49 protein-coding genes, 1 other RNA gene and 1 pseudogene (1 of these 51 running past the window's edge) are annotated in these 57,671 nt (G+C 66.5%); 24 read left to right on the forward strand and 27 right to left on the reverse strand.

Annotation, left to right across the window (positions count from 1 at the left end; all coding sequences use genetic code 11):
• Positions 1-216 precede the first annotated feature (216 nt).
• The gene (locus BST27_RS13485) at positions 217-1,032 is read right to left on the reverse strand and encodes an oxygenase MpaB family protein (protein ID WP_069420010.1); all 816 of its coding nucleotides are present in this window, start codon (positions 1,030-1,032) and stop codon (positions 217-219) included.
• A gap of 108 nt (positions 1,033-1,140) precedes the next feature.
• Here BST27_RS13485 and BST27_RS32410 point away from each other — a divergent pair, with 108 nt between their 5' ends.
• Together BST27_RS32410 and BST27_RS13490 are read left to right on the forward strand one after the other, a co-directional pair.
• The gene (locus BST27_RS32410) at positions 1,141-1,296 is read left to right on the forward strand and encodes a hypothetical protein (protein WP_156789274.1); all 156 of its coding nucleotides are present in this window, start codon (positions 1,141-1,143) and stop codon (positions 1,294-1,296) included.
• 34 nt (positions 1,297-1,330) lie between these two features.
• Positions 1,331-2,311: a cobalamin biosynthesis protein gene (locus tag BST27_RS13490; RefSeq protein WP_069420011.1), complete on the forward strand. Its 981-nt coding sequence runs from the start codon at positions 1,331-1,333 to the stop codon at positions 2,309-2,311.
• Here the strand turns inward: BST27_RS13490 and BST27_RS13495 are convergent.
• Genes BST27_RS13495 through BST27_RS13505 form a run of 3 tightly spaced genes read right to left on the reverse strand, consistent with a single transcriptional unit; the run spans position 2,241 to position 4,211 of the window.
• Positions 2,241-3,062 (reverse strand): SURF1 family cytochrome oxidase biogenesis protein, encoded by an 822-nt coding sequence (locus BST27_RS13495; RefSeq protein ID WP_069420072.1) that lies wholly within the window; start codon positions 3,060-3,062, stop codon positions 2,241-2,243. The genes BST27_RS13490 and BST27_RS13495 overlap by 71 nt on opposite strands.
• Positions 3,063-3,073: 11 nt before the next feature.
• Complete coding sequence (locus tag BST27_RS13500) at positions 3,074-3,571, reverse strand: low molecular weight protein-tyrosine-phosphatase (RefSeq protein ID WP_069420012.1); 498 nt, start codon at positions 3,569-3,571, stop codon at positions 3,074-3,076.
• Positions 3,564-4,211, reverse strand: a complete 648-nt coding sequence (locus BST27_RS13505) for an HAD-IA family hydrolase (RefSeq protein WP_069420073.1) — start codon at positions 4,209-4,211, stop codon at positions 3,564-3,566. The genes BST27_RS13500 and BST27_RS13505 overlap by 8 nt, the downstream gene beginning before the upstream one ends.
• 197 nt (positions 4,212-4,408) lie before the next feature.
• On the opposite strand from BST27_RS13505, the gene cobC reads away from it, so the two are divergent.
• From cobC to BST27_RS13530, 5 genes are all read left to right on the forward strand, one after another.
• Positions 4,409-5,440, forward strand: coding sequence for an Rv2231c family histidinol phosphate aminotransferase CobC (gene cobC, locus BST27_RS13510; RefSeq protein ID WP_069420013.1), 1,032 nt, complete (start codon positions 4,409-4,411; stop codon positions 5,438-5,440).
• A complete protein-coding gene (locus tag BST27_RS13515; RefSeq protein ID WP_069420014.1) occupies positions 5,437-6,588 on the forward strand; it encodes a Nif3-like dinuclear metal center hexameric protein in 1,152 nt (383 codons plus the stop codon). Before cobC ends, BST27_RS13515 begins: the two co-directional genes overlap by 4 nt.
• Positions 6,585-7,322: a zinc ribbon domain-containing protein gene (locus BST27_RS13520; protein ID WP_069420015.1), complete on the forward strand. Its 738-nt coding sequence runs from the start codon at positions 6,585-6,587 to the stop codon at positions 7,320-7,322. The genes BST27_RS13515 and BST27_RS13520 overlap by 4 nt, the downstream gene beginning before the upstream one ends.
• Positions 7,319-8,497 carry a bifunctional RNase H/acid phosphatase gene (locus BST27_RS13525; protein WP_069420016.1) on the forward strand — a complete coding sequence of 393 codons (1,179 nt, stop codon included), beginning with the start codon at positions 7,319-7,321 and terminating at the stop codon, positions 8,495-8,497. Before BST27_RS13520 ends, BST27_RS13525 begins: the two co-directional genes overlap by 4 nt.
• Before the next feature lie 123 nt (positions 8,498-8,620).
• Positions 8,621-11,812 carry an adenylate/guanylate cyclase domain-containing protein gene (locus BST27_RS13530; RefSeq protein WP_232007313.1) on the forward strand — a complete coding sequence of 1,064 codons (3,192 nt, stop codon included), beginning with the start codon at positions 8,621-8,623 and terminating at the stop codon, positions 11,810-11,812.
• Positions 11,813-11,856: 44 nt separating this feature from the next.
• On the opposite strand, the gene BST27_RS13535 is transcribed toward BST27_RS13530, so the two are convergent.
• Together BST27_RS13535 and BST27_RS13540 are read right to left on the reverse strand one after the other, a co-directional pair.
• Entirely contained in the window at positions 11,857-13,479 is a 1,623-nt protein-coding gene (locus BST27_RS13535) for an LCP family protein (protein WP_069420017.1), read from the reverse strand.
• 334 nt (positions 13,480-13,813) lie between these two features.
• Positions 13,814-14,524: a 2OG-Fe(II) oxygenase gene (locus tag BST27_RS13540; RefSeq protein WP_069420018.1), complete on the reverse strand. Its 711-nt coding sequence runs from the start codon at positions 14,522-14,524 to the stop codon at positions 13,814-13,816.
• A 68-nt stretch (positions 14,525-14,592) separates the two neighbouring features.
• Here BST27_RS13540 and rnpB point away from each other — a divergent pair.
• Positions 14,593-14,992, forward strand: an RNA gene (gene rnpB, locus BST27_RS13545) — RNase P RNA component class A.
• Positions 14,993-15,104: 112 nt separating this feature from the next.
• Here the strand turns inward: rnpB and BST27_RS13550 are convergent.
• The 4 genes and pseudogenes from BST27_RS13550 to panB form a co-directional block, all read right to left on the reverse strand.
• A pseudogene (locus BST27_RS13550) lies at positions 15,105-16,306 on the reverse strand (cytochrome P450).
• Between the two features lie 317 nt (positions 16,307-16,623).
• Entirely contained in the window at positions 16,624-17,013 is a 390-nt protein-coding gene (locus BST27_RS13555) for a DUF2834 domain-containing protein (protein ID WP_069420019.1), read from the reverse strand.
• 76 nt (positions 17,014-17,089) lie between these two features.
• On the reverse strand, positions 17,090-18,631 hold the full coding sequence (locus BST27_RS13560; protein WP_069420020.1) for a CYTH and CHAD domain-containing protein: 1,542 nt from the start codon (positions 18,629-18,631) through the stop codon (positions 17,090-17,092).
• Between the two features lie 119 nt (positions 18,632-18,750).
• Positions 18,751-19,596, reverse strand: a complete 846-nt coding sequence (gene panB / locus BST27_RS13565) for a 3-methyl-2-oxobutanoate hydroxymethyltransferase (protein WP_069420021.1) — start codon at positions 19,594-19,596, stop codon at positions 18,751-18,753.
• Between the two features lie 191 nt (positions 19,597-19,787).
• On the opposite strand from panB, the gene BST27_RS13570 reads away from it, so the two are divergent.
• The 7 genes from BST27_RS13570 (at position 19,788) to BST27_RS13600 (ending at position 30,703) form a co-directional block, all read left to right on the forward strand.
• Positions 19,788-21,119 carry a WS/DGAT/MGAT family O-acyltransferase gene (locus BST27_RS13570; RefSeq protein ID WP_372515470.1) on the forward strand — a complete coding sequence of 444 codons (1,332 nt, stop codon included), beginning with the start codon at positions 19,788-19,790 and terminating at the stop codon, positions 21,117-21,119.
• A gap of 48 nt (positions 21,120-21,167) precedes the next feature.
• Positions 21,168-22,727 carry an alpha/beta hydrolase gene (locus tag BST27_RS13575; protein WP_069420023.1) on the forward strand — a complete coding sequence of 520 codons (1,560 nt, stop codon included), beginning with the start codon at positions 21,168-21,170 and terminating at the stop codon, positions 22,725-22,727.
• Between the two features lie 113 nt (positions 22,728-22,840).
• Entirely contained in the window at positions 22,841-24,385 is a 1,545-nt protein-coding gene (locus BST27_RS13580; protein WP_069420024.1) for an alpha/beta hydrolase, read from the forward strand.
• 400 nt (positions 24,386-24,785) lie between these two features.
• The gene (glnA, locus tag BST27_RS13585) at positions 24,786-26,126 is read left to right on the forward strand and encodes a type I glutamate--ammonia ligase (protein WP_069420025.1); all 1,341 of its coding nucleotides are present in this window, start codon (positions 24,786-24,788) and stop codon (positions 26,124-26,126) included.
• Positions 26,127-26,166: 40 nt separating this feature from the next.
• The gene (locus BST27_RS13590) at positions 26,167-29,190 is read left to right on the forward strand and encodes a bifunctional [glutamine synthetase] adenylyltransferase/[glutamine synthetase]-adenylyl-L-tyrosine phosphorylase (protein ID WP_069420026.1); all 3,024 of its coding nucleotides are present in this window, start codon (positions 26,167-26,169) and stop codon (positions 29,188-29,190) included.
• Between the two features lie 41 nt (positions 29,191-29,231).
• On the forward strand, positions 29,232-29,846 hold the full coding sequence (locus BST27_RS13595; RefSeq protein ID WP_372515471.1) for a PaaI family thioesterase: 615 nt from the start codon (positions 29,232-29,234) through the stop codon (positions 29,844-29,846).
• Positions 29,843-30,703 (forward strand): TIGR03619 family F420-dependent LLM class oxidoreductase, encoded by an 861-nt coding sequence (locus BST27_RS13600; protein WP_069420028.1) that lies wholly within the window; start codon positions 29,843-29,845, stop codon positions 30,701-30,703. Before BST27_RS13595 ends, BST27_RS13600 begins: the two co-directional genes overlap by 4 nt.
• 21 nt (positions 30,704-30,724) lie before the next feature.
• On the opposite strand, the gene BST27_RS13605 is transcribed toward BST27_RS13600, so the two are convergent.
• Positions 30,725-32,326: a protein kinase family protein gene (locus tag BST27_RS13605; RefSeq protein WP_069420029.1), complete on the reverse strand. Its 1,602-nt coding sequence runs from the start codon at positions 32,324-32,326 to the stop codon at positions 30,725-30,727.
• 198 nt (positions 32,327-32,524) lie between these two features.
• Here BST27_RS13605 and BST27_RS13610 point away from each other — a divergent pair, with 198 nt between their 5' ends.
• Positions 32,525-33,040, forward strand: a complete 516-nt coding sequence (locus tag BST27_RS13610) for a hypothetical protein (protein WP_232007314.1) — start codon at positions 32,525-32,527, stop codon at positions 33,038-33,040.
• Between the two features lie 54 nt (positions 33,041-33,094).
• On the opposite strand, the gene glnA (BST27_RS13615) is transcribed toward BST27_RS13610, so the two are convergent.
• Complete coding sequence (glnA, locus tag BST27_RS13615) at positions 33,095-34,531, reverse strand: type I glutamate--ammonia ligase (protein WP_069420031.1); 1,437 nt, start codon at positions 34,529-34,531, stop codon at positions 33,095-33,097.
• A gap of 230 nt (positions 34,532-34,761) precedes the next feature.
• Here glnA (BST27_RS13615) and BST27_RS13620 point away from each other — a divergent pair, with 230 nt between their 5' ends.
• Complete coding sequence (locus BST27_RS13620) at positions 34,762-35,184, forward strand: RDD family protein (protein ID WP_069420032.1); 423 nt, start codon at positions 34,762-34,764, stop codon at positions 35,182-35,184.
• Between the two features lie 12 nt (positions 35,185-35,196).
• Here BST27_RS13620 and BST27_RS13625 read toward each other — a convergent pair whose 3' ends face one another.
• Genes BST27_RS13625 through sucB form a run of 6 tightly spaced genes read right to left on the reverse strand, consistent with a single transcriptional unit; the run spans position 35,197 to position 41,999 of the window.
• Positions 35,197-35,949, reverse strand: a complete 753-nt coding sequence (locus BST27_RS13625; protein WP_069420033.1) for a DUF4191 domain-containing protein — start codon at positions 35,947-35,949, stop codon at positions 35,197-35,199.
• Positions 35,950-35,975: 26 nt separating this feature from the next.
• Entirely contained in the window at positions 35,976-36,899 is a 924-nt protein-coding gene (gene lipA / locus BST27_RS13630) for a lipoyl synthase (RefSeq protein WP_069420034.1), read from the reverse strand.
• A complete protein-coding gene (gene lipB, locus BST27_RS13635) occupies positions 36,896-37,603 on the reverse strand; it encodes a lipoyl(octanoyl) transferase LipB (protein ID WP_069420035.1) in 708 nt (235 codons plus the stop codon). The genes lipA and lipB overlap by 4 nt, the downstream gene beginning before the upstream one ends.
• Before the next feature lie 19 nt (positions 37,604-37,622).
• Entirely contained in the window at positions 37,623-39,266 is a 1,644-nt protein-coding gene (locus BST27_RS13640) for a DUF7800 domain-containing protein (protein WP_069420036.1), read from the reverse strand.
• A 2-nt stretch (positions 39,267-39,268) separates the two neighbouring features.
• The gene (locus BST27_RS13645) at positions 39,269-40,180 is read right to left on the reverse strand and encodes a TIGR01777 family oxidoreductase (RefSeq protein ID WP_069420037.1); all 912 of its coding nucleotides are present in this window, start codon (positions 40,178-40,180) and stop codon (positions 39,269-39,271) included.
• Positions 40,181-40,196: 16 nt separating this feature from the next.
• Positions 40,197-41,999, reverse strand: a complete 1,803-nt coding sequence (sucB, locus tag BST27_RS13650) for a 2-oxoglutarate dehydrogenase, E2 component, dihydrolipoamide succinyltransferase (RefSeq protein WP_069420038.1) — start codon at positions 41,997-41,999, stop codon at positions 40,197-40,199.
• A 273-nt stretch (positions 42,000-42,272) separates the two neighbouring features.
• On the opposite strand from sucB, the gene BST27_RS13655 reads away from it, so the two are divergent.
• Positions 42,273-44,057, forward strand: coding sequence for an SDR family oxidoreductase (locus tag BST27_RS13655; RefSeq protein WP_069420039.1), 1,785 nt, complete (start codon positions 42,273-42,275; stop codon positions 44,055-44,057).
• Between the two features lie 641 nt (positions 44,058-44,698).
• On the opposite strand, the gene BST27_RS13660 is transcribed toward BST27_RS13655, so the two are convergent.
• Positions 44,699-45,043, reverse strand: a complete 345-nt coding sequence (locus BST27_RS13660; protein WP_069420040.1) for an aminopeptidase — start codon at positions 45,041-45,043, stop codon at positions 44,699-44,701.
• Between the two features lie 182 nt (positions 45,044-45,225).
• On the opposite strand from BST27_RS13660, the gene BST27_RS13665 reads away from it, so the two are divergent.
• Complete coding sequence (locus BST27_RS13665) at positions 45,226-45,693, forward strand: SRPBCC family protein (protein WP_069420075.1); 468 nt, start codon at positions 45,226-45,228, stop codon at positions 45,691-45,693.
• 10 nt (positions 45,694-45,703) lie between these two features.
• Here the strand turns inward: BST27_RS13665 and BST27_RS13670 are convergent, their stop codons facing one another.
• Both BST27_RS13670 and BST27_RS13675 read right to left on the reverse strand, forming a co-directional pair.
• Positions 45,704-47,272, reverse strand: coding sequence for a leucyl aminopeptidase (locus BST27_RS13670; protein ID WP_372515468.1), 1,569 nt, complete (start codon positions 47,270-47,272; stop codon positions 45,704-45,706).
• Positions 47,273-47,302: 30 nt separating this feature from the next.
• Positions 47,303-48,427: an adenylate/guanylate cyclase domain-containing protein gene (locus BST27_RS13675; protein WP_069420042.1), complete on the reverse strand. Its 1,125-nt coding sequence runs from the start codon at positions 48,425-48,427 to the stop codon at positions 47,303-47,305.
• Positions 48,428-48,471: 44 nt separating this feature from the next.
• Here BST27_RS13675 and gcvT point away from each other — a divergent pair, with 44 nt between their 5' ends.
• Together gcvT and BST27_RS13685 are read left to right on the forward strand one after the other, a co-directional pair.
• The gene (gene gcvT / locus BST27_RS13680) at positions 48,472-49,575 is read left to right on the forward strand and encodes a glycine cleavage system aminomethyltransferase GcvT (RefSeq protein ID WP_069420043.1); all 1,104 of its coding nucleotides are present in this window, start codon (positions 48,472-48,474) and stop codon (positions 49,573-49,575) included.
• Positions 49,576-49,627: 52 nt separating this feature from the next.
• Positions 49,628-50,734 carry a branched-chain amino acid aminotransferase gene (locus BST27_RS13685; protein ID WP_069420044.1) on the forward strand — a complete coding sequence of 369 codons (1,107 nt, stop codon included), beginning with the start codon at positions 49,628-49,630 and terminating at the stop codon, positions 50,732-50,734.
• A gap of 101 nt (positions 50,735-50,835) precedes the next feature.
• Here the strand turns inward: BST27_RS13685 and BST27_RS13690 are convergent, their stop codons facing one another.
• From BST27_RS13690 to BST27_RS13705, 4 genes are read right to left on the reverse strand one after another with little or no spacing between them, the layout of a single operon-like run.
• Positions 50,836-51,567: an adenosylcobinamide-GDP ribazoletransferase gene (locus BST27_RS13690; protein ID WP_069420045.1), complete on the reverse strand. Its 732-nt coding sequence runs from the start codon at positions 51,565-51,567 to the stop codon at positions 50,836-50,838.
• Positions 51,564-52,652: a nicotinate-nucleotide--dimethylbenzimidazole phosphoribosyltransferase gene (gene cobT / locus BST27_RS13695; protein ID WP_069420046.1), complete on the reverse strand. Its 1,089-nt coding sequence runs from the start codon at positions 52,650-52,652 to the stop codon at positions 51,564-51,566. The genes BST27_RS13690 and cobT overlap by 4 nt, the downstream gene beginning before the upstream one ends.
• Positions 52,649-53,203 carry a bifunctional adenosylcobinamide kinase/adenosylcobinamide-phosphate guanylyltransferase gene (locus BST27_RS13700; protein WP_069420047.1) on the reverse strand — a complete coding sequence of 185 codons (555 nt, stop codon included), beginning with the start codon at positions 53,201-53,203 and terminating at the stop codon, positions 52,649-52,651. The genes cobT and BST27_RS13700 overlap by 4 nt, the downstream gene beginning before the upstream one ends.
• Positions 53,204-53,211: 8 nt before the next feature.
• The gene (locus BST27_RS13705) at positions 53,212-53,928 is read right to left on the reverse strand and encodes a DUF3043 domain-containing protein (RefSeq protein WP_069420048.1); all 717 of its coding nucleotides are present in this window, start codon (positions 53,926-53,928) and stop codon (positions 53,212-53,214) included.
• 162 nt (positions 53,929-54,090) lie between these two features.
• Between BST27_RS13705 and BST27_RS13710 the strand changes: the two genes are divergently transcribed.
• Positions 54,091-55,167, forward strand: a complete 1,077-nt coding sequence (locus BST27_RS13710) for a glycerate kinase family protein (RefSeq protein ID WP_139805153.1) — start codon at positions 54,091-54,093, stop codon at positions 55,165-55,167.
• A 79-nt stretch (positions 55,168-55,246) separates the two neighbouring features.
• Positions 55,247-55,609, forward strand: a complete 363-nt coding sequence (locus BST27_RS13715; RefSeq protein ID WP_069420050.1) for an iron-sulfur cluster assembly accessory protein — start codon at positions 55,247-55,249, stop codon at positions 55,607-55,609.
• Between the two features lie 51 nt (positions 55,610-55,660).
• Here BST27_RS13715 and BST27_RS13720 read toward each other — a convergent pair whose 3' ends face one another.
• On the reverse strand, positions 55,661-56,359 hold the full coding sequence (locus BST27_RS13720) for an Rv0361 family membrane protein (RefSeq protein WP_069420051.1): 699 nt from the start codon (positions 56,357-56,359) through the stop codon (positions 55,661-55,663).
• 231 nt (positions 56,360-56,590) lie between these two features.
• On the opposite strand from BST27_RS13720, the gene BST27_RS13725 reads away from it, so the two are divergent.
• On the forward strand, positions 56,591-57,565 hold the full coding sequence (locus tag BST27_RS13725; RefSeq protein WP_069420076.1) for a carbohydrate kinase family protein: 975 nt from the start codon (positions 56,591-56,593) through the stop codon (positions 57,563-57,565).
• 42 nt (positions 57,566-57,607) lie between these two features.
• On the opposite strand, the gene BST27_RS13730 is transcribed toward BST27_RS13725, so the two are convergent.
• A protein-coding gene (locus BST27_RS13730) for a heavy metal translocating P-type ATPase (RefSeq protein WP_069420052.1) crosses the window boundary here: on the reverse strand, positions 57,608-57,671 show its 3' portion. It continues 2,417 nt past the right edge of the window; 64 of the gene's 2,481 nt are visible here — the last part of the coding sequence; its start codon lies off the right edge, out of view — the gene reads right to left on this strand; it ends in the stop codon at positions 57,608-57,610.

Here is a 57,671-nt window from a genome sequence, read left to right on the forward strand (position 1 = left end):
CGAAGGCTGAATCGCACGATGGGGCATCACAACACTCCTCACTCAAAGAGGTGTTGCATCGATGGCTTGAAACCGCAGCCGTTTAGGGGCCGTAGGCCCCACGGTCGGCGGTGGGTGTGTGGGGGTGTCGGTCGACGCTGGCGTCGAATGTGTGGCTTAAGTACCGCGGGGTGTCGTTTTGGGGCCGTAGGGCGCACGGTCGGCGACAGGGGCAAACTAGACGACCCTGCGCCCGCGCTTTGCGCGCAACCGCATGTCCCACAGATAAAGCTGATAGCCGAAGACCCAGACCTGGTTGGGGAGTAACCGGTCGGCCACCCGCAGCGCGGTCAGCAGCCACTCGAAACGGCGTTGCTGGGCCTCGGTCCAGTCCAGCTTCATCAGCGCCCGGAACTCAGGCGCCAGGAATCCCGTCGTCGCAAACAAATTGAAGCGGCCCGCCAGGAGGCGCAGCGGCAGCGGCAGGAACGCCACCGAGGCCACGCCGTACAGGTGTTCGCGAACCGGCGGATCGATCCGCAACTCGTCCAACGTGCGCTTCCAGTACTCGTCGAACGCGACCCGGTCCGGCGGCCACATCCGCTCGGGCACCTGCAGCGTGGTCCCCAATCGCTTGGCATCGCGATAGACGGCGTCCGCGGTGGCGTCGTCGAGTGGTCCGTGCAGGAACTCGTGTTGGTCGATGTAGTAGCGGTACAGGCACGCGGCCACCCAGAGCTGCAGCTTGGGGTCGAAGGCGTTGTAGGAAACGGGGCTCTTCGCCGTCGACCGGACCTGCCGGTGTGCGACGTCGACGGCGGCACGCATGAGCTTGCGGTCGGCCTCGGTCCCGATGGTCGCCACCGCCAGGTAGGTACCGGTGGTACGGGCCCGCTTGAACGGGTGCTTGTAAACGTTGCCGCTGTCCACCGGGCTTTCCAGGACGCCATAGCCGACGCCCGGTAGCGACAACTGCATGATGACGTTCGCGGCCGGTAATAACGCCGCCGCCGGGTTCAAAAGGTCGGCAACCCTGGTCGCGGGTCGCTTCATTGCGGATCCTGCTCCATGGGTCGAGTACATCACGTATGAGGGGCCGCCGCGAAGAGATCACACCCGCGCGAGTGATTAGAACGACTAGAAACCGGTTACCTTCGACACATGCTTATCGATTCGTCGCCTGGCGACGCACGTCCCATAGCGGACGACCTCCCATCGGAGGCGCTGTCGTTCGACCGCGCCCAGATCGGGTGGTGGTGCTTTGTGACGGCTCAGGCGGTCGTGGTCATCGTGCTCTTCATTCTGTTCGTCACCTGATCTGACCGATCCGCGCGTGTGAGACGCTGCCCGAGTGTTGGCGTCGCAAGCCCGGTTCGTCGGCGTTCTGGCCGGTTATCTGGCCGATTTGGCGCTCGGTGATCCAAAACAAGGTCATCCGGTCGCGTTGTTCGGCCAGGCGGCCGCGAAATTCGAACAAATCAGCTATCGCGACAGTCGGGTCGCCGGCGCTCTGCATGTCGGTTTGCTGGTCGGCGCTGTCACCACGCTAGGGGCGGCGGTGCAACGAGGCGGGGGCCGGCGTTGGTCGGTACCGGTCACCGGGGCGGCCACCTGGACCTGCCTGGGTGGGACCACACTGGCGCGCACCGGCCTGCAGATGTCTGACCTGCTGGAGCGCGGCGATGTCGAGGCCGCCCGGCGACTGCTGCCGTCACTGTGCGGTCGGAATCCGGAAACGCTGGACGAAGCGGGCCTGGCCCGTGCGGCGTTGGAATCGGTGGCGGAAAATACCTCCGACGCCCAGGTTGCTCCGTTGCTGTGGGCGGCGCGCGGCGGCATTCCGGCCGTGCTCGGGTATCGGGCCGTCAACACGTTGGACGCGATGATCGGCCATCGTTCACCCCGCTATCTCCGCTTCGGCTGGGCCGCGGCGCGCTTGGACGACCTGGCCAACTACGTCGGCGCGCGGGCGACCGCGGCGTTGGTGGTGCTGTGCGCGCCCGTCGTCGGTGGATCGCCCTCGGGTGCGGTGCGGGCCTGGCGACGGGACGCATCCCGGCATCCCAGCCCCAACGCCGGAGTGGTCGAGGCGGCCTTCGCCGGCGCGCTCGGTGTGCGATTAGGCGGACCCACCCAATACCGCCATGAACTGCAGATTCGCCCTGCCCTGGGCGATGGCCGCCCGCCGGCTGTGGCCGACCTGCGGCGCGCGGTGCGGTTGTCGCGGACCGTGCAGGCTGCAGCCGCTGTGCTGGTAGGGCTTAGCGCCGTCGGCCGTAGCGGTCGGCGAGTTTGTCCTCGACCGTCACCGGCGGCGCCGGCTCTTCTGTAACCGTCGCCTGCTTTTCCCGGCGTCGGGCACGAATCTCGGCGTAGGTGAAATAGGCCAGACCGATCGGCGCCAAGATGCCGAACGAGATCCACTGGATGCCGTAGGACAAGAACGGTCCGGGATCCAGGTGCGGCAAGCCGATCACGCCCAGTCCACCCGGCTGGTCCTCGACCAGTTGCAGGTATGACCCGGCCAACGGCACGCCAGTCAGCTTCGACACTTGCTCGGTGCTGATCGAATACACCTGCAGGAAACCGTCTCTGGTGAAGGGCTCCTTGTCGGGCATCGTCGGCTCGGAGTCGCGTAACCGCGCGGTGATGGTGACGGTCTGCTCCGGTGGCCGGGGGAACTGCGGCACGTGCGAACCCGCCTCCGGACGCACATAGCCGCGGTTGACCAGGACGGTTGGTCCGCCGTCCACGACGAACGGTGCCAGCACTTCGAATGCTTGCTCGCCCTCCACGACGCGCAGCCGGGCGAGCACTTGTACGTCGGCCAGGTAGTGGCCAGTCGCTGTCACCCGCCGCCACTCAGCGTTGGACGCAGAGGAATCCTGTTGCGGCAGTAGCTCTTTCAACGGGACGGGCGGGGTGGAAATGGATTGCTGAATCTGGCTGTTTGCCCGAGATGTCTTGGTGTTCTTACCCAGCTGCCACGGCGCGAGCACCATGAAACACAGGTAAGTGAACGCGATGATCACCAGCATCAGCGCGAGCCACCCGGGTCTCAGCAAGAAAGACAAGCGTCGCAAGAAGCGAAGCATCAGGTGTAGCCGTTCCGCGCCAGTTGCTCGTCAACCCAGTCGTGCAGGCCGGGCAGGGCGGCTTCGATGACCTCAAAGACCGCCTCGAAGTCCTCTGGGTCGCCGTAGTACGGGTCATCGACGTCGAGCGCGTGCGCCCCGGATCGCGGATCGAACGACCGCAGCATCCGAACCCGGTCGTCGGCCACGCCGAGCTGGCGCAGCATCCGCAGGTGGTTACGCCCTAAAGCGACCACCAGGTCGGCCGCCAAGTGGTCGTCGTTGACTTGCGCCGCTCGGTGCTCGGTGGGGTAACCGTGCGCGCGCAGGACCCGGTTCGCCCGTTCGTCAGCGCAGCTGCCGACGTGCCAGTTGCCGGTGCCCGCGCTGGTCACCCGCACCTTGTCCGCCAGGCCGCGCTGTTTCAGCTGGTGGGCGAACATCTTTTCGGCCATCGGCGAACGGCAGATGTTCCCGGTGCAGACGAACGTGACATGCAGCTCGGCCCGCTCAGACACCCAGCGCCCTCCGGAGTTCTTCGATCGTCGCCGCGTGTGTCACGCCGACGGTTGGTGCGGCATCACCGGTGTCGGGGTCGGCGAAGTCGGCCCGTCCATAACCCCAGCCGACCACCACGGTGTCGATGCCATGGGCCGCCGCCCCGTGCACGTCGTGGCGGCGGTCGCCGACCATGAGCACCCGCTCCGGAATGGGTTGGAGCTGCTCGAGCGCGTGGGCCAGCACCTCGGTCTTGCTGCGGCGTGTGCCGTCCGGGCAAGCGCCGGCGATGACCTCGAAATGGTGGTCGAGGCCGAAGTGGGCGAGGATGCGCCGGGCGGTCGGCTCCAACTTGGAGGTGGCTACGGCCAAGCGGACACCAGCATCGCGCAGGTCGGCCAGCAGCGGCTCGATCCCATCGAACAGGCTGTTCATCGCCCAACCTCGGCTGCCGTACTCGGCGCGGAAGGCGGCGAACGCCTCGTCGGCACGGCCGTCGAGGTCCAGCGATCGGAATGTCTCGTCCATGGGTGGGCCGACTATCTGGGCGACCAGATCGCCGTCGGGTACGTCGGCGCCCACGTGGGCCAGGGCATGCACGAAGCTGGCGACGATCCCCTCGGCGGAGTCGGTGAGAGTGCCGTCGAGGTCGAAGATCACCAGCTGCGGTTTGCCTGCGTCGCCCGGGACGGTTTCGGCAGCCCCGGCCGGGATAGAGCCTGTCACGCTTCCATTGTCGGTGATGACGCTGCCGGACAAACCGGCAGGCACTGGCGCTGCGCGTACCTCGGCGGACGGCACGGGTTTGCGACGCTCCGAATACTCGTCGCATCCGGCGGCGCGATAGTGTTCCACGGATGGCGAGTCTCGACTTGAGCCCGCTTTCGGCGGCCCACTATCACGGCGACCAGGCCGTCGCCCCTGGCATGCTCGATTTTGCTGTCAACGTCCGTCATCGGCAGCCGCCGTCATGGTTGGTAGAGCGGCTCGCCGAGCGCCTGCCCGACCTGGCCAGCTATCCGAGCATCGCGGACGTGCAGCTCGCGCAGGACGTGGTCGCCGCCCGCCATCAACGATCGCGCGACGAAGTGTTGCCGCTGGCGGGCGCTGCTGAAGGCTTTGCGCTGTTGAGTAATTTGCGGCCGGTGCGGGCCGCCGTCATCGCGCCCTCGTTCACCGAGCCGGCCGTGGCTTTGGCGGCGGCGGGAATTCCGGTGTGCCACGTCGTCTTGGCGCCGCCGTTCCGGCTGGAGTCTGCGCGGGTGCCCGATGACGCGGACCTCGTCGTCGTGGGCAATCCGACCAACCCGACCTCGGTGCTGCACACGCGCGCCGAGGTGCTGGCGTTGCGTCGTCCCGGCCGCACCCTGGTGGTCGACGAGGCGTTTGCCGACTCGATACCTGGCGAACCCGAGTCTCTCGCCGGCGAATCGCTGCCCGACGTGCTGGTGCTGCGCAGTCTGACCAAGACGTGGGCGCTGGCCGGGTTGCGGGTGGGCTACGCCCTGGGCGCCCCGAACATCCTCGCCCAGTTGACCGCGCGGCGCGCGCACTGGCCGGTGGGCACCCTGCAATTGACCGCGATCGCGGCGTGCTGCACGCCGCAGGCCGTTGCCGAAGCGGCGACCGATGCCGCGCGGTTGACGGCGCTGCGCGCGGAGATGGTGGCGGGCCTGGAATCGGTGGGCGCCACTGTGGTCGACGGTCGGGCACCGTTTGTTCTGTTCCGCGTGCGGGATGTCGATTTGATCCGAAAACGGCTACAGTACAAGGACATTGCGGTGCGACGCTGCGACACGTTCATCGGTCTGGACGAAGGTTATCTGCGCGCGGCGGTGCGCGAGGAGTGGCCACTGCTGACGGAGACGATCGCGGAGGTGTTGTCGTGACCGTGCGGTTGCGCGACGTGATCGATGTACTGGACGAGGCTTACCCGCCGCGACTGGCCGAATCGTGGGATTCGGTGGGCTTGGTTTGTGGTGACCCCGACGATGTTCTGTCTTCGGTGACGATCGCGGTGGACGCGACGGCCGAGGTCGTCGACGAAGTTCCCGACGGCGGCCTGTTGCTGGCCCATCATCCGTTGCTGCTGCGCGGTGTCGATACCGTCGCGGTCAGCACACCCAAGGGCTCGTTGGTGCACCGCCTGATCCGGAGCGGGCGTTCGCTGTTCACCGCGCATACGAACGCCGATTCGGCATCACCCGGGGTGTCCGACGCGCTCGCCCACGCCTTGGGTTTGACCGTCGAGGCGGTGCTCGAGCCGGCGCCGCCCGCCGCCGACATGGACAAGTGGGTCATCTACGTGCCGACAGAGAACGCAGAAGCGGTGCGGGAGGCGGTCTTCGAGGCCGGCGCCGGACATATTGGCGACTACTCGCACTGCAGCTGGAGCGTCTCGGGCATCGGGCAGTTCCTGCCGCATGAAGGGGCGTCGCCGGCCATCGGCAGCGTCGGCGCCATCGAACACGTCCCCGAGGACCGGGTCGAGGTGGTTGCGCCCGCACGCGCGCGCGGTGCGGTGTTGGCGGCGATGCGTGCCGCTCACCCTTACGAGGAGCCCGCCTTCGACATATTCGCGTTGGTCGCGCCACCGAGCGACGCCGGGTTGGGCCGCATCGCGGCATTGCCACAGCCGGAACCGCTGCACGCCTTTGTCTCTCGTGTCGAAGCCGCATTGCCGCAGACCTCTTGGGGGGTGCGCGCGGCCGGGGATCCGGACTTGCCGGTGTCTCGGGTAGCGGTGTGCGGGGGAGCAGGGGATTCCTTGCTGCGCACCGTGGCCGCGGCGGATGTGCAGGCCTACGTCACGGCGGACCTGCGGCATCATCCTGCCGATGAGCATCGGCGGGCCTCGCAAGTAGCGTTGATCGACGTCGCGCATTGGGCGAGCGAGTTTCCGTGGTGTGACCAGGCGGCAGGTGTGCTGGCGGCCCGGTTCGGCTCGGCGCTGACGGTGCGGGTGTCGACCATCCGCACCGACCCTTGGAACGTGAATACCGGACTGGAAAAGACGGCTGGGAGCGATCAGTTATGAAAGCCGAAGTGGCACAGCAGCGCTCGCTACTGGAGTTGGCGAAGTTGGATGCTGAGCTGTCCCGGATCGCCCATCGCACAAAGCATTTGCCGCAGCGCGAGGCCTACGACAAGGTGCAGGCCGAGCACACCGCGGCCAGTGACCGACTAGCCGCCGTGCGCATCGCGGTGGAGGATCTGGACGCCGAGGTGCGGCGCTTTGAGTCGGAGATCGACGCCGTGCGCCAGCGCGAAGAGCGCGACCGTGCGCTGCTTGCGTCCGGAGCTACCGACGCCAAGCACCAGGCCGATCTGCAGCACGAACTGGAGACGCTGCAGCGTCGCCAGGCCAGCCTGGAAGATTCGCTGCTGGAGGTGATGGAACGGCGCGAGGAACTGCAAGCTCAGGAGACTGTCGAGTCGAGGGCGATCGAGGCCTTGCAGGGTGACCTGGCCGATGCGCAGCAGGCGCTCGACGCCGCACTGCTCGAGATCGAGCAGGCCCGAAGTGAGTTTTCCGCGCGACGTGATGCGCTGGCCGCGTCGTTGAATCCGGAACTGTCCGCCGCTTACGAACGTCAGCGTGCCCGGGGCGGGCCTGGTGCCGGCCAACTGCTTGGGCATCGATGTGGGGCGTGCCGCATCGAGATCGGTAAAGGCGAGTTGGCCCGCATCACGGCGGCCGCCGAGGACGAGGTGGTGCGCTGCCCCGAATGCAGCGCGATCTTGTTGCGGGTCAAGGGCTTCGATCAGTGAAGGTAGTCATCGAAGCCGACGGCGGCTCGAGGGGCAACCCTGGGCCGGCCGGCTACGGGGCGGTGGTCTTGACCGCGGACCGGTCGACTGTGCTGGCGGAGAGCAAGGGCGCCATCGGCCGGGCGACCAACAACGTCGCCGAATACCGCGGCCTGATCGCCGGTTTGGACGACGCGGTGAAAATGGGCGCGACCGAAGCCACGGTCTTGATGGACTCCAAGTTGGTGGTGGAGCAGATGTCGGGGCGGTGGAAGGTCAAGCACCCCGATCTGGTTGAACTGCACGCTCAGGCGAAAGCGCTGGCGTCCCAGTTCCGCCGTATCACCTACGAGTGGGTGCCGCGGGAACGCAATGCCCGAGCCGATCGGCTGGCAAACGAGGCGATGGACGCCGCGGACCGCGCCAACCCCGGGGGCGACAACAGCGCCTCGTCGGCGGTGCCGGTGGGGCCGGCCGGGTCCGCCAGCGCGACCGATCCGGTCGGTTCGGGCGGTTCCGTTGGCGAATCGGTCAAGGCGCCACCGTCGGAAGGTACGTCGAGCCCTGGCTGGACCGGCGCGCGCGGCACGCCCACTCGGCTGCTGTTGTTACGCCACGGGCAGACGGAATTGTCGGCGCAGCGCCGCTATTCCGGGCGTGGCGACCCGGCGTTGAACGAAGTCGGTTGGCGCCAAGCCGGTTTGGCGGCCAGATATCTGGCCCAGCGCGGAGGCATAGCGACGGTCATCTCGTCACCGCTGCAGCGCGCCTGCGACACCGCGACGACGGCGGCCCGAGCGCTGGGCGTGGACTTGACCGTCGACGAGGATTTCATCGAAACGGATTTCGGTGCCTGGGAAGGTTTGACGTTCGCCGAGGCCGCCGCGCGCGATCCCGAACTGCATCGGCGATGGCTGCAAGACACCAGCGCGGCGCCGCCGGGCGGCGAGAGCTTCGACTCGGTACACCAGCGGGTGCTTCGGGCGCGCGATCGGGTCATCACGAGGTACCCGGGCGAGACCGTGCTGGTGGTTTCCCATGTCACGCCGATCAAGATGCTGCTGCGCATGGCCCTGGACGCCGGCCCGGGCATCCTGTACCGGCTGCATCTTGACCTGGCGTCGTTGAGCATCGCCGAGTTCTACCCCGACGGCGCCTCGTCGGTGCGGCTGGTGAACCAGACGGGCTATCTGTAGCGGTTTTTCTCCCCGGCCGGGGCCGCGAGCGTGCCCAAAATGCCGCTCTGCACGGCGTGTCTGCGTACAAACACGGGCGCTCGTCGTGGGGTTACCGGTGGTCGGACGTGACACCATACTTGTGTGGACGACGGCGACGGTCGCGGCGGACCGACCGAGGCGGTGCTGTCCTGTGGCTCGTGCGGCCACCAATTGGCCGGGACAGCCAAATTCTGCAGTGAGTGCGGCACCCCGGTCGCATCCGCGACTCGCTCCGCCGAGTACAAGCAGGTGACGGTGTTGTTCGCCGACGTTGTTCAATCGATGGAGATTGCCGCGGCGTTGGGGGCCGAGCGGCTGCGAGAGATCATGGCCGACCTGATCGACCGCGCGGTGACGGTCGTGCAACGCTACGGCGGCACGGTGGACAAGTTCACCGGCGACGGCATCATGGCCGTGTTCGGTGCGCCAATAGCGTTGGAAGACCATGCGATTCGTGCCTGTCTGGCGTCATTGGACCTTCAGGAAGCGACGCAGCGTCTGGCTGTCGATGTCCGAGCGCTTGACGGCGTGGACCTGAGATTGAGGGTCGGACTCAATTCCGGACAGGTGATCGCCGGCGAGATCGGTCCAGCGGCGCTGGGCTACACCGCCATCGGTGAGCAAGTCGGTATGGCTCAGCGGATGGAGTCCGTGGCACCACCAAATGGGGTCATGCTGAGCGATTCGACAGCCAACTTGGTGGGTGACGCCGTCGTGCTGAGCGAGCCGGAACTGGTTCAGGTCAAAGGCGGGAGCAGGCTGATCGCCAGGCGTCTGTTGGCCGTCGCGGCGCACCAGCCGCATCGCCGCAGCGAATCGAAACTAGTCGGCCGCACCTGGGAGCTGACGACCCTGGGCGGGATCCTTGACGAGGCGATCGCCGGGTCGGGCTGCATTGTCAAGATCGTGGGCCCCCCGGGCATCGGCAAGAGCAGGTTGGTCGGTGAGACCGCCACGCTGGCGAGCGGTCGCGGCGTGCCGGTGTTCGCCACCTACTGCGAGTCGCACGCCAGCGACATCCCGCTCCACGCGGTGGCCCAGATGCTGCGCGCGACAATGGGAACCGACGGACTCAGTGCCGACATTGCGCGCACTCGCATCCGCGACCGGTTTCCCGGGGCCGACCCGGAGGACCTGCTGCTGCTCGACGACCTGATGGGAATTCGTGACGTAGCGACTCCGCTGCCGGACATCGCCGCCGACGCACGGCGCCGGCGGTTGACCGCCCTGGTCAATGCCGGAGCACTGGACCGCCGTGAGGCGGCGGTGTACGTGATCGAGGATGCGCACTGGATCGACGAAATCAGCGAGTCGATGTTGTCAGATTTCCTGGCCGTCGTGCCACAGATCCCGTCGTTGGTCCTGATCACTTACCGTCCGGAATACCAAGGCGCGTTTAACCACATCCCCGGTACTCAGACAATTGCGTTGCGGCCGTTGAGCGATGCCCACACTTTGGCATTGACGGGTGAGCTTCTCGGAGCTGATTCGGTGGGGGGCGAACTACCTGCGCAAATCGCCGCTCGCGCTGCCGGAAACCCGTTCTTCGTAGAGGAGATCGTGCGCGATCTGGCCGAACGTGGTGTGCTGCAAGGCCAGCCGGGTTCCTACCAACGATCTGGTGACAACGCGGACGCCGACGTGCCGGCAACCCTGCAAGCCACCATCGGCGCACGCATCGACCGTCTTGGGGGGAGGGCCAAACGGACGCTGAATGCTGCGGCAGTCATCGGGGGCCGATTCGATGCCGATCTGCTGGCCGCGCTGATCCGCGATGTCGATGTGGCACCGCTGATCGAGGCGGAACTCGTCGCTCAGATCAGGTTCGGTTCGAACGCCGAGTATGCGTTTCGTCACCCGCTGATCCGCGCGGTTGCCTACGAGTCGCAGCTCAAATCCGTTCGTGCGCAATTACATCAACGGGTCGCGGCAGTGATCGAAGCGGGTGGTTCTGCTGACGAGAACGCGGCACTGATCGCAGAACACGTCGAGGCGGCGGGGGATTTGCATGCCGCCTTTGACTGGCACATGCGCGCTGGAACCTGGTTCAACTTCCGCGACGTGCGTGCCGCGCAGACGAGTTGGCGACGGGCCCGCCAGGTTGCTGATCGGCTTTCCGGCAACGACGGTGATCGGTCGACCATGCGAATCGCTCCTCGAACACTTTTGTGTGCCACAGCATTTCGGGCGGGTGGCAGCGGCGCCGACACCGGCTTTGAGGAGCTGCGTGAGTTGTGTGCCGCGGTGGACGATCGGCGATCGCTTGCGATCGGAATGGTCGGATTGGTGACATGGCAGACGATGAAAGCCCGTCGCCGGGAGGCATCGAAGCTCGCTGATGAACTCATCCAGCTGCTGGAGGCGATCGGCGATCCAACATTGACCGTTGGGCTGGCCTTCGCGGCAATGGTCGCCAAGCACGAGACCGGCGAAATGGCCGATGTGCTTCGATACGCCCAGCGCGTAATCGACCTGGCAGAGGGAGATTTCGCCAAAGGGGCGTTGATCTTCGAGTCGCCGTTGACGGCCGCGATCGCCATGCGCGGTTTCGCCCGATGGTGTCTGGGCATTCCGGGCTGGAAAGAGGACCTCGGCCGGGCGCTTGCGATGGACCCGGCGCTTGCTACCGACCCGGGGACAATGTCTGGCGTCCTGTGGTTCACGTACGTTCCGGCGATCCCGTACGGGGTTTTGCTGCCGAATGCGACGGTCCTGCGCGAGACTGCCGAAATACTGTCGTCCGCAGAGCAGTCGGGCGACGACCTTGCGCTCGACTTGGCCTGCGGAATTCATGGGCTCGCTTTGGCATACCAAGATGGCCCGGCACGTGAACAGGGCTTCGAGCTGCTCGCCAAGATGCGAGACCGGGCCGCAAGCGACAGGTTCGCAATGAACAACATGCCACTGGTGGACATACACAGAGCACGGGAAGAGGCCCGGTCGGGCGACATCGCGGACGCCATCGAATTGGCCCGCGCGGTCTTCGACGACATATTCAACTTCGGCGGATGCATCTGGACCGCGCTCGCCACCAGCGTCCTGGTGGAGACACTGCTGCAACGTGCTGGTGACGGCGACCTCGACGAGGCCGAGCATGCGATGGATCGGTTGGCGGCAGTGCCGACCGATCCGGGGTTCGTGGTGCACGAGATCTCGCTGCTGCGCCTTCGCGCGATGCTGGCACGTGCTCGAGGAGACGGGGTCACCTACCGTGACTGGCGGGACCGCTACCGCGCGATGGCGACCTCACTGGGGTTTGAGGGCCATATGAAATGGGCCGCCGCCATGCCGTAACTGTGCACGCCATCGGCGACGCACCTTTGTCATTTCACCTAATGTCATTTCACACAGGGAATCGCATCGCCGGTCATCTGGGTGAGGTCCTCCGGCGTCGGGTCCTTTGTGCCGGTACCGGCCGCCGGCACCGTGGACACGGGCGTCGTCGAGGTTGTAGTCGTCGGTTCCGACGTTCGAATGATGTTGTAAAACTTGTAGTAATCGGCTCCGACGGTCAACTGCACGGTGTTAGGTGCGATGCTGTCAGATTCTGTGGCATTGATGTCCAAGTCGTCGGCCAAGTCCTCAGCGGCCGCTTTCGCCCCGTGTCCATAGACGATTGTGCTCGCCTGGCTGAGGGATTCGGCTGTGCTGGTCGTCCCAGGAGTGAGATGCCCTGTTGCCAAGGATCTTTGGAGGCTGGCGGCCATTCCTTCCTGGCCCGAGGCGTTGACCACGTCGAGTGTGAAGGTGCTCGCGACCAGCGGCGTACCGTATGTTGGTTGCGTCGTCGCGCCAGTAGTGATGCTCGGGGACGGCGCAGTCGAATCGGTGCCTACCAGGCCGCGCACAATGGAGCGGATGGTCGGCACGTCGACGTAATTGACGTAGGCACCATTGGCGAGTTCACCAAACCCGGTGACTGGCAACGTATATAACCTGATCGGTCGATTGAGCATCGTAGGCGCATTACGCACGAAGTCCTCGAAATCAAACCCCGCGTCAACCGCGACGTTTTGCTTGGCGACATCCAGCAGCGCCCGCAACCGCTTCGGGGTCGAGAAGGCGTCACCATGGCGCAGCGCATTCACCAGCGAGACGATGAAGGCCTGCTGACGTCGCGTTCGGTCGAGGTCTGTGAACACCGTGTCGTTGCCGTCGCGGCGCTGGCGCACGAACGACACCGCCTGTGCGGCGCTGATCTGCTGGATGCCTTTTTTGAACTGGGCCCCCGAGTAGTAGCGATCGGAGGTGTCCTCGGTCAGGCACACCGTGATGGGTTCGACTACCCGGGCGATCTGGAAGAACCCGGCCAAGGTGACCTCAATGAAGTGGTCGATGGGAATTTGCAGCAAACGCCGGACGGTGCTGATCTGAGCCTTACGGCCCGCCTCCCGCGCCCGTTGTTCCTTCGCTGCGGGGCCTTCGTCCTTGGACGCGGCTGAGTCGTAGCCGTTAAGCACCCGCTGGTAGGCGAGGCTGTAAGCCTCTTTGACCTTGCCTTTGCACACCGAGTCGGGGCATCCCGCCAGGTCGACGTAGTCGTCGCGGGGGATGGAGATCGCCGTGGCCGGCCCGGTCCCGGCGGGCAGGTGCAACACGATGAGGGCGTCGGCGGCGCCTTCGCCGGCATCCTCCTCGCCGGCATGCAGCGCTTGATAGAGGTCCTTGGGCAGGGGGCGGCCCTGTTGGTCGCGACGGCTGTCGAGCCCGATGATCAGGATGTTTTGGTCGCTGCCGGTCGATGGCGGTTCATCGGCCAACGCCTCGGATCGGGTGATGCCGGTTGATGCGCTGCGATACGTGGTCCACGCGATGCCGGCGGCCACCACCACCGCGGTCGATATCAGCGCGCCGAGAACCTTGAATCCAGCCTTGACCGCAGTGCGGAACCGCCGAGGCTTGCGCTCGGCTTTGGGTGAGTGCGCGTCGTCAGCACCGGAAGGGTCCGCATCGGCTGCCATGGTCGTCTGAGAATAGCCAGGTCACGGCGATTGAAACCAGCGTTTGTCGAGGTCGTGGGTATGAATAGACGACGACAGCAGGGTTGCCGTTGCCGAAGTGCCCTACGCGTAGGCGGCGATTGGCGGAGGGTCGGATGACGGCCAGTTCGGAATGCCGGACATGCCGCACCCTTCCGCTGGAGAGCGCGCGGTTCTGTCACGGCTGTGGCTCACCGCGTCTGCCTCAAGCGTCGGACATTCGAACCCAAAGCCGTAGTCTCGCAACACTTCACGTGGCGTGACGGCCGCTGGTTTCGCCAGCCCAGCGATCCGTTGCCACGGGCAATGACGACCTTCATGCCGCGTCGTGGAAGATCAGGCCCATGGCATACCGTTCACCGGACCGGACGGTGGAAAGCCCATGCCGCACTGGCGAAGCCGACCATCCCCGAGTCGTGCGCACCGGACGGTCGCGGGTGGTGAAGACGAAGCCGTGCCCATGCGGCAACTGTATTGCGGTGCCGCGGGATTGCGCCCGGAAGCGTTGTTCGACGAGCAGAAATTCACCGCCGGTGTATTCGGTGTCGGGGTCGCTGAGGTTGATGACCACCTGTAGCGGAAACACCAAGTCGCCGTACAGATCCTGATGCAACGCATTCCAGTCGTTGGTGCCGTATTTGAGGATCAGCGCGGTGGACCTGGTCTGGCCGGCGGCATGGCAGGTGTCCAGCCAATCGTCCAGGTTGTCCGGCCACGGCGTGGGCCGGCCCAGTTTGGTCCACCAGTCGCGCGCGATGGGGAGCAGGCGCGGATAGAGCGCCTGTTTGAGTCGTTCGACCGGCTCGGGGTAGGGCGCGTGGAAGTAACGGTACTGACCGGCGCCGTATCGCTTCGGCGCCATGTTGACGGTCGAGCGGAACAACGTGTCGTCGTCGTAGAGCTTGCGGAGCCGCTTCGCCTCGGCGGGGGTGACCAGCCGAGGCAACAGCGCGCCGCCGAATTCGTTGACCTCCGCGATAATGGCGTCCCAGTCCCCGGAGCTGACGCGGGTCTCCCACCGGGTCATCGACGTCCTTCCGTCTGGTCTGGCCTGATGTGTCCACGATAAAGATCGGGTACCGTGATCGTCGCGGACGAGTTGGCCGGGCGGCCGCGGCTCGCGCGTCGAGTCGAGGAAAGTCCGGACTTCGCAGAGCAGGGTGATTGCTAACGGCAATCCGAGGTGACTCGCGGGAAAGTGCCACAGAAAACAGACCGCCACCCTCGCGGTGGTAAGGGTGAAAAGGTGCGGTAAGAGCGCACCAGCATCTCGGGTGACCGGGATGGCTTGGTAAACCCCACCCGAAGCAAGGCCAAGAAGGTCGCACCGAAAGTGCGGCCGCGCAGGCGTTTGAGGGTTGCTCGCCCGAGCCTGCGGGTAGGCCGCTTGAGGCACCCGGCGACGGTGTGTCCAGATGGATGGTCGCCGCCGTGCCGCCGTTGGCCAGGCCGTGGCGGTGCGGAACAGAATCCGGCTTACAGGCCAACTCGTCCGTTTCAGCCCCTGGAACAGCACGTTCAGGGGGTTAGCCCTTCTTCAGTCCGCAGCTGTTCAGTCAGGGTGCCGCGATTGGTTACGGACATCGGGTCAAACGTCGGGCGGCGTTTCACGCTAGGACGGCTGGCAAAGTCTCCCAGCCGCGGACTGTCGATGTCGTGGTCATGCGTGCCCTAGACATGTCGATGTTCCACTCGGGGAAGCGGTTGAGCACCTCATCGAGCGCCACGCGTCCCTCCATCCGGGCTAATGACGCTCCCAGGCAGTAATGCACGCCAACACCGAAGCCGACATGGGCTCCGGCTTTGCGGTGAAGGTCGAAGACGTCACCATCGGGTGGGAATTGCCGGTGGTCACGGTTCGCAGCACCAGCGAGCAACATCACGATGCTGCCGGTCGGCACGTGTTGTCCGTAGTACTCCAGATCGCGGGTGAGCGTGCGCGCGATGTGTGGCGCGGGCGGCTCGAAACGCAGCAGCTCCTCGATTGCGCCGCTAATCAAGCTGCGATCGGCGACCAGCTCCCGCCGCTGGTCGGGATGCTCGGCCAAAACCTTGCCCGCCCATCCGATCAAGCGGGTCGTTGTCTCGGCGCCGCCGGCAGCGACCAGCGTGATGCAAATCAGTAGTTCCTCACGGGTCAATCCCCGTGTGGTGCCGTCAAGGTCGGTGAATTCGACACCGAGCAATTCGGTCACAACGTCATCGGAGGGATGTTCAGCGCGCCAATCGAGGTACTCGGCAAACAACTGCCCGGTTTCCAGCCCTGAGGAGGCGGCTTTCATTTCCCCGCCGGGCTCGGTGTTGACGTGACCTTCGGCGAGGTCGGCGACCTCCTGCCGCATCTCATCGGGAATTCCGAGCAGCCTGCACACGACTCTCACCGGCATCTCGGCGCCCAAATTTGCGACGAAGTCAAACCCCTCGGTACCAACGAACGGATCCAGACTCTCGGCACAGAATTGCCGTGCGGTGGCCTCGACCTCACGCATTTTGCGTGGCGTGAACATGCGAGAAAGACTCTTGCGATAGATGTCGTGAAGGGGTGGGGCCTCCATAAGAAAAAGTCCGGGTGGAATCGGCATGTCAGCCTTGATCAACTCGAGAATGTTGCCCCGGGCAGAGCTGAACGTCTCATGGTCATTCAGCGCCGCATGCACGTCGTCGAATCGACTCAGCGCGAAGAAGTTGTGTTGTTCGTTGTAGGACAGTGGCGCCTCCTCGCGGAGTCGCCGAAACAGCGGATACGGTCAGCGTTGAGTTCGACATCGTAGGGGTCGTAGAAGAGCTGACTCGCGGTCTTCACACCCATAAATCTGCAGCTCCCTCCATCGGACGCATCCGACCGCTCGTCGAACGAACTACTGGGTAGGGCAGCACTGCGCGCCACTGCGACCCGCATCAATCGGGCCACGCACAACCGTGCTCATCCTCACGTCGCACGGCAATTCAGTCAATGGTTGATAACTCGCCCCGCGCCCTGGCATCCACGACCGTCAACAGCATGCGATACGACCGCTCTTCCGGCTCCCGCGAGACATCGGCAACGACCGGATGGGCAGGGCCTCTTAGGGTCTCGATCTCTACCGCCGTGCGCGTCGCGGGCCCGCTGAGTTTTCGTCGTGGGATTCACGCTGAGCGGACGGGGGGACGGTCCGTCGCACGGCTCATGCGAAGTTCGCGAACGATCAGAAAGAGCGGAAAGATCACGCTTATCCCGATGAAGTAGGCGGCAACGAGGTACGCCCACACGAAGCGCACGTTGTGCTTCCGCGCTTCGACCACCATCAGAATCGCGGCCGCAAGGCCGAGGAACAGGGCGTCGGCTGTGATGAATTGGGTAGCCGAGTTGGCCTGGGTGTCGCGCCAGAACGTGACGAAGAAGGCGGTAGGCGAGTGCAGGTACGGGCCGACGTGGCTCCAGGTCGCGATGAAGGCAGCGACTGCGACGGCGCCGTATACGGCACAGAGGACTTTGCGAGAGGTGGGGATCGATGACGCTTTGTCGGCTGTGGTCATGAGTTTTCAGGCTAGAACGAGTTCGGCTGTGGGCCGAGTACGAATCGCCGGACGCGACACGCCGCCCAAGTCGCCGTCAGTGCCGGGCCTTGCGCACCGCCTTGTCCAGGGCGCGCAGGGCGCTGTCGAGGTGTGCCCGGCACCGCTCGGCCAGGTCGGCTTCCTGTTGATACAGCAGGCCGTAGGTGAAGGTGTCCTCGCCCGCGGCGTGGGCGGCGTCGGTCTGCTGCAGCAGATGCTCCTGGCTTACCACGCTGTCTTGGTGGTCACCGAGCAATGTCTGGATCGCCTTGGCTTGCTGAGCCACTCCGTCGACCCCCATGGCCGCCGCGGTGTAGCGCAATTGCTTGGCGCGCTTGCGGATTCGATGCAAGGCCTCATTGGGCGGGTGTCCGCCGTCACCGTCGCCAGCTACCGCCGCGGCCTTCGCGGCCTTGCGCACCCGCCGATACGCGCGCTCGATGTTGATCGGCTCGGCGTTCTGGCCGAAGGTAGCGATCGGGCGCTTGGTCACCAGCTCTTCGAGAGCGTCGAGGAGACGGAAGTACCTCTTCGAACGCATCGCAATCAGCGACCGCCGCAACCCCGCCTGGTAACGGCGCTTGGCGCCCTCGACCAAACGTTCGCGAACCGGTCCACGCACCAGCGCTCGGTCCAACTGATCCAATTGCCGCTGGTAGCGCTCGGCCAGTACCTCGGCGTCGCGAGCCACACCGAGCACCGCGGCGAGCTCGCGCAGCTCGTCGAGCACCCACGCCCCGTCGGCCAAGCCGAACGAATCCTGTGATTCGCGCAGCAGACTACGGATCTTTCGGGTGGTCACCCGCATCTGGTGCACGGAGTCTTCGACGTCCTCGCGCACGGCGCGGTCCCACACCAGCAGCTCCTCGACGTGCTGGGCGACGGCGCGATGCACCGGGTCCGCGGGCGGCGTTCGATGGGGGATCGGCGCGGAGGAGTCCAACACCCGGGCCAGCTTCGAGCCGTGTCCGGCGGGAGCGGCGCCGGCATCGAGGAGCCGGTTGCTCAGCCGGTTGAGCAGATCGTGGGCGGCCGCCCCGTTGGTCGACGCCGCCTGTTCGGAGAGCTCCAGTTCCCACTCATGCCACTGCTGTTCGGAGGATTCACCTTCGCCCCCGTCTGCGCTGCCACCCGACCAAGCGGTGACGTGGTCATTGCAGAACTCCGCCAACGCAGCGCCGTCGGCGCCGTACAGCGTTTGCGTTTCGCGCCGGGTCGAGATCCGGGCAACCGGGCAGACCGGGCGGTCGCGAACGATCGCGAGCACCACGTCCAGCAACTCCGGCGGCACGGCGTTTTCGTCTGCGCCGTCGGTGATCGGCGCGTGGATCTCGGTGCGCGAGTCGGGCCCCGACGGCAGTTTCAGATGCCATCCGGCGTCGGGACCGCCGGTACGCCGTCGCAGCGTGATCCGGTGGCGCGCCAAGTCCTGGCCTGGTGTGTCGAAGTACACCGCGTCCAGTGTCTGGGGGGGCGAGTTTTCGACGCGAGTCACCGCCGCGATGCCCTCGAACGACGGCGTCACCGTCGATTCACCGACGTCGAATTTGCGCTCGACTTCCTGATGGCGCCCCGTCTTGGACGCTTTACCGGGCATGTCCCCTCCGTGAGAGCGCTTGGTTTGCGCTCAAGGGTTCCTCCAGGAGTCTGCTTGAGCCCTCATAGAGTGCCATACCGGCGTCACGCCGTCGCGGCGACGTCAGGCGTAACCGATGGTCAGAAGCAGTGCTCTTCGGCGGGGAAGGTCCCGCCGGCTACCTCTTGTGCGTACTGGACGGCCGCCCGACGCAACTCGCCCCCGATGTCGGCGTAGCGCTTGACGAAGCGGGCGGCTTTGCCGCTGCTCAAGCCAGCCATGTCCTGCCACACCAGCACCTGGCCGTCACAGTTGGGACCGGCCCCGATGCCGACGGTCGGGATGGTGAGTTTGCCGGTGATCTGGGTGGCCAGTTCGGCCGGCACCATCTCCATCACCACGGCGAATGCCCCGGCTTCGGCAACGGCGATGGCGTCGGCGATTGTCTGTTCGGCGGCGTCGCCACGACCCTGGACCCGGAACCCGCCCAGGGTGTTCACGCTCTGCGGGGTGAAACCGATGTGCGCCATCACGGGAATGCCGGCTGCGGTCAAACAGGCGATCTGCTCGGCCACTCGCTCGCCGCCCTCGAGCTTGACCGCGTGCGCGCCGCCCTCCTTCATGAACCGGGTGGCCGCGGACAGCGCCGCGGCGGGGCCGGCCTCGTAGCTGCCGAACGGCAGGTCGGCGACCACGAGCGCATGCGGTGCGCCCCGCACCACGCCGCGTACCAGGGGAATCAGTTCGTCGACCGAAATCGGCACGGTGGTGTCGTAGCCGTAGACGACGTTGGCGGCCGAGTCGCCGACCAGCAGTACCGGAATTTCGGCGTCGTCGAAAACCTTGGCGGTGGAATAGTCGTAGGCCGTCAGCATGGCCCACTTGTGGCCTTCGGCCTTCCATTTCTGCAGGTGATGGGTGCGGACTTTGGTTCGCGGGCCGGAAGCTGCAGCCGCGCTGGACCCATAAAGGCGTTGCTCAGACATCGTTGTCCCTAGTGCTGGTCGGTTCGATCCTCGTGGCCTAAGTAGGTCCCCGGGTTCGTCGGACCTTCCAAGTCTGCCATCTCACCCGGGTAAATGCACCGTGGGGTCCGCCACGCCTAGCATCGTCTGTCATGCAGCGGCTCAGTGGACTCGACGCGAGTTTCCTCTATTTGGAAACCTCATCTCAGCCGATGCATGTTTGCTCGGCAATCGAACTGGACACGTCGACCATGCCGGGCGGCTACTCCTTCGACAAACTGCGCGAAGCGATGGCGGAGCGCATCAAGGCGATGCCGGAATTCCGCGAGAAGCTGGCCGACAATCCGTTGAACCTCGACCACCCGGTGTGGGTGGACGACGAGAACTTCCACATCGACCGGCACCTGCACCGCATCGGCCTACCCGCACCCGGTGGGCGCGCAGAGATGGCGGAGGTGTGCGGCCACATCGCGTCGTTGCCGCTGGATCGCCGGCGGCCACTGTGGGAAATGTGGGTCATCGAGGGCGTCGCCGGAACCGACTGTCACCACGCAGGCCGGGTGGGGGTGTTCACCAAGGTGCACCACGCCTGCGTTGACGGGGTGACCGGCGCCAACCTGTTGTCGCAGCTGTGCACCACCGAGGCGGACGCGCCCCCGCCGGAGCCGGTCGACGGTGTCGGTGGCGGCAGTGGCTGGCAGATCGCCGCGGGCGGCTTGTTCCGGTTCGCCTCCCGCCCGCTACAGCTGGCCAACGTGGTGCCCGGCACTGTGGCCGGCGTGGTCTCGACCGCGCTGCGGGCCTTGGAGGGCCAGACCATGGCGCGGCCGTTCAAGGCGCCCCGGACCGTGTTCAACGCGAGCATCAGCGGCCGGCGCAACATCGCCTACGCCCAGTTGGACCTCGAAGACGTCAAGACGGTGAGGGGCCGCTTTGGCGTGAAAGTCAACGACGTCGTGATGGCGTTGGTGTCCGGGGTCCTGCGGCAGTACTTGGCCGAGCGGGATGCGCTGCCCGACTCGTCCTTGGTGGCCTCGGTGCCGGTGTCTGTGCACGGCAAATCCGATCGGCAGGGACGCAACCAGGTTTCGGCGATGTTTTCCGACCTGCATTCCCACATCGCCGACCCGGCGGACCGCCTGCGCGCCATCGCCGACGCGAATTCCATTGCAAAACAACATAGTTCGGCCATCGGTGCCACATTGCTGCAGGATTGGACGCAATTCGCCGCGCCGGCCGTGTTCGGTGTGGCGATGCGGGTGTACGCCAAGACGTCGTTGACCGAGAGTTTTCCGGTGCACAACCTGGTGGTCTCCAACGTGCCGGGACCGCAGGTTCCCCTGTACATGCTCGGTTGTGAGGTCAAGGCGATGTATCCGCTGGGGCCGATCTTCCACGGCTCGGGTCTCAACATCACCGTGATGTCGCTCAACGGCAAGCTCAACATCGGCCTCATCTCCTGCCCGGAACTGCTTCCGGACCTGTGGGAGATGGCCGACGAGTTCGCCGTCGCGATGGAAGAACTGCTCGCCACCCGCCCCTAGCAGGCCGCTAACCAGGCAGCAAAGAAATTTCTGGCAGCATAGGGTGCCATGTGTCTGTCTCGCCGCGACCGAGTCGCACGCACGCTGCTGATCTGGGCCGCGCTGGCTGCCGCCGTGACGGTCCTCGCTGGCTGCGTCCGAGTGGTTGCCGGCCATGGAAGCCGGGCCGAACCACTGTTGGGTGAGCCGGTGGAGTGGACCCTCTGCCGATCCGCCAAGCCCAACGTCAAGATTCCCGGCAATGCGCTGTGCGGGCGGTTGGCCGTCCCCGTCGACTACAACCATCCCGACGGCGACGTGGCCACGCTGGCGCTGATCCGCTTCCCCGCGACCGGAGAAAAGATCGGGTCACTGGTCATCAACCCCGGTGGCCCCGGTGAATCCGGCATCGAGGCCGCATTGGGCATCTTCCAGTCGCTGCCCAAGCAGATCCACGAACGCTTCGATCTGGTGGGGTTCGACCCGCGGGGCGTGGCGGCATCCCGCCCCGCGATCTGGTGCAACTCCGATGCCGACAATGACCGGCAGCGAACCGAGCCGCAGGTGGACTACAGCCCTGCAGGCGTGGCCCGGATGGAGAAGGAGACCAAGGAGTTCATCCAGCGCTGCGTCGACAAGATGGGCAAGAACTTCCTGGCCAACGTGGGGACGGTCAACGTCGCCAAAGACCTGGACACCATTCGCGCCGCATTGGGCGACGAGAAGCTCACCTATCTCGGCTACTCGTACGGCACCCGGATCGGCTCCGCCTACGCCGAAGCCTTTCCCCAGCGGGTGCGCGCGATGATCCTCGACGGCGCAGTGGACCCCAATGCCGACCCCATCGAGGCGGACCTTCGCCAGGCCAAGGGATTTCAGGACGCATTCGACGACTACGCCGCGGACTGCGCCGACAAGGATGTCAAGTGCCCGCTCGGAACCGACCCCGGCAAAGCCGTCGAGGTCTACCACAGTCTTATCGACCCGCTGGTGGATCCCAACGACCCGTGGAAGAGCAGACCCGCCAAGACCAACGACCCGCGGGGGCTGAGCTACAGCGACGCGATCGTGGGCACCATCATGGCGCTCTACTCCCCAAATCTGTGGCACTACCTGACCGAGGGCCTCACGGAGCTGGCCGACGGCCGTGGCGACACGATGCTTGCGCTGGCCGACATGTACATGCGTCGTGATTCGAAGGGCCACTACAACAACTCCACCGACGCGCGGGTGGCGATCAATTGTGTCGACCAGCCGCCAGTTACCGATCGCGCCCGGGTCGTGGAGGAAGACCGCCGCTCGCGTGAGCTGGCGCCGTTCCTGAGTTACGGCAGCTTCACCGGCCATGCGCCGCTGGGCACCTGCGCGTTCTGGCCGGTGCCGCCGACCAGCACGCCGCACGCCGTCTCGGCGCCGGGACTGCCACCGACCGTCGTCGTGTCCACCACCCACGATCCGGCAACGCCGTACCAGGCGGGGGTGGACTTGGCGAACCAGCTGCACGGCTCGTTGTTGACCTACAACGGAACTCAGCACACGGTGGTGTTCCAGGGCGAACCCTGCATCGACGACTACGCCGTCGCCTATTTCATCGACGGCAAGACACCTCCGCCCGGCGCGAAGTGTTAGCGGCCTGAAACAGCCCCGAAGCCTGGCGACACGCTCATGCGAGAGCGGGATGAAACCAAGGCGTGATCGTTTCGCGCTGTCACGGGTATTCGAGGCTGACAAGATCAACGGCCATGCCTCGCGTCAGACACTCGAGTTCGGCGCTGTTCTCATTGGTGCTGGTGCTCGGCGGCCCTGGACTGCCGCTCGCCGGTGCCACTCCAGAACCCGATCCGGGTCACACTCAGAGCCCGTCGGCGCCGGTCGTGGCGCCCGTGCAGAACTGGGGCCCGTGCCGCGAATTCGTCGAAGACACCACCGACATCCCGACGGCACAGTGCATGACTGTCACGGTGCCGGTCGATTACGACAAACCCACTGGGGCACAAGCCAAGTTGGCCGTCATCCGGGTACCGGCGACCGGCCAGCGGATCGGATCGCTGCTCATCAACCCGGGCGGGCCCGGCGCCTCTGCGGTCAACATGGTCGCCGGCATGGCACCCGTATTGAAGAACAGCGAACTGACCCGCCACTTCGATTTGGTGGGCTTCGACCCCAGGGGCGTAGGGCATTCCACCCCGGCCCTGCGCTGCCGCACCGACGCCGAGTTCGACGCATTCCGGCGCGACCCGATGGTGGACTACAGCCCGGCGGGCGTGGCCCATATCGAGCAGGTTTACCGCGAATTGGCCCAGCACTGCCTCGATCGGATGGGCCAGCAGTTCCTGGCGAACGTCGGGACCGCGTCGGCCGCCCGCGATATGGACATGGTCCGTCAGGCGCTCGGCGATCAGCAGCTCAACTACCTCGGATACAGCTACGGCACCGAGTTGGGCACCGCCTACCTCGAGCGGTTCGGCTCCCACGTGCGCGCGATGGTGCTCGACGGCGCGATCGACCCGACGATCAGCCCGATCGAGGAGACCATCAACCAGATGGCGGGATTCCAGACCGCGTTCAACGACTACGCGCTGGATTGCGCCAAGAATCCCGGGTGCCCGCTGGGCACCGACCCGACGCAGTTCGTCAACCGCTACCACGCCCTGGTGGACCCGCTGGTGCAAAAGCCGGGTAAGACGGCCGATCCGCGCGGCCTCAGCTACGCCGACGCGACCACCGGCACCATCAACGCGCTCTACACCCCGCAACACTGGAAGTACCTGACCAGCGGACTGCTCGGCTTGGCGCGACAGACCGACGCGGGTGACCTGCTGCTGCTCGCCGACGACTATCAAGACCGGGACCGCAACGGGCACTACGGCAACGACCAGGATGCGTTCAACGCGATCCGGTGTGTGGACGCGCCGACTCCGACGGACCCGGCGGCCTGGGTCGAGGCCGATCGACGGATCCGCCAAGTCGCGCCGTTCCTGAACTACGGGCAATTCACCGGCTACGCCCCGCGCGACCTGTGTGCGATGTGGCCGGTGCCGGCCACCTCGGCCCCGCACCCGGCGCCGCCCGCGCCGCCGGGCAAGGCGGTGGTCATCTCCACCACCCATGACCCGGCCACTCCCTATCAGGCCGGGGTCGACCTGGCCCGCCAGTTGGGTGCTCCGCTCATCACCGTCGACGGGACCCAGCACACGGCGGCGTTGTCCGGCAACCCATGTGTGGACACCGCGGTGCTGCGCTACTTCATCGAGCTCACGCTGCCGCCGGCGAACTTGCGCTGCTAGACCACCGAATTCGGCTGGGCCGCAAGAAAATGAATCCGGCAGGACTGCTTTTCGGACCACTTTCGGCCGTCGCGCGGCGACCGGCGTAAGTGCGGGAGACAGTCCGGGAGAAGTCGCGCGCGGGAACCGCGTTGGTAGCTTTCGGCTCGGCCGCGCTCGTCGGTAGCGCTCGCCTGGGGCGTCTACCGGTTGACCCGAAATCGACGCGGCCGAAAGTGATGGAATGCCATTGTAGATACGTAGATGACTCAATTAAAATTTCGGCGCCGCAAATTTTGTGGCTTTGTCGGACTCGCGATGCGGGTAGAGCAGCTTCCGGTGCGCATTTTTTGTCATGCGCAACGTGCGTGGTCTGGCATCGGTAACATGGAATTAACACAGCATGCCTAGTGTGCGAGGCATGGACCGCCAGAAGGAATTTGTGCTGCGCACGCTGGAAGAGCGCGACATCCGATTTGTCCGTCTCTGGTTCACAGACGTGCTTGGTTTTCTCAAGTCGGTCGCTATTGCACCCGCCGAGCTGGAAGGTGCGTTCGAGGAAGGCATCGGCTTCGACGGGTCGTCCATCGAGGGTTTCGCACGGGTCTCCGAATCCGACTGCGTCGCCCATCCCGATCCGTCGACCTTCCAGGTGCTGCCCTGGACCACCAGCGCCGGTCACCACCACTCCGCCCGGATTTTCTGCGACATCACCATGCCAGACGGCTCACCGTCCTGGGCGGACCCCCGGCACGTGCTGCGCCGGCAGCTGACCAAGGCCAACGAACTCGGCTTTTCCTGCTACGTGCACCCCGAGATCGAGTTCTTCCTGCTCAAGCCGGGGCCTGAGGACGGTTCGGAACCGATCCCGGTCGACAATGCCGGCTACTTCGACCAGGCGGTCCACGAATCCGCGTCGAAGTTCCGCCGGCGGGCCATCGAAGCCCTTGAGTTCATGGGGATTTCGGTGGAATTCAGCCACCACGAGGGTGCGCCCGGTCAGCAGGAAATCGACCTGCGCTTCGCCGACGCGCTGTCGATGGCCGACAACGTGATGACCTTCCGTTACGTCATCAAGGAAGTCGCATTGGAGAACGGCGCGCGGGCGTCGTTCATGCCCAAGCCGTTCGGGCAGCATCCCGGCTCGGCGATGCACACCCACATGAGCCTGTTCGAAGGCGAGGTCAACGCGTTCCACAGCGACGACGACCCGCTGCAGCTGTCGGATGTCGGCAAGTCGTTCATCGCCGGAATCCTCGAGCACGCGTCGGAGATCAGCGCCGTCACCAATCAGTGGGTCAACTCCTACAAGCGGCTCGTGCATGGGGGCGAGGCGCCCACTGCCGCCTCCTGGGGTGCGGCCAACCGATCCGCTTTGGTGCGAGTGCCCATGTACACGCCGCACAAGACCTCGTCGCGACGGATCGAGGTGCGCAGCCCCGACTCGGCCTGCAATCCGTACCTGGCGTTCGCGGTGCTGTTGGCAGCCGGGCTGCGCGGCGTCGAGAAGGGCTACGTGTTGGCGCCCGAGGCCGAGGACAACGTGTGGGATCTGACCCCCGAGGAACGACGCGCGATGGGCTACCGCGAGCTGCCGTCCAGCCTGGACGCGGCGTTGCGGGCGATGGAGGCCTCGGAGCTGGTCGCGGAAGCGTTGGGGGAGCACGTGTTTGATTTCTTCCTGCGTAATAAGCGCCGAGAGTGGGCGAACTACCGCAGTCACGTCACTCCGTTCGAGCTGAAGACCTACCTGTCGCTTTAACGGCGGGCCAGCCGCTCGATCCGACCTGCCCATCAACAGGATGGGCAGGTCAGGCGCCGCGCCGTCGTGCGCTACCGTCAAGGTCGTGACCAAGCCCGCGACGCAGCGACCAAAGTTGCCCAGTGTCGGCCGCCTTGGCCTAATCGACCCGCAGGCCGAAGCGCGCCTCCGCCAGCTCGGCTGGGATAAGGACGACCAGGCTCACATCGATCTGTTGTGGGCGTTGTCGCGCGCTCCCGACGCCGACGCCGCGCTGCGGGCGTTGGTGCGCTTGTCCGAGACGCTGGATTCCGACTGGGACGAGCTGAACGCCGCGCTGCTGCGTGAGCGCCCGCTGCGGGGACGGTTGTTCGCCGTCTTGGGCGCGTCGTTGGCGTTGGGAGAACACCTGGTCGCCCACCCGCAGTCGTGGAAGCTGCTGAGCGGCAATGTGCGACTGCCCTCGGCGGAGCAGCTGCGTGCGTCGTTCACCGAGTGTGTCGAAGAGTCGCTGGACTCGCCGAGCACACTCACCCAACAGCTGCGCGCCGTGTACCGCGACCGCCTGCTGGTGTTGGCGGCGCTCGACTTGGCGGCGACGGTCGAGGACGAGCCGGTGGTGCCGTTCACGGTGGTCGGCGCGCACCTGGCCGACATCGCGGACGCAGCCTTGGCCGCGTCACTTCGCGCTGCCGAGGCAACGATCTGCGGGGATCGTCCACCACCGCGGCTCGCGGTGATCGCGATGGGCAAATGCGGTGCGCGCGAACTCAATTACGTGAGCGACGTCGACATCATCTTCGTCGGCGAGAACGCCGACCCGCTCACCACCCGCGTCGCCGGCGAGATGATGCGGATCGCCTCGACCGCCTGTTTCGAGGTCGACGCGGGGCTACGACCCGAGGGGCGCAGCGGCGAACTGGTTCGCACCCTCGACTCGCACAAGGCCTACTACCAGCGTTGGGCCAAGACGTGGGAATTCCAGGCGCTGCTCAAAGCCCGCCCGGCGGTCGGCGATATGGAACTCGGCCAGGCCTACATGGAAGCGCTCATGCCGATGGTGTGGACCGCCTGCGAGCGCGAAGATTTCGTCGCCGAAGTGCAGGCGATGCGACGCCGCGTCGAGCAACTGGTGCCCGCCGAAGTCCGGGGCCGCGAACTCAAACTCGGCAGCGGAGGATTGCGTGACGTCGAATTCGCGGTGCAACTGCTGCAGTTGGTGCACGGTCGCAGTGACGAGTCGCTGCATGTGGCATCCACCGTCGATGCGTTGGCGGCGCTGAGCGCTGGCGGATACATCGGACGCGAAGACGCGGCCAACCTCACCGCGTCCTACGAGTTTCTCCGGCTGCTCGAGCACCGATTGCAGCTGCAACGACTCAAGCGCACGCACCTGCTACCCGAGGCCGACGACGAGGAGGCGGTGCGCTGGCTGGCGCGGGCCGCCCACATCAGGCCCGACGGTCGGCACGATGCCGCCGGGGTGCTGCGCGAGGAGCTGAAACACCAGAACCTGCGGGTATCCCGGCTGCACGCGAAGCTGTTCTACCAGCCGTTGCTGGAATCCATCGGTCCGGCGGGCCTGGAAATCGCGGGCCGCGGCATGACGTCGGAGGCCGCCGAGCGGCAGCTGGCCGCACTGGGCTACCTCAACCCAAAGTCGGCGTTGAAACACATGTCCGCGTTGGTCAATCAGAGCGGACGACGCGGCCGGGTGCAGTCGGTGCTGCTGCCCAGGTTGTTGGATTGGATGTCGGATGCCCCCGACCCCGACGGCGGGCTGCTGGCCTACCGTCGGCTCAGCGAGGCGGCGGCAAACCAGACCTGGTATCTGGCGACGCTGCGCGACAAGCCCGCAGTGGCCAAGCGACTCATGCACGTGCTGGGTACGTCTGTGTATGTGGCAGATCTGTTGATGCGAGCGCCGGGGGTCATCCAGCAATACAGCGACGGTCCGTCGGGTCCCAAGCTGCTGGAAACCGAGCCCGCCGCGGTCGCTCGCTCGCTCATCGCGTCCGCGAGTCGGTACGACGATCCAGAGCGGGCCATCGCCGGCGCCCGCACAATGCGGCGTCGGGAGTTGGCCCGGATCGCCTCGGCGGACCTGCTCGGCCTGCTTGAAGTAACCGAGGTCTGCGCCGCGCTGACGTCGGTATGGGTGGCGGTGCTCCAGGCCGCCCTGGACGCGATGATCCGCGCCCACCAGCCCGAGGACGGCCTCCCGCCGGCCAAGATCGCGGTCATCGGCATGGGCAGGCTCGGCGGTGCCGAGCTGGGTTACGGGTCCGACGCCGACGTCATGTTCGTCTGCGAGCCGGTCAATGGGGCCGCTGACTCGCAGGCGGTGAAATGGGCGAACATGATCGCCGAGAACACCCGAAAACTGCTGGGTGCCCCCAGTGCCGACCCACCACTGGAACTCGACGCGAATCTGCGGCCCGAGGGTCGCAATGGCCCATTGGTGCGCACCCTGGCCTCGTACGAGGCCTACTACCAGCAGTGGGCTCAACCGTGGGAAATCCAGGCGCTGCTGCGGGCGCATGCTGTCGCCGGCGATGAGGAACTTGGCCAACGGTTCCTGCTGATGATCGACAAGACGCGGTATCCCCCCGACGGGGTGTCTGCCGAAGCCGTGCGAGAGATCCGCCGCATCAAGGCGCGCGTCGACTCCGAGCGGTTGCCCCGCGGCGCCGACCCCAACACGCACACCAAGCTGGGTCGCGGCGGACTGGCCGACATCGAGTGGACCGTCCAGCTACTGCAGTTGCGGCACGCCCACGAGATCGAGGCGCTGCACAACACCTCGACGCTGCAGTCGTTGGACGCGATCGCCGAGAACAAACTCGTTTCCCCGGACGAAGTGGATCTGCTGCGGCAGGCGTGGCTGACGGCCACGCGGGCACGCAACGCGCTGGTGCTGGTGCGTGGCAAGCCCGCCGACCAGCTGCCGGGGCCGGGACGCCAGCTCAACGCCGTCGCGGTCGCAGCGGGCTGGAAGAACGGTGACGGGGGAGAGTTCCTGGACAACTATCTGCGAGTCACCCGACGGGCAAAGGCGGTTGTACGCAAGGTGTTCGAGACTTGAGCCAGGACGCCAACAAGCTGGAGTCCCCGCTTGGGGCAGTAATGTTCGAGGAGTTGAGCGCGGCGGAAGCCGAACGGGTGACCGCCTTGTACGCGCCGCTGGCCGATGCCGTCCGCGAACTCGTCGACGCGACTATCCGGACCGAGGCCGACGATGACGTCGTCGCCCGGGCGCGGTCCGCGATCGAGGAGGTCACCCGGGCGTTGCGGCAACGGAGCCGCACCAATGGCGTGAGCTACCGCGTCGGCGACCGGCCGCTGCCGTTGGGCAACGCTGCGATCGGGGTGTGCAATCCGATCGCCCCGCCCATCGTCGTGCATCACGAGGGTGGGGGGCGTTGCTGGGCGGAGTTCGTCCTCGGTTGCGCATACGAGGGCCCGCCCACGCTGGTACACGGCGGCGTCAGCGCGCTGGTGCTCGACCACATGCTCGGGGAGGCGGCCAGCGAGGGGCTTTCCAAGCCGCGCTTCACCGGAACGATCACGGTGAAATACCTGCGCGGCACACCGCTGGGGCCGCTGCGTTGCGATGCGTGGATAGATCGCAAGCAGGGCGTCAAAGTGTTTGCCCGAGGAACGATCTCGGATGCGCAAGGGGTCACCGTAGAGGCCGAAGGTGTCTTCATCGAGCCGTCGTGGGTGAGGAACGGGCAGTGAAGTTCTACATCAGCAGCGCGTTCCTGGACACCAGCGAGATCATCGAGATTGCCAAGGCGGCAGACGATCTCGGGTACGACGGGCTCGGGATCCCAGACCACGTCGTGAACCTGGAGACCCTGGAAACGCCGTACCCGTACACCAAAGACGGGCAACGACGCTGGCAGCCGTTCACCGACTGGCCCGATCCCTGGGTTCTCGTCGGCGCGCTGGCACAGGTCACCACGCGGCTGAAGTTCGTCACCACCGTCTACATTCCCGCGATGCGAAACCCCTATTCGGCGGCCAAAGCCATTGGCACCGCTGCCTTTTTGGCGTCCGGGCGGGTGGAGCTAGGCATCGGTGTCGGCTGGTGCCGCGAGGAGTTCGACTTGATGGGTGAACCGTTTGCCGCCCGCGGCAAGCGCACCGACGAGATGATCGAATTGATGCGGGCGCTGTGGGAACCGGGCTGGACAGAATTCGACGGCAAGTTCTACCACGCGCCGCGCTTGGAGATGCAGCCCACGCCGCCGCCGATCCCGGTGTACGGCGGCGGTCTCAGCGACATCGCGCTGCGTCGGGCCGCTCGGTACGACGGTTGGATCGGAGACTTGATCAAGACCGACCGGGCCATCGAGCGGGTGGGCCGGCTGCGCGAGTTGCGAGCCGAAAACGGGCTGTCGATGGACGATTTCACGATCCTTACGCCGTTGACCGACTCCTTCACCCCAGCCGACTATCAGCGGGCCGAGGACGCCGGTGTCACCGGGATCATCACCATGCCGTGGATGTTCTACGCCGGTCCTGACGCGAGCCTGTCCGACAAAATCGATGGCATGGAGCGGTTCCGCAAGGACCTCGGCCTCGACGGGTAGCCCGGGCCGGCTGGCGTGTTGTTATCTGAGCCGGCCTGTGCTCTGCAGCGTGATCTCCGATATGTCGGAATGGCTCTTCCCGCTGGTGGTGCCGAGAATGCCTATCCAGAACACGACGAATGTTGTTGGGGCGGAGTTGGTTACGGCGATGACATTGTGTCCCGGTCGTAGCGGAGTGGACGGACTGAGTTCGGTGGTGTCGGTGAACTTCGCGGGGGTCGGGCTCGTCGATGATCGTATTTGTGCCCAGGTGCCCTCGCTGTCCAGGTCGACGGTGACGGCACTGAGCGACGTGGGTGCGGGAAGTTGCAACAGGAGTCCCACCCCGAACTTGAACTTGGGGAAGGGTTGCGCGTCAACGTAAGTGTCGGTCGACCAAGCCGTGGCATGGTTGCCGTCGATCGCCAGTCCGGCCGTGTTCGGGCTATCCGGTGAGCCGCCGGGCGAGAAGACTGTCGCCCTAACCGGTGTCACCAGGCCGCTGGCATCGGCGGGCGGGGACGGAGCGAGGGTTGGTGAGGGCGGCGGCGACGTTGGGTGCAGTCCGAGCTTGTCCGGTTTCATTGTTGCGTTGGTACCGATTTGGCCGACTATTCCGTTGATCGTCGTGGCGAAACTGATCAACAACACCAGCGCAACCGCCGCCGCTGTGCCCAAACACGTTTTCAAGAGTTGACGACGAGCGTATTGGGTGCGCTCGGCCGGCCCGAAATTCCGAAAGGTGGCGTACTGCCCCGGTGGTGGCGGCACCACCAGTTCTTGAGTGGTGCTGGGCGACGCGCCGATCTTGGCTTCGTCGCCGGCCTCGCGCAGCAAAGTCAAAACCGTTCTGGCGCTGCGGATGCCGTCGCCGTCGCGCACCAGTCCGGCGGCAGTGGACGAAATGAGGAACGGAACTCGTGGGTTCATGGCCGCGGGTTCTCGGATTCGGCCTTCCGCATCCCGCTCGGCGCCGTTCCAATTTCTGACCGCCGCTCCGCCGTTGCAGGGCCACTGGTTGACCAGTAACCCGTACATGACGGCGCCGATGCCGCGCAGGTCATCCCGCGGCGTTGTATTCGGCATCGTCGCAGGAAAAGCTTGCACGACGCGCCGGTCAACGCTGATTCGAATGCGCTCGGGATGGTCGATCGACAAGGCCAACCCCGCCCCGTGCACCAGGTCGGCAGCCTCGGCCAGGGATAACACGGCGTCCGCTACGCCGATGGGGGACGGCCCGGTGTCTGCCACCTCCTTCAACGTCGCACCGCGCGTCCACTCGGCGACGATGACGCCGCCGCACCGATCCCGACCCACGTCTAGGACTCTGGCCAAGCCAGGCGAGTCGATTCCCTGCAAGCTTGCGGTCTCCGACAGAATCGCGTCGACAGCCTCCGGCGGCAGGGCGTTCTCCGAGTCGACCACCGTGATCGCGAGATGTTGACCGGTCACGGTGTCGGCAGCTTGCCAAAACTGCAGGTGTGGCGACTCGCCATAGCAGATCAGCAGCCGAATCCGGCCACCCGCGAGGGTGGTACCGGCGACGACGGGCGTCGCCTTGCCCCGGGGCGAATACGGTTGGGGCCAGTAGCGCGGAATCAGGTTCGTTGGCTGGTCGGACGCGATCGGTTGAGTGGCGGTCATCGGTTCGTCTCGCTCCGGACAGTGCACCCACCCGCGTCGGCCGGACGCGAACGGGCGCAGAAATGGTTGTCAAAGGGAATTTCCGGGCACCGAGGGTCTCAAACAGCGGATTCGGGCACAGTGAGACCTGTGCGCCGAGAATGTCGCGCTGCGCCGATCTGCTGGGCTACTGTCCTCACAGATCCCCAGGGAGAAAGCGTGAAGCACACAGCCTGTTGTTTGGCGGCCGCGATGGCTATCAGCCTGGCGGCGACGGGATGCGGCGGTTCACCCAAGTCGGGCACCGCGACAAGTTCGGGGGCGGGTGCCACGACGGAGACCACCACCACGACGTCTCAAACCGCGCGGCCCAGTAGCTCGGCGGCCGACCTACGAAAGCTCATCCCTACGCCGCTGGGCACCCAACGGACCGACGGACCAGACGACATCCAGGACAACGGTATTCATCTGCACTTCCTGGTAAATGGATCGCCGACCGATGTCATGGGCGCCTATCAGACTGCCCTGCAGGGCATGAACTGGGCGGTGAGTGTTGAGAGTTCGGGCGGTGGCGGCGGAGGCGGCGGCGCCACCTACAGCGGGACCAACGGCAGCAACTACGGCCTGTTCGACGGGGGAGGCTACCGCGGCACGACCGACCTCGACGTCTGCGTCTGGCCGTCGAAACCGTCGAACACTCACTGCGGGGGTCGGGGCGGTCACGGCAGCCGATGAGCTAACGACAAAGCCCGCCTGGCGGGAGCCAAGCGGGCTTTGGTCGCAACGTCTTTATACGTCGTAGTAGAGCGCGAACTCGTATGGGTGCGGACGAACGTTGATCGGCTCGATCTCGTTCTCCCGCTTGAAGCTGATCCACGTCTCGATCAGGTCGGTGGTGAACACACCGCCCTCGGTGAGGTATTCGTGGTCGGCCTCCAGCCGGTCGATCACGGCCGCCAACTGGGTGGGGGCCTGCGGGATGTTCGCAGCCTCCTCCGGCGGCAGCTCGTAGAGGTCCTTGTCGACCGGCGCCTGCGGCTCGATCTTGTTCTTGATGCCGTCCAGGCCGGCCATCAGCATGGCCGCGAACGCCAGGTACGGGTTGCCCGACGAGTCGGGGCAACGGAACTCGAGACGCTTGGCCTTCGGGTTGCTGCCCGTGATCGGAATGCGAACACACGCACTGCGGTTCCGCTGGCTGTAGACCAGGTTGATCGGCGCCTCGTAGCCGGGGACAAGCCGCTTGTAGGAGTTCACCGTGGGGTTGGTGAAAGCCAGCAGCGACGGCGCGTGGTGCAGCAGGCCACCGATGTAGTGGCGAGCGGTGTCCGACAGGCCGGCGTAACCGGTCTCGTCGTACATGAGCGGGCTGCCGTCCTTCCACAGCGACTGGTGGGTGTGCATACCCGAACCGTTGTCGCCGAACAGGGGCTTGGGCATGAACGTCACGGTCTTGCCGTGCTGCCACGCGGTGTTCTTGACGATGTACTTGTACAGCTGCATGTCGTCGGCCGCGTGCAGCAGCGTGTTGAACTTGTAGTTGATCTCGGCCTGGCCGCCGGTGCCCACCTCGTGGTGGCCCTTCTCCAAGCTGAAGCCGGCGTTGATCAGGTTGCGCAGCATCTCGTCGCGCAGGTCAACGTAGTGGTCGACGGGGGCAACCGGGAAGTACCCGCCCTTGGGGCGGACCTTGTAACCGCGGTTCGGGCTGCCGTCTTCCTCGGTGGCCGAGCCGGTGTTCCACCAACCAGAGATCGCGTCCACCTCGTAGAACGAGCCGTTGGTCCGCGAGTCGAAGCTGACCGAGTCGAAGATGTAGAACTCGGCCTCGGCGCCGAAGTAGGCGGTGTCCGCGATTCCCGTGCTGACCAGGTAGTTCTCGGCCTTGCGGGCGACGTTTCGGGGGTCGCGCGAGTAAGCCTCGAGGGTGAACGGGTCGTGCACGAAGAAGTTGAGGTTCAGCGTCTTGGCGGCGCGGAACGGGTCGATCACTGCGGTTGCCGGGTCCGGAAGCAGGAGCATGTCGGACTCGTGGATCGACTGGAACCCGCGAATCGACGAGCCGTCGAAGGCCAAGCCGTCCTCGAACACGCTCTCGTCGAAGAAGGAGAGCGGAATCGTGAAGTGCTGCATGGTGCCAGGCAGGTCACAGAACCGGACGTCGATGAACTCGACGTTCTCGTCCTTGGCGAGCTTGAAGACGTCGTCGGGCGTCTTATCGGTCACAGATGTGCTCCTTTACTTGATAATTCGCGGCCGACGCTAGGGAGCCGTTGTTGCGCGTCGGTCAACCCCGTGTTGCGCAGACGTTACGTGACCCCAGCACCCGTCAGGAGAAGTCGCGCTGGCGCCGAACCCTATTGTGAAGCCATGGCCGACGAGATCGTAACTGGTGGCCGGGGATGCCGCGCGGTTAATCCCGCACCCCGGGACTTCCGAATGCCGGTGCTGGTCGCATGACGGCGGGATCACCGGACGATTACCCGGGCAAATCGCTGGGATTACCGCAGGCTGGGCCCGGTTCCCTGGCCGGGATGGGACGCCGGCTGGGCGCCCTGGTGATCGACTGGCTCATCGCATACGGCTTGGCGGCCCTGGCCTACAGCTTCGGCGTGGTGCCAATGGCGGCGTTGTCCACGGCGGTCCTGGTGGTCTGGCTGGTGCTCGGCGTGGTGTCGGTGCGCCTCTTTGGCTTCACTCCGGGGCAGATGGTGTTGGGCCTGCAGGTGGGGTCCGTGAACCACCGAGTCCCGGTGGGGATCGGTCGGCTGTTGGCGAGGGGCCTGCTGATCGCACTGGTAGTGCCGCCACTGTTCACCGACGCCGACGGGCGCGGCGTGCAGGACCGGCTGACGGGCACGGCGGTGGTGCGGCGCTGAACCAAGCCGCGGCTATTTGCGGCGAACGGTGCGCTGCACGCCGCGCATCTTGGCGTTGCTGGGCATTGGCCCCTTGGGCAACACACCCGCCCCGGTCCGGGAACTGAGCGCGGCCAGTCGCGACTCGAGCGTGTCCATCTGCTTTACCGTGATGTTGGCCGGGAGCCGGGTGAGGTGGCGTTCCAACTTGGCCAACGGGATCTCACCCTCGCCGTTGCCGACGATGATGTCGTAGATCGGCACCTCACCGACGAGACGGGCGGTGCGTTTCTTCTCCTGGGCCAGCAGCGGCTTGACCCGATTCGGCGAACCCTCGGCCACCAAGATGACGCCGGGCCGCCCGAGCACCCGATGGACCGCGTCAAAGTTCCCGGTGGCGGCCACCCCAGGGGTGACCCGCCACTTGCCACGCAGGTTCTCCAGCACCCACGCCGCCGCGCCCGTCTGGCCTTCGGCCTTGCGGTAGATGAACTTCTGGGCCCGGCGGCCGAAGATGATGAAAGCCACCAGAACACCCAGCAGGATCCCGAGCGGAATCATCGTGTACAGGGCGAACCCGCCCTGCCACACCGCTACCGCCACCGATATGCCCACGATCAGCACGAAGGCGCCGATCATGTACGGCAGCAGGCGCTTGTCTTCTTTGCGTTGCATGTTGAACGCCTGCCAGAGCTGAGCGCGGCGCTGCCGAGCGGCTGCCTTGCGGGCGGCGGCTGCCTCCGCTTTGGCCTCCTTGTTGGCGGCGGCATTTCGGGTCTTTGCCATAGTCACCAAGGATACGTACGCCTTGGTTAGCGGGGTGCGGAGACCGCCTGCTGATAGAGGCGGCCAGCCCGGTACGAAGACCTCACCAGCGGGCCGGCCAGCACCCCGGCGAAGCCGAGCCCCTCGGCGTACTTCGCGTGTTCGACGAACTCATCGGGATGCACCCAGCGCTCGACGGGATGGTGGCGCGCCGACGGACGCAGGTACTGGGTGATGGTGACGATGTCGCAGCCGGCGTCACGTAAGTCTTCAAGGGCGGTGCGCACCTCGTCGGGACTCTCGCCGAGGCCGAGGATGAGGTTGCTCTTGGTCACCAGACCGGCGTCGCGGGCCGCGGTGAGGACGGCCAGACTGCGCTGATAGGTGAAGGCCGGCCTGATCCGCTTGAAGATGCGGGGCACGGTTTCGACGTTGTGCGCCAACACTTCCGGCCGCGACGCGAACACCTCGGCCAGTCGCCCGGGCTCGCCGTTGAAATCGGGGACCAGCAGTTCGACACCGGTCTGCGGATTGAGCTCCTTGATGGCACGCACGGTTTCCGCGTAGAGCCAGGCCCCGCCGTCGGGCAGGTCGTCGCGTGCCACGCCGGTGACGGTGGCGTAGCGCAAGCCCATCGCCTGCACACTCTCGGCGACCCGGCGCGGTTCGTCACGGTCCAGCTCGGCGGGCTTGCCGGTGTCGATCTGGCAGAAGTCGCAGCGCCGAGTGCACTGGTCGCCGCCGATCAGGAAGGTGGCTTCCCGGTCCTCCCAGCATTCGAAGATGTTGGGGCAGCCCGCCTCCTCGCAGACTGTGTGCAGGCCCTCGCGGCGCACCAGGTTCTTCAGCTCGGTGTACTCCGGGCCCATCCGCACCCGCGTCTTGATCCAAGGCGGCTTGCGCTCGATGGGAGTCTGCGCGTTGCGCACCTCCAGCCGCAGCAATTTGCGGCCCTCCGGGGCGACTGTCACATCGCCGATGTTACGCGGGCCGCGGCGTGGCGACCGACCGGCAGGATGCCATCCAGGGCGTTGCACACCGCGTCGGCGACCGCCGGGCGCACGTCGTCGACGGTGATCCGACGTCCGAGTTCCACGGTCAGCGACGTGACACCGGCGTCGGTGATGCCACACGGCACGATGGTGGTGAACGCGCTCAGGTCGCAGTCACAGTTGAGCGCAAATCCGTGCAGCGTCGTTTTGCGCGCCACCCGGACACCGATGGCGGCGATCTTGCGTGCCGGTCGCCCGCTGCCCGCCGGCAGCCACACTCCGGATCGACCGTCGACCCGCACCGTGTCCAGGCCCAGATCGGCGCACACCTTGATCAGTGCTTCCTCAAGGCGGCGAACGTAATTGACCACATCCAGTGGTTCGGCCAGGCCGATGATGGGATAGCCGACCAACTGCCCGGGTCCGTGCCAGGTGATTTTGCCGCCCCGATCAGTATCGACGACAGGGGTGCCGTCAAATGGACGTTCGTGCGGTTCGGTGCGCCGTCCGGCCGTGTAGACCGCGGGGTGTTCCAGGAGCAGCAGCGTGTCTCGGCCATCCGAGCCGCCGGCGGCCCTGGCATCGGCGATGTCTCGCTGCAGCTGCCAGGCGGCGCGGTAGTCGATCGTCGGTAGTTGGCGGACGTCGATGGCGGCCGTGCTGGAGCGGATGGACCCCGTCACGTGGACGAGGTTACTCGGCCTATAGCAGCTTCTGCTCGATCACCGTCAACAGTTGAGGCTTGCGCCAGCCGCCCGCGGCCCGCTCGATGCGGACCCCGATCTCGCCGCCGGCGATCTCGAGCGTCCCCACTTGATTTCGGAAATGGGGACGCGTCACGGGCCGCCACTGCAGCCGGGGTTTCCCGACCTTGGCGGTGGCGGCCAGCGCCTTCCCGACCGCCGCGGCGACCGGCGTGTGCCCGAGCCGCAAGACGATCCGCTCGCTCAAATTGACCTCTTTGCGCAGGCCGGAGCAGACCACCTCCCAGATCCGCGTGCGCGTTGCCGGCGCATCATCCGGCAGGGCCACCTTCGATACCCAGCAGTGGTGGACGTCGCCGCCGAACATGATCAGAGACGCCGGGGCCTGGCCTCGTCGGCCCGTCGCGATGTCGACCACCAAACCTTCGAACGCGCGATAGCTGCGTTGAAAACACGCCCAGTGATCGAGGTTGGCCATGATCCGCACCCGCTCACCTAGTGCGCAAAGCCGCGAGCCCCACGCGCCGTCGGTGACTGCCTCAGACCACGCCTCGATGTTGTGCATTCCATTGGGGAGCAGGAAGGGCAGCGAGCTGGCCAGGATGAGATGTTCGTAATCACCGTCGATTTTCGAGGTGATCCAGTCCCATTCCGCGTCGGTCATGATCCGTCGCTGACCAGACTCCAGCACTCGGCCGGTTCGTGCGTCGAGCATGATCAGCCGGGCTGGACCGAGATCCCGAAAAAAGCTGAAATACGAAGGGCCTTGCCCGCATTCGGCACGATGGGCCAAGTCTCGGACCGCATCGGTGCCCTGCCTGGTCTGGCAGATCTGTTGATAAACCTCGTCTGCTGCCAACTCATTCGGCGACAGGTTGCCGATGTGCTGGTACACCCAGTAAGCCATCAGGCCGCCGATGATCCTGGTTTGGTACCAGTCGGTTTGGCGCATCTCGTCCAGCCACGCCTGGGATGTGTTCCATTTGTCGTTGATCTCGTGGTCGTCGAAAATCATCGACGTCGGAATCGTCGAGAGCATCCAGCGCACGACGGGCTCGTTCCAGGCGTCCCAATAACCCACGCAATACTCTTCAAAGTCTTCGAGGGCTTCCCGTGGCCCCTCCTCGTGGACCACGCGGTCACCCACGATGTCGACCACGTTGTCGGAGACCTGGTCGGCATAGAGCTGATCACCCATCATCATGATCGCGTCCGGCCAGAGCGCAGATGGTTGGCGCAACATGCGCATTCCGTAGGCGTGCAGGACGTCGATGCCCTTGCCCTTGCGATTCCACCAGCGTTGAAACGTGTGCGGCGGGTAGTGCGGCGCCGAGGCGCGGCACGATCCGAACAACAGACGCAGATTTCCCTTCCGTGGCATCAGCCGGATCCGCGGTAGCGGAAACTCATAATCCGGTGGTGGCCAGGCTATTTCGCCGTCTAGGAGGACTCGATACGGATGCTCGGTGCCACGGTCGAGATCGCGCAGGCAGACCAGCGCGTAGTGGTGACCTTCGACCTCGAAAGTGTCGGCGGAGAAGCCGAGAATCTCGACGTGGCAGGGTTCGTCGGTTTCGACCCAGATGATCGCATCTGTCTCGCCAACGTGTCGTAGCAGCGGGCCCACGTGTACCTGGGGCACGACTAATCCCGATCGCGACGGGCGGTGGCATAGGCGAGTGCCTCGCCAATGGTGTTGTGGTGGAACTGGAAACCGGCCTCTTCCAGTACCGACGGGATGGCGCGCTGGCCGGTGAGCAGTCCCTCGTCGGCGAACTCGCCGAGCGCCGCCCGCACCGCGAAACTCGGCAGCACCATCGGGGTCGGGCGGTTCACCGCGCGGCCGAAAGCGGTGGTGAATTCGGCGTTGGTGACGGGTGCGGGCCCGGTCAGGTTCACCGGGCCGGACAGGGTGGGGTGCGAGATCAAGAAGAGCAGTGCCCGCACCTCGTCTTCGAGGCTGATCCACGACATGTACTGGCGGCCGCTGCCGAGTCGGGCGCCCAGACCCACCGAGAACGCCGGCCGCATCCGGCGCAGTGCGCCACCCCCGGGCGCCAGCACCACGCCGGTGCGTGCCAACACAACCCGGGTGCCTTCGTATTGCGCCGGCAGCGTGGCGGCTTCCCAGTCCACGCACAGTTGGGCGAGGAAACCCCTTCCCGCCGGGGCGTTTTCGTCGACCACACGGTCCCTGGTGTCGCCGTAGTAGCCGACCGCACTTGCGTTGATCAAGGTGCTGACACCAGCGTCGGCGACCGCCACGGAGAGCACCTCGGTCGGTGCGATTCGGCTGTCTCGCAGGCTCTGCTTGAATGCGCCCGACCACCGACGCTGCCCGACGTTGACTCCGCACAGATTCACCACGACGTCGACGTCGAGCAGCGCTTCGGGATCGAACTCGCCGCTCTCCGGATTCCAGTGCAGCTCTTCAGAATTAGCCGGTGTGCGCCGCACGATGCGCAGCACCGTGTGGTCCGCCGCGCGAAGAGCCGCGGTCAGTGCCGAGCCGATCAGCCCAGAAGAACCCGCTATCGCGACAACGGCTTTGTCCACGCTGCGGAGTCCTTACTTAGAGCCCAAGATCCGCCTCGAACGCGCCCTCTTCGAGCCGGTGCTTGATGGTGGTGAGGAAACGTCCGGCGTCGGCGCCGTCGATCAGGCGGTGGTCGTAGGTCAGTGGGAAGTACGAAATCGAGCGGACCCCGATGGACTCGTTGCCGAGCTCGTCGACAACGACCCGCGGCCGCTTGACGATGGCGCCGGTGCCCAACATGGCCGCCTGCGGCGGAACCAGAATCGGGGTGTCGAACAACGCGCCCTGGCTGCCGATGTTGGTGATGGTGAATGTGCCACCGGACAACTCGTCGGGCTTGAGCTTGTTCGAGCGGGCCCGGGCGGCGATGTCGGCGATGGCCCGCGCCAGGCCGGCCAGCGACAGGTCACCGGCGTTGTGGATGACGGGGGAGAGCAGGCCCTGTTCGGTGTCGACGGCGAACCCGAGGTGCTCGGCGTCGTAGTAGGTGATCTCCTTGGTGTCCTCGTTGTAGCTGGCGTTGATGTTCGGATGAATCTTGAGGGCGTCGATCACCGCGCGAGCGATGAACGGCAGGAACGTCAGGTTGACGCCCTCGCGCTCGGCGAACGCGGCCTTGGCCTTTGCGCGCAGCGCCACGATTTTGGTCATGTCGATCTCGTGGGTCTGGGTGAGCTGCGCGGTGGCCTGCAGGGACGCGCGGGTCTTGCTGGCGGTGAGCTGGCGGATCCGGCTGGCCTTTTGCGTAGTACCCCGCAGGTGGGCCAGCGGGGACGCCGGAGCCGGTGCGGCCTTCGCCGCCGGTGCTTGGGCGGCGGGGGCCTGGGCGGCGGGCGCCGGTTCCTTCTTCGCCTCTTTCTTCTTTTCCGCGGCGGCCAGCACGTCCTGCTTGCGGATGCGTCCGCCGACGCCGGTGCCCTTTACCTCGGCCAAGACGATGTTGTTCTCGGCGGCCAGTTTTCGCACCAGAGGGGTGACGTAGGGGCCGCCGTCGCCGTCCGTCTCGGCGGATGCCGCCGCTGGCTCGGGCTCGGGCTTCTTCTCGGGCTCGGGCTCGGGTTCGGGTTCGGGTTCGGGTTTCTTTTCCGGTTCGGGCTTCTGCTCGGCCTCGGGTTTCTTTTCCGGTTCGGGCTTGGGCTCCGGCTTTGGTTCGGGCTTCGGCTCGGGCTTTGGTTCGGGCTTGGGTTCCGGCTTCGACTCGGACTTGCCGGCGTCGGAACCGGTACCTATCCGTGCCAGCTCACCGCCGACCTCGACGACGTCGTCCTCTTCGGCGGTGATGCTGACCAGGACGCCGGCCACCGGCGAGGGAATCTCGGTGTCGACCTTGTCGGTGGACACCTCGACCAGCGGCTCGTCGACCTGCACCGAATCGCCGACCTTCTTCAGCCACCGGGTGACCGTGCCCTCGGTCACCGACTCGCCCAGCTCGGGCATCAGCACCGGCTGGGTCTCGCCGCCGCCGGAATCTCCGTCCGACTTCGCCTTGGCGGGCTCCGGCTCGGGCTCGGGCTCCGGTTCGGGCTCCGGCTCCGGCTCAGGCTCGGACTTGGCCTCCGCTTCGCCGCCGCCGTCACCCGCGCCGCCGCCGTCGGCCTCGTCGGCGTCCCCGATGATGGCGAGGTCGCCACCCACCTCAACGGTGTCGTCTTCTTGCGCGATGATCTTGGTCAGCACGCCCGCGGCGGGCGAAGGGATCTCGGTGTCAACCTTGTCGGTCGAAACTTCGACGAGCGGTTCGTCGATTTCGACCGTGTCGCCTTCCTGCTTGAGCCAGCGGGTGACGGTTCCCTCGGTAACGCTCTCACCGAGTGCCGGCATCTGGACTGAGAAGGCCATCTTTGTTGACTCCTCGATTGGTCGTCGGTCGGCTAAGCCGACCTCTGCTTACCACACAGTCGTGCACCGGGTATGGAACCCATGTAATTGTCAGAACCTATCCTGTCACTGCTCCTGTCACTGCGCCGCAGGGGGCACCTCACGGGGCTGGTATCCGGGGCGGCGAATCCGCTCACCGCGTCGGGTAACCGGTGATGTCGTCCCCCCTTGCTACGGTTGGCCACTAACTGACAAGCAGGTCGCAGGTGGGCTCTTGCGCCCGAGGAGGGTCCGATGCCGGGAACAAGACAGGCACCCCAACAATTCGTCGACAGCGCGGACGGTGTCCGAATCGCGGTCTACGAAGAAGGCAACCTCGACGGCCCAACCGTGGTGTTGGTGCACGGCTGGCCCGACTCGCACGTGCTGTGGGACCGGGTTGTTCCACTGCTGGCCGAGCGTTTTCGGATCATCCGTTACGACAACCGCGGGGTTGGCCTCTCGTCGGCGCCCAAGCCGGTGTCGGCGTACACCATGGCTCGTTACGCCGACGACTTCGCCGCGGTCATCGGCGAACTGAGCCCAGGGCGGCCGGTGCACGTGCTCGCCCACGACTGGGGTTCGGTAGGGGTCTGGGAGTACCTCGGCCGGCCCGGTGCCGCCGACCGGGTCGCATCATTTACCTCCGTATCCGGCCCAGCGCAGGATCAACTGGTTAATTGGATGTTCGCTGGCCTACGACGCCCCTGGCGGCCACGGCTCTTTGCTCGTGCAGTCAGTCAGGCCCTCCGGCTGAGCTACATGGCGCTGTTCTCGATACCGGTGCTGACGCCGTTGATTCTGCGGCTGGTGTTCTCGCGTGCGGCGGTCCGGCGCGTGTTGGTCGACAACATTCCCGCCGACCAGGTTTGTCATTCCGAGAACATGGCCAGTGACGCCGCCGATTCGATCAAGGTGTATCCGGCCAACTACTGGCGTTCGTATTCAGGCAAGTTCCGTCGCCAAGGTGTGCGCGTCGTCGACGTACCGGTGCAACTCGTGGTCAACACGAACGACAAGTTCGTGCGGCCATGGGGTTACGACGCGACCGCGCGGTGGGTGCCGCGTCTATGGCGACGCGACATCCGGGCGGGTCACTGGTCGCCGATGTCGCACCCGCAGGTCTTGGCGGCCGCGGTGCACGACCTCGCCGACCTGGATGAGGGCAAGGCGCCCAGCCGTGCGCTGCTGCGCGCTCAGGTCGGTCGCCCGCGTGGATACTTCGGCGACACTCTGGTGTCGGTGACCGGCGCGGGCAGCGGCATCGGGCGTGAGACGGCCCTCGCCTTCGCCAAAGAGGGCGCGGAACTCGTGATCAGCGATATCGACGAGGCCACCGTCAAGGAGACGGCCGCGATGATCGCCGCGCGCGGGGGTGTGGCACATCCCTATGTGCTCGACGTTTCCGATGCCGAGGCGGTCGAGGCCTTCGCCGAGGAGGTCAGCAACGAGCACGGCATTCCCGACATCGTCGTCAACAACGCCGGTATCGGGCAGGCGGGCAACTTTCTGGACACTCCGGCCAGCGAGTTCGAGCGGGTGATGGACGTCAACTTCGGCGGGGTGGTCAATGGATCACGCTCGTTCGCGCGACGCCTGGTCGAGCGTGGTACGGGTGGACACATCGTCAATGTGGCCTCGATGGCCGCCTACGCCCCGCTGCAGTCTTTGAACGCCTACTGCACGTCGAAGGCCGCGACTTTCATGTTCTCCGACTGTTTGCGCGCCGAGCTTGATGCCGCCGGTGTCGGCCTTACGACCATCTGCCCTGGTGTCATCGACACCAACATCGTCAGCACAACCCGATTCGCCGTGCCCACCGGCAAGGGCGAAGAACAGGTGGACGACCGCCGCGGCCAGCTGAACAAGATGTTCGCGCTCCGCCACTACGGGCCGGACAAGGTCGCCGACGCGATCGTGTCGGCGGTCAAGAAGAACAAGCCGATCCGGCCGGTTGCCCCGGAAGCCTATGCGCTGTACGGAATTTCGCGGGTGCTGCCACAAGCGTTGCGTAGCACCGCACGCATGCGGGTGATCTGACCCGCCGACGGGGTGGGCGCCGCGCCACGTGTGTGTCTGCCGCGCCACGAGTGTGTCGACGCCGCGCAGAGTGTGTGGCCGCCGCGCCGAGTGTGGCTGCCGCGCCGAGTGTGTGGCCGCCGCCGCGCCGAGTGTGTGGTTTATGTACCCGGACTCGCGGCGGCGGGGCGATATCCCCCACATTCGGCGAGCTGTGGGAGGCGAGCCGGGGACGGCCTACGGCCGTCGCGCCGAGTGTGTAATTTATGTACCCGGACTCGCGGCGGCGGGGCGATATCCCCCACATTCGGCGAGCTGTGGGAGGCGAGCCGGGGACGGCCTACGGCCGTCGCGCCGAGTGTGTAATTTATGTACCCGGACTCGCGGCGGCGGGGCGATATCCCCCACATTCGGCGAGCTGTGGGAGGCGAGCCGGGGACGGCCTACGGCCGTCGCGCCGAGTGTGTGGTTTATGTGCCCGGACCCGCGCCGGCGGGGCGATATCCCCCACATTCGGCGAGCTGGGGCCGGGGACGGCCTACGGCCGTCGCGCCGAGTGTGTGGCTTATGTGCCCAGACTCGCGGCGGCGGGGCGATATCCCCCACATTCGGCGAGCTGGGGCCCGGCGCGAGCCGGGCCGCGACCACCAACGCAGGCGCCGCTAGACGCCGGCCCTTGCGCCCTCGGTTCGCCGCACCAGGAGCGCGCCGCCGACACCCACCAGGCCGATCACCACCAGCGGAATGGTCCAGGTGCGCCTACCCGACAGCGCGGATTCGCACTCCGCCACGAAGTCGTCGTGCGGAATGATCTGGTTGAGGACGGGAATGTTGGCCCCGTTCTTGTCGTTTGCGGCCCGTGCGCCCGAGAGATCGGCGGCTATTCCATTACCGCAACTCACCGATCCGCCGTTGCTATTCGGCACCGTCACCGGCACCAGCAACCCAATGACGCCGGCCACCAATAGCACGGCGCTCACCGCGATGATCAACCGTCGAACAGTCACGATCAGGCCTTTCCCGAGGGGTATGTGTCGCTTGTTTAATTAGCCGCCCGGTACAGCGGCTAAACCACGAGGTGTTTGCCGGCGACGACCGTCACAGTCGGTTTCGCGCGCTACTTCGCGTCTACTTTCCGGAAGGCCGGGTACCCCTCGCACGGATCATGCCGTTGCGAAAGGAGATTTCAATGGCATTGAAGGAACAACTGTCCACGGTTCGCGAGGTGGAGGCGTCCCGTCAGGCCGTCTGGGATGTGATGGCCGATGGCTGGACGTATGCGCAGTGGGTGGTCGGCAACAGCCGGACTCGCGCCGTCGACCCGACGTGGCCCGAACCCGGGGCCGAGATTCGGCACTCCGTCGGCGTCTGGCCGCTGGTGATCAACGACAAGACCGAGGTGGAGGGCTGCACGCCGGGAGAAGAACTCGTGCTGCGGGCACGAGTCGGACTCTTCGGTTCCGCGCGAATCACTTTGCGGCTCAGCGATACTCCGCACGGCGGGTGCCGCATCGAAATGATCGAGGTCCCCATCGGCGGGCCCGGCAAGCTGGTGCCTGATGCGGTGGCGCTGGCGGCCGTCTACCCCCGGAACCGTGAATGCCTCTGGCGGCTGGGCGCCCTCGCCGACCGCCACAAGCCGAGCGAAGTCGACTAGCTCGACCGACTCAACCGTTGGCGGCGATGTCCTCCAGCACCGCGAACATGGTGCGGGTTGGTACGCCGGTGGCCCCCTTGGGTGAATAGCCCCAGGGGCCGCCGGTGTTGTAAGCGGGACCGGCGACGTCGATATGCGCCCAGTCGACGCCCTCGGCGACGAACTCCCGCAGGAAAACCCCGGCCACCAGCATGCCGGCGAAGCGCTGGCCGCTGATGTTGGACAGGTCGGCGACGGTGGACTTCAGGTCGTCCTTCAGTTCGTCCGGTAACGGCATCGGCCAGCCGTTCTCGCCCACTCGCTGAGAGATCGCCGCCACCCGGTCGCGGAACTGGTCGCTGCCCATCACCCCGGGGATGCGTGCGCCCAGCGCCACGGTCTGCGCGCCGGTCAGGGTTGACGTCTCGATGAGGTAGTCCGGCTTGTCTTCACACGCCCGCACGATGGCGTCAGCCAGAATCAGCCGGCCCTCCGCGTCGGTGTTCTGCACCTCGACGGTGATGCCGCCGTACTGCGTCAGCACGTCGCCGGGCCGCTGCGCGGTTGCCGATGGCATGTTCTCGGCCATGGGGACCGTCGCGATCACGTCGATCGGCAACCCGAGTCGCGCGGCCAGCGTCACGGTGGCGACGACCGCGGCCGCGCCGCCCATGTCAGAGGTCATGTGATGCATCGACGCCGCCGGCTTGATCGAGATGCCGCCGGTGTCGAAGGTGACGCCCTTGCCGACCAGCGCCACCTTCTTGGCCTGCTTCGGGTTCTTCGCCAGCCGGGAACCCCGATGGATCAACCGAACCAGGCGGGGCGGTCGCGACGACCCCTGGCCGACGCCGATCACGCCGCCGTAGCCGGCCTTTTTGAGCGCCTTTTCGTCGAGCACCTCGACCTCGAGGCCCACGGATTCGCCCAAAGCCTGTGCACGCTTGGCGAATTCGGCGGGGAAAAGGTGGCTCGGGGGAGTGTTGACGAAGTCGCGGGCGGTGGCGACGGCGGCGGCGACGGCCGCGCCGTGGGCGCTCTGGTTCTTGGCTTCCCTGACTACGGAAGCGTCCGAGCCCGGCACCAGCAGGGTGATCTTGCGCAGGCCGGGGTCTTTCGGCGCGGTCTTGGCGCTGCGGAAGGCGCTGAACCGGTAGCCGCCCAGGATCAGACCTTCGACAGCTGCGGCGACGACGCCCTCACCCGGCAGCGCCGACAACGTCGTGATGACGGCTGCTGCGCTGTTCAGCGACCGGGCCGCCACACCCGCCGCGCGGCGGACCGTGTCCGACGACCATTCCGGGCGTGATTTGCCCAGGCCGACCGTCAGCACGCTGGCCACGGGCAGCGATGAAACCACCAGTCGGTGCACCTGCTCGCTGCCGCCGGTGGCGTCCAACGCGCGCAGTCCCGCCTGGATCTCGTCGATCGCTTTAGCGGGCAGGAGAGTGTCGGCCGCGGCAACCACCGCACCCGGCCGATCGTCGTCGCCGGCCGAGACGACGGGCACGAGCAGCACCGCAGCACCCGCGCCGCGTTTGGGCAACGAGGTGGCGACGGTCACGGTGGGCGGCTGGTAGCCAAGTTCGGTTGTGGTCACGGGCATTCACCCTAATCTTGTGGGCGCCGTTTAGCTCGGCAGCGTTGTCTCCGGTGTCTCCGGCGGTGGGCCCAGCAGCCTGAAAGTGGTCACCGGGGCGTCAAAGCCTTTGAGTGTCAACGGGCTCTGGACGACGGCCGGCCAGTCCGGCAGCCGTGCTTGCAGCGCGGAATCGATGAGGACCTGCCCGGGTTCCGCGACCGCGACCAGGCGTGCCGCCAGGTTGACCGGACTGCCGAAGTAGTCGCCGTTGATGGCCAGCGCGGCGCCGTAGGAAAGCCCGGCCCGGACCTGCAGTCCCTCCTCACGGGCCCTCGGGTGGTTGACCAGATCGATCGCGGTCTGCGCCAGCCGGTCCGCCGACGAACTCACCCACATCACCGCGTCGCCGATCAACTTGACCACCCGGCCGCCGTCGGAATGCACCACGTCGGAGACCGTGGCGCCGAACTCGTTGAGCAGCATCTGCAGCTCCGTCGGCGAAAGCGACTGGGTCAACACGGTGAAGCCGGACAGGTCGGCGAACCCGATGCCACAGACCACGCTCGCCGACGTGTCCCGGATGACGCCCTCGAAGTGGGTTCGCGCACTGGCCAGATGGTGGCGATGGACGATGTCGATCAACGCCCCGAGGCGGGGAACGAACTCGGCGACCGCGCGGTAGGCCTGTGCCGTGGCGAGCTCGTCGTGCGTGTGGGTCATCTGGATATCCGGCATACCGGCACGGATCATCGTCGACTCGGCCTCCGCGAGCCGCGACATGGCAGCCCCCAGCACCCGCAGCAGGCCGTTAGCGCCGTCCTCGCCGACCACCGGCTTCAACGCGGCCCAGGTCGCCAGACCCTCGACGTCGGCCTCGCTCAGGGCGGGAACGTCGGAACCGGCGACCGTGAGTCCGAGCAGCGCCCACGCGTGCGCCACCTCGTCCGTGGGCAGCCCCAGCTTCTCGGCCGCGGCGGCCAGGGTGTAGATCGGGCGGCCCGACCATTGCAGGACGTCACCGGCGAGCCCGAAGAGCCGGCCGCGCCGCTCGGCCTCCGCCATCTCCTCGATGGTGAACCCGAGGTCGTCCAGATACTTGATCAGGTCGGCGCGCTCGCGCGGATTGGCGATTCCTGCCGCTTCCAGCGCCTCGAAATCCAACGGACCCGCCACCTGGCCAAGTCTGCCAGCAACGCTGCGCACTAGGGTGGGACGCCGTGACCGATGCACCGGATTTGTTGCAGGGACCTTTGGCAGACCGCCACCGCGAATTGGGGGCAAGCTTCGCCGAGTTCGGCGGCTGGTCGATGCCGGTGTCATATGCCGGGACCGTCAGCGAGCACAACGCCACCCGCAATGCCGTCGGTCTGTTCGACGTCAGCCACCTGGGCAAGGCGCTTGTTCGCGGACCCGGAGCGGCGGAGTTCGTCAACTCCACACTGACCAACGACCTGCACCGCATCGGACCCGGGAAAGCCCAATACACGTTGTGCTGCAATGAATCCGGTGGCACCATCGACGACCTCATCGCTTACTACGTCAGCGATGACGAGATCTTCCTGGTGCCCAACGCCGCCAACACCGCCGCCGTGGTCGCGGCGTTGCAGGCGGTCGCGCCGGAGGGTGTGACGATCACCGATCTGCATCGGTCCTACGCGGTGCTCGCGGTGCAGGGGCCGCGGTCGACCGAGGTGCTCGCCGCATTGGGGCTGCCCACCGAAATGGACTACATGGGTTACGCCGATTCCTCGTATTCGGGTGTGCCAGTGCGGGTTTGCCGCACCGGCTACACGGGCGAGCACGGGTATGAGCTGCTGCCGACCTGGGATTCGGCGGCGGTGGTGTTCGACGCGTTAGTGGCCGCAGTGGCCGAGGCGGGGGGCGAGCCCGCAGGGCTGGGTGCGCGCGACACGCTCCGCACCGAGATGGGTTATCCGCTGCACGGGCACGAACTTTCGCTGGAAATCTCGCCGCTGGAAGCGCGTTGCGGTTGGGCGATCGGCTGGAAGAAGGAAGCGTTCTTCGGCCGGGACGCGCTGCTGGCGGAGAAGGAGCGTGGGCCCAGGCGGCTGTTGCGCGGTTTGAAAATGGTCGGTCGAGGCGTGTTGCGCGCGGGGCTGACGGTGCTCGACGGCGGGACGCCGGTCGGGGTCACCACCTCGGGCACGTTCTCGCCGACGCTGCAACGTGGCATCGCGCTGGCACTGATCGATACCGCCGCCGAAATCCAGGACGGCCAGCAAATTACCGTCGACGTACGCGGTCGTGCGGTCGACTGCGAAGTGGTGCGCCCGCCGTTCGTCGAACCGAAGACGCGGTAGGGGCGGCTCGCGTGGCAAAAAACCATTGGCGCACCGATATAGAATCAGCGCCATGACCAGCGGGTCCCTTGAATTCACAGTTACACGCGCAGAAAACCCGGCCACCGAGGCCGAGCGTGTAGCGATACTTGAGGACCCTGGCTTCGGCAAATACCACACCGACCACATGGTGTCGATCGACTATGTGGCAGGTCGCGGCTGGCACAACGCGCGGGTGATCGGCTACGGGCCGATCGAGCTTGATCCGTCGGCAATCGTGCTGCACTACGCCCAGGAGGTCTTCGAAGGGCTCAAGGCGTATCGCTGGGCCGACGGCTCGATCGTCTCGTTCCGTGCCGACGCCAATGCCAGGCGGCTGCGCTCGTCGGCGCGCCGGTTGGCGATGCCCGAACTGCCCGACGAGGTGTTCATCGAGTCGCTGCGCCAGCTGATCGCGGTCGACAAGGAGTGGGTGCCCAAGGCCGGGGGAGAAGAGTCGCTGTATCTGCGGCCGTTCATCATCGCCACCGAGCCGGGCCTGGGGGTGCGGCCCGCCAAGGAGTACCGCTACCTGCTGATCGGGTCGCCCGCGGGCGCGTACTTCAAGGGCGGCATCAACCCCGTCACCGTGTGGATCTCCACGGAGTACGTCCGGGCCAGCCCGGGCGGCACCGGCGCGGCCAAGTTCGGCGGCAACTACGCCGCCTCGCTGTTGGCGCAGGCCCAAGCCGCCGAGCACGGGTGTGACCAGGTGGTGTGGCTTGACGGCGTCGAGCGCCGCTACGTCGAAGAGATGGGCGGGATGAACCTGTTCTTCGTGCTCGGCAGCGGCGGCTCAGCCCGCCTGGTGACCCCAGAGCTGTCCGGTTCGCTGCTGCCCGGCATCACGCGGGACTCGCTGCTGCAGTTGGCCACCGACGCGGGCTTCACCGTCGAGGAACGCAAGATCGACATCGCCGAGTGGCAGAAGAAGGCCGCCTCCGGTGAGATCACCGAGGTGTTCGCCTGCGGCACCGCCGCTGTCATCACGCCCGTGGCGAACGTGAAGTACGGCGACACCGAGTTCACAATCGCCGACGGCCAGCCCGGCGAAGTGACGATGGCGCTGCGCGACACGTTGACCGGGATTCAGCGGGGAACCTTCGCCGACACCCACGGCTGGATGTCCCGGCTCGGTTAAGGCGGCGTAGCCCGCCTTAACCCGGCGAGCAGACGCAAAGTCGTACGCCGGGGGCCGTTTTCGTACAACTTTGCGTCTGCTCGCGGTAAGAGGCGGGTGCGCTAGAAGGCGGCCAGGGTCACTGCAGTTGCCGTGGTGGTCAACTCGATCGCGGCGCCCAGCACGTCGCCGGTGATGCCGCCGAAGCGGCGCACGCAGTGGGTGACCAACAGCGCGCCGCAGCCGACGGCCGCCGACACCGCCACCGGACCAGGCCAACGCCCGGGCGCCGCCAGCACCGACGCCGCCAGCAGCACCGCCAGCCACACCGCCACCACCGCGACCGGCTGCGTCCCGGCAACCCGGACGCCCAGGGCGCTGCCGTCGGCCGCCGGCACCGAGCGGCGGCAGGCCAGCACAGCGGTGACGCGACCGGCGAACACGGCCACCACGACCCCGGCCGCGCTCAACGCCGAGAAGGCCAGCCCTTGCAGGGCGATGACCAATACGACGGCCGCCACCCCGAACGGCCCGGCCGATCCGTCGCGCATCACCGCCAGCGCTCGCTCCGGCGGCCCGTAGCAACCAAGCCCGTCGGCGGTGTCCGCAACGCCGTCGATGTGCAGCCCACGGGTGGCCACCAGCAGCACGGCCACGGCGAGATACCCGGGCAGCGGACTGGACGCGCCGAATGCCAGCGCCCCGCCCCACGTGACGGCCGCGGCCAGGCCGCCCAGCGCGGCCCCGACGACCGGCAGCGCCGTCATGGCGCCGCGTCCCAACGGCCCCGCCCAGCGACCCGGCACCGGCAGCACCGTGCCGAAGCCGAAAGCGGCGACCAGCGGACGGATCACGGGGAGCTCGGGGAGCTCGGGGAGCTCGGGGAAGGCCCCGACTCGGACACCCCGGCTTCCTCGAATGTCGCCATCTGCGACAGCGCCGCCACCGCCGCCCGCAGGACCGACAGCGCCAGCACGGCGCCGGTGCCTTCGCCCAGCCGCATACCCAGATCCAGAATCGGGTCCAGATCGAGAGCCGTCAGCGCCAGGCCGTGACTCGGCTCGGTGGATCGGTGACCGGCCTGCCACCACTGCCGGGCGCCGGGTGCAAGGCGCTCGGCGACCAGCGCCGCCGCCGTCACCGCCATGCCGTCCAGCAGCACCGGGGTGCGTCGGACCGCGGCCTGTGCGCAGAAGCCGGCCATCGCCGCCAGGTCCGCGCCGCCGCAGCAGCGCAGCAATGCGACCGGGTCGGGCAGCAGCGGGCGCGCCCGGAAGAGGGCGTCGCGCACCGCGGCCGTCTTGCGTGACCATCCGGCGTCGTCGATACCGGTGCCGTAACCCACCACGGCGACTGGCTCGGCGTTCGTCAGGGCTGCGACCAGCACCGCGGCCGGCGTGGTGTTCCCGATTCCCATGTCGCCGGCGATCAGCAGATCGGCGCCGCCGTCGACCTCCTCGTCGGCGAGCTGCTGGCCGTTCGCGATCGCGCGGGCGGTCTCGTCGTCGGTCAACGCGTCCTCGATGCTGATGTCGCCGCTGCCGCGGCGCACCTTGTACGTGCCGAAACGCTCCGACAGCTCATCGGAGCAATCGCTGTCTATGGCCAGGTCCGCAATCCGTACGGTCGCGTCGGCGACGCCGGCCAGCGCGTTGATCGCGGCGCCTCCGGCGTCGATGTTGGCGACCATCTGCGCCGTCACCTCGGGCGGGTAAGCGGACACCCCTGACCGCGCGACACCGTGATCCCCGGCGAACACCACCACCCGCGCTCGCTCGAACTGCCGCGGTGGGCACCGCCCCTGGCACGCCGCGACCCACACCGAAAGGTCCTCAAGGCGGCCCAGAGCGCCGGGCGGCTTGGTCAACGTGGCCTGACGGGCCCGAGCGGCTGCTGCGACGGCCGGATCGGGTGGCGATATCGGTGCGAACCCGATCATGCGCGCGCCGGACTGGTCGGCTTGATCGTCAGGGGCTGACCGGCCACCACCAGCACCACCCGATCGCACAATGCGGCGACGCGCTGGTTGAGGTCGCCGAGCTCGTCGGCGAACCGGCGCCCGGATTTGCTGGCCGGCACGACAGTCAACCCGACTTCCGGGCTGACCAGCATCAGCGTGGACTCGAACTCGCCGATGGCGTCGACCAGTGCTGCGACGGGCGCCTCGACCGACCCGCCGTCCCAGGCATCGTGGCGGTCCATGGTGGCGGTCAACCAGCCGCCCAGATCGTCGACGAGCGTCGGGGTCTGCGTCAGCCGCACCAATTGCGCGGCAACATCTTCGGGGTCTTCGGTTTCGACGGTCGACCAGTGCCCGGGGCGGCGGGCGCGGTGCCTGGCGACCCGTTCACTCCACTCGGGGTCGCCGTCCACCGACGGCCCCGGTGCCAGATAGCAGACCGGCCGGCCCGGCTCCAATGAATTGGCGATGGCTTCCTCCGCCCAGCGGGACTTGCCCGACCTGATCCCGCCGAGCACGAGGGTGCGCATGTGTTGATCTAGTCGATCTTGGCGCCGTGCGGGACTTGGGGCCGCGGCGCCCGCATCCGGCGCATCTGCGAAGCCCGTCCGGCGGCGTACAAGCCCAGCTTCCAATGGCTTTCGGTGTTGTCCGGGAACTTGTCGTCGACCAGCTTGCCCACCTTGCGGCCCAGGATGATGCCATCAACACCCATCAGCAACATCAGCAGCATCATCGCCGGCGAGATGTAGAACTGCAGCTGCGGGACCGCGAACATGATGAACAGCAACGCCAGCGCCGACGGCATGAACAACCCGAGCACGTTGCGTCGCGCGTCCACCACGTCGCGCACATAGCGTCGGACCGGGCCCTGGTCGCGCGGCAGGAGATAGGCCTCCTCGCCGGCCATCATGCGCTCGCGACGCTCCGTCATCCGGGCCCGGGATTCGGCGCGTTCGGCACGGCGTTCCTCGCGGCTGAGCTTGGGGCCCTTGAGCGCCTTGCGCCGGGCTCGCGCCTCGGCCGCCGTCATCGGCGCCGGCACGACCGGCCCCTTCTTCGCGTTGCGCCTGGCTTCGCTGCGCTTCGGTGTCGGGCGGCCCTTGGGGCCGGTGCGTCGCGCGCCGCGCGCGGTGCCGTTCGCGGGGGTCTCCGAGCCGGCCTCCGTACCGGCCCGCGCACCGGTCGCGGTGTCGGATGCGGCGGCCACGGCGGCGCCTTCGGGTTGATCTTTCTTGCGGCCCAGCAACTTCACAGACGTCAGGTTACTTCGCGGGGTCGGCATCCCCGGAACTGTGCTGGTTGTTACGCCACACCGGCAGAGCTGTTGGCCCTACTCTTGCTTGTAATGGACGGGTCGCTTGCCTCGGATGCTGGTGCCGAAGGATTCGGGCCCGGCCGGCTTCAACTGCCCTCGATGCGGGTGCTGGTGGCTCCCGACTGCTATGGCGACAGTCTGTCGGCGGTTCAGGCCGCCGCCGTCATCGCAACGGGCTGGAACCGGTCGCGGCCGGGGGATTCTTTTATCGTCGCTCCGCAATCCGATGGCGGGCCCGGTTTCGTCGAGGTGCTCAGCAGCCGAATCGGGGGTTTGCGGCTGCTGACGGTGTCCGGCCCGCTGGGCGCCAAGGTGGACGCCTGCTGGGTGTTCGATCCGGGATCGGCGACGGCCTACCTGGAGGTCGCGCAGGCGTGTGGTCTGTCGCTGCTGCCCGGTCCGCCGACGCCCGAGACCGCGTGGAACGCCACCAGCAAGGGAGTCGGGGACCTGCTGGCCGCGGCGCTGGCGGCCGGCGCGGTGCGCATAGTGGTCGGCCTGGGTGGCAGCGCGTGCACCGACGGCGGCAAGGGCATGATCAACGAACTCGGAGGCCTGGAGACGGCCCGCCGGAAATTGGCCGGAGTCGAATTGATCGCCGCCTCCGACGTCGACTACCCGCTGTTGGGGCCCTGGGGCGCGGCGCGGGTGTTCGCCCCGCAGAAGGGCGCCGACACGGCGACCGTCGCCAAACTCGAAGTCCGTCTGGAGGCGTGGGCGATCGAGTTGGACGAGGCCGCCGGCCGCGACGTCAGCGCCGAACCGGGAGCGGGTGCGGCCGGGGGGATCGGCGCCGGGCTGCTTGCGCTCGGTGGCCGGTGCGAGTCGGGCGCGGCGATCTTCGCCGAACTCACCAACCTTTACGACGACCTGGCCGACGCCGAGATGATCGTGACCGGCGAGGGCAAGTTCGACGAGCAGTCGCTGCACGGCAAGGTGGTCGGCGAGATCGCCGCCGCGGCCCAAGAGCTCGGGATTCCGGTGATTGTGCTGGCCGGGCAGGTATCTGTGGACAAATTCACAACGCGCTCGTCGGGCATCATGTCCGCGCTGTCGATGGCCGACTACGCAGGTTCGGTGCGGTTGGCGCTGGCCGACCCGGCCAACCAGCTGATGGGCCTGGCGTCCGAGGTCGCGGCGCGACTCGGGAATCCCGGGTCCGCGGGGTACCGTTAATAGCAATGGGCTCCCGCCGACGCCAACCCGGCTGGACCCGCTCAGACTTACCCGAGCAGGCATCTAGGAGAAGCAAGCAATGACGGTGCAGAACGAGAGCGACGCCACGACCAAGACTCACGGCGTGATCCTGACCGAGGCCGCTGCCGCCAAGGCGAAGGCTCTGCTGGACCAGGAGGGCCGCGACGACCTGTCGCTGCGGATCGCTGTTCAGCCGGGCGGATGTGCCGGCCTGCGTTACAACCTCTTCTTCGACGACCGGACGCTCGACGGTGACCTCACCGCGGAGTTCGGCGGGGTGACGTTGACGGTGGACCGCATGAGCGCACCCTACGTGGAAGGCGCGTCGATCGACTTCGTGGACACCATCGAGAAGCAGGGCTTCACCATCGACAACCCCAACGCCACCGGTTCGTGCGCGTGCGGGGACTCGTTCAACTGATCGAGTAGACCTGCGTAGACCGGCTCGTTGCGGGCCGGCTTTCGATCGGAGTCAGTACTGTCCTGCGGTGCGCAGCACGTAGGAGCAGACGAGGATCTGGCCGCGCTGGAATAGCAGCTGCGCCACGCCCTGCACCTGGTTCCTGGGTGGGCCGCCCGCGGCGGGCTTCACCCGCATGCTGAACAGCACCTGGGCCTGGTACTGCGACTGGTAGACGACCTTGTCGATGGACGTCACCTCGGCGTCGGAGAACTGCTTGCGGAACGCGTCGCTGCTGAGCTTGGCCAGGGCCTGGTCGGGCCGCTTGTCCTTCACGCCGTCATACAGCCCGCACAGCGCGTTGCGGACGATGATGTCGATGTCGCGGTGGGCCAGCGCATCCAGGTAGGTCTGAATCGCGGTTTTCGCCGTGTTTTCCGGGAACGAGGCCCCGGTGTTGGCCCCGTTGGTGCGGACCCCGTACACGATGGCCGCGGTCAGTGCGGCGACCAGCAGCAGCGCCATCGAAATGCCGATGAACAGCCGTTTGGAGCGCCGAGGCCGGTAGTTGGGGGGCGGGGGCGGGCCACCCGGGAAGTTGGGCGGTGCTTCTCCCGGTGGCCGGCCGCCGGGGGTCATCGGGTAGGCCAGTTCGTTGCCGCTGACGTCGTGCGGGTACTCCACCGGCTCGGACGAGCCGCTTTGGGGATATGGGCGCACTTCGTGAGGTCCGTCGGTGCCTACGGGATTCGGCGGGTGCGGACCTGCCACGTGCTTCTCCTACGGTGGGGGCGGGACGACATTGGGCTGCCGCCGGGCTGAATCCGTCAACATTCCGTCGACGAGCTGGGTTCCCTTGGGAAGGCTAGCGCACCATCTGCCGACGGCTGACGGGCGCTTTACAGATGTCGCAAGGATGCTAGGAACTGCCTGGGAGGCTGTGAGCCGCGGGTAGGGCCGTCGGTAGGCTGGACGGCCTTAGGAGTGAAGGGCGGAGATTTCGTGACGATCGCGGTGACCGGTTCCATTGCAACAGACCATCTGATGCGGTTTCCCGGCAAATTTTCTGAGCAGCTGCTTGCCGAACATCTGCACAAGGTGTCGCTGAGCTTTCTGGTCGACGACCTGGTGGTGCACCGCGGTGGTGTGGCCGGAAACATTGCGTTTGCCATCGGCGTGCTCGGGGGCGACGCGGCTCTGGTGGCCGCGGCCGGCGGCGACTTCGCCGACTACCGGAGCTGGCTGGAAAAGCACGGCGTGAACTGCGACAACGTGCTGATCTCCAAGACCGCACACACGGCGCGCTTCGTCTGCACCACCGACACCGAGATGGCGCAGATCGCGTCGTTCTACCCCGGCGCCATGTCCGAGGCCCGCAACATCTCGCTCGCCGACGTGGTGTCGTCCATCGGCAAGCCCGAACTGGTGATCATCGGCGCCAACGACCCGGCGGCCATGGTCGTGCACACCGAGGAGTGCCGGAAGCTCGGCCTGCCGTTCGCCGCGGACCCGTCGCAGCAGTTGGCGCGGCTGTCCGGCGACGAGATTCGTCAGCTCATCGACGGCGCCACCATCCTGTTCACCAACGACTACGAGTGGGACCTGCTCCTCTCCAAGACCGGGTGGTCGGAGGCCGACGTCATGGCGCAGATCGGGCTGCGCGTCACCACGCTGGGCGCCAAGGGCGTCGACATCGTCGAGCCCGACGGCACCACCGTCCACGTCGGCGTGGTGCCGGAGAAGCGCCAAACCGACCCCACGGGCGTCGGCGACGCGTTCCGGGCCGGTTTCCTCACCGGGCGCAGCGCCGGCCTGAGCCTGGAGCGCTCCGCACAGCTGGGATCGCTGGTCGCTGTCCTCGTGCTGGAGTCGACCGGTACGCAGAACTGGGAATGGGACCACGAGGTTGCCAAGGAGCGGTTGGCCGGCGCGTTCGGTGACGACGCCGCCGCCGAAATCGCCGCCGTGCTGGCCTAAATTCCGCTGACGAGCAGACGCAAACTCGTACCTATTTGCGCCTCAGCGCACGACTTTGTGTCTGCTCGGCGGGTGAAGGGGCCCGCGCAACCGGTTGGCGTTGCCG

The organism is Mycobacterium intermedium (genome assembly GCF_002086275.1).
GTDB classification, from domain to species: domain Bacteria; phylum Actinomycetota; class Actinomycetes; order Mycobacteriales; family Mycobacteriaceae; genus Mycobacterium; species Mycobacterium intermedium.

Coding starts and splice junctions, on each gene's coding strand:
- BST27_RS13485 (WP_069420010.1), bottom strand. CDS start 1,032: ATGAAGCGACCCGCGACCAGGGTTGCCGACCTTTTGAACCCGGCGGCG.
- BST27_RS32410 (WP_156789274.1), top strand. CDS start 1,141: ATGCTTATCGATTCGTCGCCTGGCGACGCACGTCCCATAGCGGACGAC.
- cobC (WP_069420013.1), top strand. CDS start 4,409: ATGGCGAGTCTCGACTTGAGCCCGCTTTCGGCGGCCCACTATCACGGC.
- BST27_RS13520 (WP_069420015.1), top strand. CDS start 6,585: ATGAAAGCCGAAGTGGCACAGCAGCGCTCGCTACTGGAGTTGGCGAAG.
- BST27_RS13535 (WP_069420017.1), bottom strand. CDS start 13,479: ATGGCAGCCGATGCGGACCCTTCCGGTGCTGACGACGCGCACTCACCC.
- BST27_RS13540 (WP_069420018.1), bottom strand. CDS start 14,524: ATGACCCGGTGGGAGACCCGCGTCAGCTCCGGGGACTGGGACGCCATT.
- BST27_RS13555 (WP_069420019.1), bottom strand. CDS start 17,013: ATGACCACAGCCGACAAAGCGTCATCGATCCCCACCTCTCGCAAAGTC.
- BST27_RS13560 (WP_069420020.1), bottom strand. CDS start 18,631: ATGCCCGGTAAAGCGTCCAAGACGGGGCGCCATCAGGAAGTCGAGCGC.
- panB (WP_069420021.1), bottom strand. CDS start 19,596: ATGTCTGAGCAACGCCTTTATGGGTCCAGCGCGGCTGCAGCTTCCGGC.
- BST27_RS13570 (WP_372515470.1), top strand. CDS start 19,788: ATGCATGTTTGCTCGGCAATCGAACTGGACACGTCGACCATGCCGGGC.
- BST27_RS13575 (WP_069420023.1), top strand. CDS start 21,168: ATGTGTCTGTCTCGCCGCGACCGAGTCGCACGCACGCTGCTGATCTGG.
- BST27_RS13580 (WP_069420024.1), top strand. CDS start 22,841: ATGCCTCGCGTCAGACACTCGAGTTCGGCGCTGTTCTCATTGGTGCTG.
- glnA (WP_069420025.1), top strand. CDS start 24,786: ATGGACCGCCAGAAGGAATTTGTGCTGCGCACGCTGGAAGAGCGCGAC.
- BST27_RS13590 (WP_069420026.1), top strand. CDS start 26,167: ATGGGCAGGTCAGGCGCCGCGCCGTCGTGCGCTACCGTCAAGGTCGTG.
- BST27_RS13595 (WP_372515471.1), top strand. CDS start 29,232: ATGTTCGAGGAGTTGAGCGCGGCGGAAGCCGAACGGGTGACCGCCTTG.
- BST27_RS13605 (WP_069420029.1), bottom strand. CDS start 32,326: ATGACCGCCACTCAACCGATCGCGTCCGACCAGCCAACGAACCTGATT.
- BST27_RS13620 (WP_069420032.1), top strand. CDS start 34,762: ATGACGGCGGGATCACCGGACGATTACCCGGGCAAATCGCTGGGATTA.
- BST27_RS13625 (WP_069420033.1), bottom strand. CDS start 35,949: ATGGCAAAGACCCGAAATGCCGCCGCCAACAAGGAGGCCAAAGCGGAG.
- sucB (WP_069420038.1), bottom strand. CDS start 41,999: ATGGCCTTCTCAGTCCAGATGCCGGCACTCGGTGAGAGCGTTACCGAG.
- BST27_RS13655 (WP_069420039.1), top strand. CDS start 42,273: ATGCCGGGAACAAGACAGGCACCCCAACAATTCGTCGACAGCGCGGAC.
- BST27_RS13665 (WP_069420075.1), top strand. CDS start 45,226: ATGGCATTGAAGGAACAACTGTCCACGGTTCGCGAGGTGGAGGCGTCC.
- BST27_RS13685 (WP_069420044.1), top strand. CDS start 49,628: ATGACCAGCGGGTCCCTTGAATTCACAGTTACACGCGCAGAAAACCCG.
- cobT (WP_069420046.1), bottom strand. CDS start 52,652: ATGATCGGGTTCGCACCGATATCGCCACCCGATCCGGCCGTCGCAGCA.
- BST27_RS13700 (WP_069420047.1), bottom strand. CDS start 53,203: ATGCGCACCCTCGTGCTCGGCGGGATCAGGTCGGGCAAGTCCCGCTGG.
- BST27_RS13710 (WP_139805153.1), top strand. CDS start 54,091: ATGCGGGTGCTGGTGGCTCCCGACTGCTATGGCGACAGTCTGTCGGCG.
- BST27_RS13715 (WP_069420050.1), top strand. CDS start 55,247: ATGACGGTGCAGAACGAGAGCGACGCCACGACCAAGACTCACGGCGTG.